This is a genomic window from Kitasatospora indigofera (assembly GCF_014655955.1).
GTDB lineage: Bacteria > Actinomycetota > Actinomycetes > Streptomycetales > Streptomycetaceae > Kitasatospora > Kitasatospora indigofera.
Map to the genome: position 1 here is coordinate 1 of NZ_BNBO01000051.1, position 57,671 is coordinate 57,671.

At 73.2% G+C, this 57,671-nt stretch carries 38 protein-coding genes (1 of these 38 running past the window's edge); 15 read left to right on the forward strand and 23 right to left on the reverse strand.

The features are described from left to right. The first annotated feature begins 671 nt into the window (after window positions 1-671). Together IE329_RS30975 and IE329_RS30980 are read left to right on the forward strand one after the other, a co-directional pair. Window positions 672-3,146, forward strand: a complete 2,475-nt coding sequence (locus tag IE329_RS30975) for an RICIN domain-containing protein (RefSeq protein WP_190214329.1) — start codon at window positions 672-674, stop codon at window positions 3,144-3,146. Between the two features lie 110 nt (window positions 3,147-3,256). Continuing rightward, window positions 3,257-5,602 (forward strand): AbfB domain-containing protein, encoded by a 2,346-nt coding sequence (locus tag IE329_RS30980; RefSeq protein ID WP_190214330.1) that lies wholly within the window; start codon window positions 3,257-3,259, stop codon window positions 5,600-5,602. Between the two features lie 141 nt (window positions 5,603-5,743). Here IE329_RS30980 and IE329_RS30985 read toward each other — a convergent pair whose 3' ends face one another. Next, a complete protein-coding gene (locus tag IE329_RS30985) occupies window positions 5,744-7,969 on the reverse strand; it encodes an RICIN domain-containing protein (protein ID WP_190214331.1) in 2,226 nt (741 codons plus the stop codon). Window positions 7,970-8,466: 497 nt separating this feature from the next. Between IE329_RS30985 and IE329_RS30990 the strand changes: the two genes are divergently transcribed. After that, on the forward strand, window positions 8,467-9,114 hold the full coding sequence (locus tag IE329_RS30990) for an acyl-CoA-like ligand-binding transcription factor (RefSeq protein ID WP_190214332.1): 648 nt from the start codon (window positions 8,467-8,469) through the stop codon (window positions 9,112-9,114). Between the two features lie 167 nt (window positions 9,115-9,281). Then, on the forward strand, window positions 9,282-10,868 hold the full coding sequence (locus IE329_RS30995) for an FAD-dependent monooxygenase (RefSeq protein ID WP_190214333.1): 1,587 nt from the start codon (window positions 9,282-9,284) through the stop codon (window positions 10,866-10,868). A gap of 110 nt (window positions 10,869-10,978) precedes the next feature. Here the strand turns inward: IE329_RS30995 and IE329_RS31000 are convergent, their stop codons facing one another. From IE329_RS31000 to IE329_RS31035, 8 genes are all read right to left on the reverse strand, one after another. Further along, window positions 10,979-12,196: a chitinase gene (locus IE329_RS31000; RefSeq protein ID WP_190214334.1), complete on the reverse strand. Its 1,218-nt coding sequence runs from the start codon at window positions 12,194-12,196 to the stop codon at window positions 10,979-10,981. Between the two features lie 409 nt (window positions 12,197-12,605). Further along, window positions 12,606-13,418: a VOC family protein gene (locus IE329_RS31005; RefSeq protein ID WP_190214335.1), complete on the reverse strand. Its 813-nt coding sequence runs from the start codon at window positions 13,416-13,418 to the stop codon at window positions 12,606-12,608. 135 nt (window positions 13,419-13,553) lie between these two features. Then, window positions 13,554-14,612 (reverse strand): phosphatidylinositol-specific phospholipase C domain-containing protein, encoded by a 1,059-nt coding sequence (locus IE329_RS31010; protein WP_190214336.1) that lies wholly within the window; start codon window positions 14,610-14,612, stop codon window positions 13,554-13,556. Between the two features lie 440 nt (window positions 14,613-15,052). Further along, on the reverse strand, window positions 15,053-17,134 hold the full coding sequence (locus IE329_RS31015) for a discoidin domain-containing protein (RefSeq protein ID WP_190214368.1): 2,082 nt from the start codon (window positions 17,132-17,134) through the stop codon (window positions 15,053-15,055). Between the two features lie 392 nt (window positions 17,135-17,526). Next, window positions 17,527-18,966 (reverse strand): endo-1,4-beta-xylanase, encoded by a 1,440-nt coding sequence (locus IE329_RS31020; RefSeq protein ID WP_229927910.1) that lies wholly within the window; start codon window positions 18,964-18,966, stop codon window positions 17,527-17,529. 250 nt (window positions 18,967-19,216) lie between these two features. Next, window positions 19,217-21,727, reverse strand: a complete 2,511-nt coding sequence (locus IE329_RS31025; RefSeq protein WP_190214337.1) for a glycoside hydrolase family 9 protein — start codon at window positions 21,725-21,727, stop codon at window positions 19,217-19,219. A 131-nt stretch (window positions 21,728-21,858) separates the two neighbouring features. Next, window positions 21,859-23,694, reverse strand: coding sequence for a cellulase family glycosylhydrolase (locus IE329_RS31030; protein ID WP_190214338.1), 1,836 nt, complete (start codon window positions 23,692-23,694; stop codon window positions 21,859-21,861). 441 nt (window positions 23,695-24,135) lie between these two features. Further along, complete coding sequence (locus tag IE329_RS31035) at window positions 24,136-25,902, reverse strand: ABC transporter ATP-binding protein (RefSeq protein WP_190214339.1); 1,767 nt, start codon at window positions 25,900-25,902, stop codon at window positions 24,136-24,138. Window positions 25,903-26,180: 278 nt separating this feature from the next. On the opposite strand from IE329_RS31035, the gene IE329_RS31040 reads away from it, so the two are divergent. Next, window positions 26,181-26,702: a histidine kinase gene (locus tag IE329_RS31040; RefSeq protein ID WP_190214340.1), complete on the forward strand. Its 522-nt coding sequence runs from the start codon at window positions 26,181-26,183 to the stop codon at window positions 26,700-26,702. Window positions 26,703-26,740: 38 nt separating this feature from the next. Here the strand turns inward: IE329_RS31040 and IE329_RS31045 are convergent, their stop codons facing one another. Next, entirely contained in the window at window positions 26,741-27,238 is a 498-nt protein-coding gene (locus IE329_RS31045) for a hypothetical protein (protein ID WP_190214341.1), read from the reverse strand. A 245-nt stretch (window positions 27,239-27,483) separates the two neighbouring features. Here IE329_RS31045 and IE329_RS31050 point away from each other — a divergent pair, with 245 nt between their 5' ends. Beyond that, window positions 27,484-27,636, forward strand: a complete 153-nt coding sequence (locus IE329_RS31050; protein ID WP_190214342.1) for a hypothetical protein — start codon at window positions 27,484-27,486, stop codon at window positions 27,634-27,636. A 293-nt stretch (window positions 27,637-27,929) separates the two neighbouring features. Here the strand turns inward: IE329_RS31050 and IE329_RS31055 are convergent, their stop codons facing one another. After that, window positions 27,930-28,871, reverse strand: coding sequence for an NADP-dependent oxidoreductase (locus IE329_RS31055; RefSeq protein ID WP_190214343.1), 942 nt, complete (start codon window positions 28,869-28,871; stop codon window positions 27,930-27,932). Window positions 28,872-29,037: 166 nt separating this feature from the next. Continuing rightward, complete coding sequence (locus tag IE329_RS31060) at window positions 29,038-29,958, reverse strand: phosphatidylinositol-specific phospholipase C (RefSeq protein ID WP_190214344.1); 921 nt, start codon at window positions 29,956-29,958, stop codon at window positions 29,038-29,040. Between the two features lie 422 nt (window positions 29,959-30,380). Between IE329_RS31060 and IE329_RS31065 the strand changes: the two genes are divergently transcribed. Continuing rightward, window positions 30,381-31,889 (forward strand): DUF2252 domain-containing protein, encoded by a 1,509-nt coding sequence (locus IE329_RS31065; protein ID WP_190214345.1) that lies wholly within the window; start codon window positions 30,381-30,383, stop codon window positions 31,887-31,889. A gap of 37 nt (window positions 31,890-31,926) precedes the next feature. On the opposite strand, the gene IE329_RS31070 is transcribed toward IE329_RS31065, so the two are convergent. From IE329_RS31070 to IE329_RS31090, 5 genes are all read right to left on the reverse strand, one after another. Beyond that, on the reverse strand, window positions 31,927-33,687 hold the full coding sequence (locus tag IE329_RS31070; protein WP_190214346.1) for an ABC transporter ATP-binding protein: 1,761 nt from the start codon (window positions 33,685-33,687) through the stop codon (window positions 31,927-31,929). A 185-nt stretch (window positions 33,688-33,872) separates the two neighbouring features. Further along, the gene (locus IE329_RS31075) at window positions 33,873-34,010 is read right to left on the reverse strand and encodes a SapB/AmfS family lanthipeptide (RefSeq protein WP_107452462.1); all 138 of its coding nucleotides are present in this window, start codon (window positions 34,008-34,010) and stop codon (window positions 33,873-33,875) included. A 99-nt stretch (window positions 34,011-34,109) separates the two neighbouring features. Next, window positions 34,110-36,764, reverse strand: a complete 2,655-nt coding sequence (gene lanKC, locus IE329_RS31080; protein ID WP_190214347.1) for a class III lanthionine synthetase LanKC — start codon at window positions 36,762-36,764, stop codon at window positions 34,110-34,112. Window positions 36,765-37,487: 723 nt separating this feature from the next. Continuing rightward, window positions 37,488-38,672 carry an alginate lyase family protein gene (locus IE329_RS31085; RefSeq protein ID WP_373311350.1) on the reverse strand — a complete coding sequence of 395 codons (1,185 nt, stop codon included), beginning with the start codon at window positions 38,670-38,672 and terminating at the stop codon, window positions 37,488-37,490. 32 nt (window positions 38,673-38,704) lie between these two features. After that, window positions 38,705-40,117 carry a chitinase gene (locus IE329_RS31090; RefSeq protein ID WP_190214348.1) on the reverse strand — a complete coding sequence of 471 codons (1,413 nt, stop codon included), beginning with the start codon at window positions 40,115-40,117 and terminating at the stop codon, window positions 38,705-38,707. Between the two features lie 456 nt (window positions 40,118-40,573). Between IE329_RS31090 and IE329_RS31095 the strand changes: the two genes are divergently transcribed. Beyond that, window positions 40,574-42,469: an RICIN domain-containing protein gene (locus tag IE329_RS31095; protein WP_190214349.1), complete on the forward strand. Its 1,896-nt coding sequence runs from the start codon at window positions 40,574-40,576 to the stop codon at window positions 42,467-42,469. Window positions 42,470-42,577: 108 nt separating this feature from the next. Then, a complete protein-coding gene (locus IE329_RS31100; protein WP_190214350.1) occupies window positions 42,578-43,093 on the forward strand; it encodes a hemerythrin domain-containing protein in 516 nt (171 codons plus the stop codon). 67 nt (window positions 43,094-43,160) lie between these two features. Here the strand turns inward: IE329_RS31100 and IE329_RS31105 are convergent, their stop codons facing one another. Both IE329_RS31105 and IE329_RS31110 read right to left on the reverse strand, forming a co-directional pair. Then, on the reverse strand, window positions 43,161-44,342 hold the full coding sequence (locus tag IE329_RS31105) for an AI-2E family transporter (RefSeq protein WP_190214351.1): 1,182 nt from the start codon (window positions 44,340-44,342) through the stop codon (window positions 43,161-43,163). 304 nt (window positions 44,343-44,646) lie between these two features. After that, window positions 44,647-45,552, reverse strand: coding sequence for a UbiA family prenyltransferase (locus IE329_RS31110; RefSeq protein WP_190214352.1), 906 nt, complete (start codon window positions 45,550-45,552; stop codon window positions 44,647-44,649). A gap of 76 nt (window positions 45,553-45,628) precedes the next feature. Here IE329_RS31110 and IE329_RS31115 point away from each other — a divergent pair, with 76 nt between their 5' ends. The 4 genes from IE329_RS31115 to IE329_RS31130 all read left to right on the forward strand — a co-directional run bounded on the left by IE329_RS31115 (window position 45,629) and on the right by IE329_RS31130 (window position 51,527). After that, the gene (locus IE329_RS31115; protein WP_190214353.1) at window positions 45,629-46,690 is read left to right on the forward strand and encodes a type III polyketide synthase; all 1,062 of its coding nucleotides are present in this window, start codon (window positions 45,629-45,631) and stop codon (window positions 46,688-46,690) included. A 7-nt stretch (window positions 46,691-46,697) separates the two neighbouring features. Further along, complete coding sequence (locus IE329_RS31120; protein ID WP_190214354.1) at window positions 46,698-47,234, forward strand: isoprenylcysteine carboxyl methyltransferase family protein; 537 nt, start codon at window positions 46,698-46,700, stop codon at window positions 47,232-47,234. A 12-nt stretch (window positions 47,235-47,246) separates the two neighbouring features. Beyond that, window positions 47,247-48,266 carry an NAD(P)/FAD-dependent oxidoreductase gene (locus IE329_RS31125; protein ID WP_190214355.1) on the forward strand — a complete coding sequence of 340 codons (1,020 nt, stop codon included), beginning with the start codon at window positions 47,247-47,249 and terminating at the stop codon, window positions 48,264-48,266. Window positions 48,267-49,145: 879 nt separating this feature from the next. Beyond that, the gene (locus IE329_RS31130; protein ID WP_190214356.1) at window positions 49,146-51,527 is read left to right on the forward strand and encodes a hypothetical protein; all 2,382 of its coding nucleotides are present in this window, start codon (window positions 49,146-49,148) and stop codon (window positions 51,525-51,527) included. 743 nt (window positions 51,528-52,270) lie between these two features. Here IE329_RS31130 and IE329_RS31135 read toward each other — a convergent pair. Continuing rightward, the gene (locus IE329_RS31135; RefSeq protein WP_268257352.1) at window positions 52,271-52,978 is read right to left on the reverse strand and encodes an NADPH-dependent F420 reductase; all 708 of its coding nucleotides are present in this window, start codon (window positions 52,976-52,978) and stop codon (window positions 52,271-52,273) included. Between the two features lie 112 nt (window positions 52,979-53,090). Next, a complete protein-coding gene (locus IE329_RS31140) occupies window positions 53,091-53,282 on the reverse strand; it encodes a hypothetical protein (RefSeq protein ID WP_190214358.1) in 192 nt (63 codons plus the stop codon). Window positions 53,283-53,486: 204 nt separating this feature from the next. On the opposite strand from IE329_RS31140, the gene IE329_RS31145 reads away from it, so the two are divergent. Then, window positions 53,487-54,116, forward strand: a complete 630-nt coding sequence (locus IE329_RS31145; protein ID WP_190214359.1) for an HAD-IA family hydrolase — start codon at window positions 53,487-53,489, stop codon at window positions 54,114-54,116. A 123-nt stretch (window positions 54,117-54,239) separates the two neighbouring features. On the opposite strand, the gene IE329_RS31150 is transcribed toward IE329_RS31145, so the two are convergent. Both IE329_RS31150 and IE329_RS31155 read right to left on the reverse strand, forming a co-directional pair. Further along, window positions 54,240-55,076, reverse strand: coding sequence for an alpha/beta fold hydrolase (locus IE329_RS31150; RefSeq protein WP_190214360.1), 837 nt, complete (start codon window positions 55,074-55,076; stop codon window positions 54,240-54,242). A 252-nt stretch (window positions 55,077-55,328) separates the two neighbouring features. After that, window positions 55,329-56,177 carry an alpha/beta fold hydrolase gene (locus tag IE329_RS31155; protein WP_190214361.1) on the reverse strand — a complete coding sequence of 283 codons (849 nt, stop codon included), beginning with the start codon at window positions 56,175-56,177 and terminating at the stop codon, window positions 55,329-55,331. Window positions 56,178-56,934: 757 nt separating this feature from the next. Here IE329_RS31155 and IE329_RS31160 point away from each other — a divergent pair. Continuing rightward, window positions 56,935-57,671, forward strand: the 5' portion of a protein-coding gene (locus tag IE329_RS31160; RefSeq protein ID WP_190214362.1) for a Bax inhibitor-1/YccA family protein. Its footprint extends 133 nt past the window's final position; 737 of the gene's 870 nt are visible here — the first part of the coding sequence; the start codon lies at window positions 56,935-56,937; its stop codon lies beyond the right edge, outside the window.

Below are 57,671 nucleotides of genomic sequence, written 5' to 3' on the forward strand. Positions count from 1 at the left end.
GCGGCCAGGGTGGCCGCCACGGTGAGCAGGCAGGCGGCGGTGAGGGTACGGGATCCTCTGATGGACATGCTCACGACACTCCTTGGATGCGGCGAGGGTGGTCGCCGGGCGGTTCACGGGCCTTGGGCGGCCGGATGGTGCGGCCGGCCACGGGTGGGTGGCCCGCCCGGTCTGCCGGAAGGGCGGTCGGCGTCCGGGCGGTGCCCCGTCGGTGCCTTCGTGGCACACCGTCGCCGATGTTTACAACGTTATACACATCTCATCCAGGGCCGACAAGAGAGCGTTCTCCGGGAATGTCGACGACGGCACCCGGTGGCGGACAGGTTCCGGTCCAAGTCGGTCAGGACTCTGGACACGACAACTGACGCATGCTCTGATGCCGTTGGCGAAGCTGTTTCCAACGTTGGAAGAACGGCCCTGTCGCCGCACGCTGCACGCTGCACCGCCGCATGCCGTAAGCCCCGTCTCGTTCGTCGCAGGCTCCGCACCCCGCACCCGCACCCGCGCCCCGGAACCTGCGGCCGCGCACGCCGTAGCTCCGGCCCCGCCCCGCCCCGCGCCCCCGTCAGCACCCGCCCGGACGGCCCCCGCCCGCCCGGACATCGGCGTGGGCCGGCTCCGCACCCGCCCACCCGTACGGACTCCGGCTCCCCCACCCGAGGAGTACCGCCATGCCCCTGAACCGCCGTCAGTTCGTCAACGGCACCGTCGCCGCCGGTGCCTCCGCCCTGGCCCTGAACGGTGCGGACCTCGCGTCCGCGGCCCCCGCGCCACCCGCCGGCCGCGGAACACCCACCGTCGCCGGGTCCTCCCTCGTCGCCCCCGCCCGCGGCGGCTTCTACACCCCCAACGCCGCGCCGCTCCAGCCCACCGCCTTCCTGCGGCTGCCGCCCGGCAGCATCACCGCCCGCGGCTGGTTGGACGGCCAACTCCGCCTCCAACTGGCCGGCTTGTGCGGATGCTACGAGGAGTTCTCGCACTTCCTCGACATGAACACCAGCGGCTGGGTGCGCCCCGACCGGGCCGGCTGGGAGGAACTGCCCTACTGGCTGCGCGGCTACGTGGACCTCGCCGTCGCCACCGGCGACGCCACCGCCCTGGCCGGCGCCCGTCGTTGGATCGACGCGATCGTCGCCACCCGGCAGCCCGACGGCTTCTTCGGCCCGGCCGCACTGCGCACCTCGCTGAACGGCGGCCTCGACGCCTGGCCCTTCCTGCCGCTGACCTGGGCGCTGCGCAGCTGGCAGGAGTACTCCGGCGACACCCGGATCATCCCGCTGCTCAGCGGCTTCTTCCGCTACCTGGACGGGCAGGGCCCCGGCGCCTTCAACAGCAGCTGGGTGTCCCAGCGTTGGGGCGACGCCCTGGACAGCGTCTTCTGGCTGTTCAACCGCACCGGCGAGAGCTTCCTGCTGGGCCTGGCGGACCGGATGCACAGCGGCGGCGCCAACTGGGTGGACAACCTGCCCAGCCCGCACAACGTCAACATCGCCCAGGGCTACCGTGAGCCCGCCCAGTACGCGCTGCGCTCCGGATCGGCCGCGCACACCGCCGCCGCGTACCACAACTACGACTCGGTGATGGCGGGTTACGGGCAGTTCCCCGGCGGCGGGTTCGCCGGTGACGAGAACGTACGGCCCGGCTTCGGCGACCCGCGGCAGGGCTTCGAGACCTGCGGGATCGTCGAGTTCATGGCCAGCCACCAGCTGATGAACCGCCTGACCGGAGACCCGGTCTGGGCCGACCGCTGCGAGGACCTCGCCTTCAACTCGCTGCCCGCGTCGCTGGACCCGTCCGGCCGGGCGGTGCACTACGTCACCAGTGCCAACAGCGTGGACCTGGACGACGCCGCGAAGACCCAGGGCCAGTTCCAGAACGGCTTCGCCATGCAGGCCTACCAGGCCGGCGTCGACCAGTACCGCTGCTGCCCGCACAACTACGGCATGGGCTGGCCGTACCTCCTGGAGGAGCTCTGGCTGGCCACCCCCGACCGCGGCCTCGCGGCGGCGATGTACGCCGCGAGCACGGTCACCGCGAAGGTCGGCGACGGCACCGCCGTGACGTTCACGGAGACCACCGACTACCCCTTCTCGGAGACGGTCACGCTGCGCCTGTCGACCCCGCGCGCGGTGGCGTTCCCGCTGTACCTGCGGGTCCCCGGCTGGTGCCAGGCCCCTGTGCTCGCGGTGAACGGCGCGCCGGTGCCGGCCCCGGCCGGACCGGCGTACACCGTGGTCACCCGTACCTGGAGGGACGGCGACACCGTCACCCTGCGGCTGCCGCAGCGCACCACCGTCCGCACCTGGGGCGCCAACCACGGCGCCGTCTCGGTGGACCACGGGCCGCTGACCTACTCGCTGCGGATCGGTGAGCAGTTCACCCGGTACGGGGGCAGCGCCGCCTTCCCCTCGTACGCCGTGCACGCCACCACTCCCTGGAACTACGGCCTGGCCCTGGACGCCGGGGCGCCCGCGTTCTCCGCCGCGGGCGGGCCGCTCGCCGCCAACCCGTTCACCCAGGCCGGCGCCCCGCTGCGGATCACCGTGCCGGCCCGGCGGATCGCCGAGTGGCAGGCCGACAGCCAGCACGTCGTCACCCCGCTGCAGGACGGCCCGGCCCGCAGCACGGCCGCGGTCGAGACCGTCACGCTGATCCCGATGGGCGCCGCCCGGCTGCGGATCACCGCCTTCCCCACCACCTCGCCCACCGGCCGGCCGTGGACCCCGCCCGCCCCCTGGGTCCGGATCCGCAACCAGAACTCGGGCAAGGTGCTGGGGGTGGACCTGATGTCGACGGCCGACAGTGCCCGGGTGGTGCAGTTCGCGGACAACGGGACGGCGGACCACCTGTGGCAGCTGGTGGACAGCGGTGGTGGCTGGTACCGGATCCGCAACCAGAACTCGGGCAAGGTGCTGGGGGTGGACCTGATGTCGACGGCGGACAGTGCCCGGGTGGTGCAGTTCGCGGACAACGGGACGGCCGATCACCTGTGGCAGCTGGTGGACAGCGGTGGTGGCTGGTACCGGATCCGCAACCAGAACTCGGGCAAGGTGCTGGGCGTCGACCTGATGTCGACCGCCGACAGCGCCCAGGTCGTCCAGTTCGCCGACAACGGCACCGCCGACCACCTGTGGCAGCTGGTCTGACCGCTGCCCGGCCCCGAGCGCCCGCTGAGGCCACGCTCGCGTGCGCCCTCCGGGTGTCATGCCCCCGCGCGCCCCTTGCTCTCCCGCCCCACCCCACCGGAGGAGAACAGATGCACAGCTCAGCCCTGCCCGGGCCGTCACCGGCCCGCCGCCGGCCGATCGCCCTGCTCGCCGTGCTCGCCCTGGCGGCCGCCGTGATGCTGGCCTTCCAGACGCCCGCCCGGGCCGCCGGCTGGACGCCCAGAACGGCTCCCATGACGACCCCCTGGACCAGCCAGGTGCCGGTCGACAACCCCTTGCCCGAGTACCCCAGGCCGCAGCTCACCCGCCCCGACTGGGCCAACCTCAACGGCATCTGGGACTTCGCGGTGACCGCCGCCGGGGCCGGCCAGCCGGCCTCGTTCAACGAGCAGATCCGGGTGCCCTTCGTCGCGGAGTCCGCGCTCTCCGGCATCCAGCGGCAGGTCTCGCAGAACGACAAGCTCTGGTACAAGCGGACCTTCACCGTCCCGGCCGGCTGGAACGGGCGGCGGGTGCTGCTCAACTTCGGCGCCAGCGACTGGCAGACCACCGTCTGGGTGAACGGGCAGCAGGCCGGCGCCGCGCACAGCGGCGGCTACGACGCCTTCGGCTACGACATCACCCCGTACCTGACCACCGGCACCAACACCGTGGTGGTCTCGGTCTACGACCCGACCCAGACCGGCGGCGGCGCCGTCGGCAAGCAGCGCAACAACAACAGCGTCACCCCGCACTCCGGCGGCGGCATCTTCTACACCGCGGCCTCCGGCATCTGGCAGACGGTCTGGCTGGAGCCCGTCGCCCCGGCCCACGTCAGCCGCCTCGACCTGGTGCCCAACCTGACGGACAACACCCTCCGGGCGACCGTGCTCGCCGACGGCGCCAACGGGCAGACCGTCCGGGTCACCGTCTCGACCGGCGGCACGGTGGTCGGCACCGCCACCGGCGCGGTGGGCGGCCAGATCGCGGTGCCCGTGCCCAGCCCGCACGTCTGGTCGCCGGAGGACCCGTTCCTCTACGACGTCCGCGCCGACCTGCTCTCCGGCAGCAGCACGGTCGACTCGGTCGGCAGCTACGCCGGCATGCGCACCATCGCCGTGGCCAAGGTCAACAACGTCCTGCGGCCGGTGCTGAACGGCAAGTTCGTCTTCCAGACCGGCACCCTGGACCAGGGCTACTGGCCGGACGGCATCTACACCGCGCCGACCGACGCGGCCCTGCGCTCCGACCTCCAGGCGCACAAGGACCTCGGCTTCAACATGGTGCGCAAGCACATCAAGGTGGAGCCGCAGCGCTGGTTCTACTGGGCGGACAAGCTGGGCCTGCTGGTCTGGCAGGACATGCCGGCGATGGACACCCGGACGCCCGACGCCGCCGCCCGCACCCAGTGGGAGGCCGAGTACCACCGCATCATCGACCAGCACCGCAGCTCGCCCGCGCTGATCCAGTGGGTGGACGAGAACGAGGGCTGGGGCCAGTACGACCAGGCCCGGATCGCCAACGACGTCAAGGCCTACGACCCGTCCCGGCTGGTCGACAACATGAGCGGCGTCAACTGCTGCGGCGCGGTGGACGGCGGCAACGGCGACGTGGTCGACAACCACGTCTACGTCGGCCCCGGCAGCACCCTGCCCACCGCGACCCGGGCCGCCGTGCTCGGCGAGTACGGCGGGCTGGGCTTCCGGATCCCGGGCCACGAGTGGTTCCCGGGCGGCGGGTTCAGCTACGAGGACCAGCCCAGCCAGGCGGCGCTCACCGACCGCTTCGTCGGCCTGATCGACAGCCTGCGCGACAACCAGATGCCCGCCGGGCTGTCGGCGTCCGTCTACACCGAGATCACCGATGTGGAGAACGAGGTCAACGGCCTGCTCACGTACGACCGCCAGGTGGTCAAGGTGGACGCCGCGCGGGTGAAGGCCGCCAACCTGGCGCTGATCAACGCCTCCCGGAACCCCCCGGCCCCGGTCACCCTGCCGACCGGGCAGTACAAGTCGCTGCGGGTCACCACGCCCGGCTACACCAACCGGTACCTGCGGCACTTCACCGGGCTGGCCAACACCGAGGTGGTGGACGCCAACAGCAGCGCGGTGCTGAAGAGCGACGCCACCTGGAAGATCGTCCCTGGTCTGGCCGACGGCTCCTGCTACTCCTTCGAGTCGCGGAACTACCCCGGCGAGTACCTGCGCCACCGGGACAGCAGGGTCTACCGCGAGGCCGGCAGCGGGGCGCTGTACAACTCCGACACCACCTTCTGCGCGCACCCGGGGAACGGCGGGGTCCGGCTGACGGCGCTGGCCTACCCGGACCGCTACCTGCGGCACATCAACTCCGAGGTGTGGATCGCCACCCAGGGCGGCAACAACCCGTGGGACGGCAACCCGGGCAGCTTCCTGGCCGACACCACCTGGTCGGTGGACGCGCCCTGGGCGCCGTGACCCGGAGCCGGGGGTAGCGGGGGCCGGGCCGTGGTGGCCCGGCCCCCGTCCGGCGGCGCCGGGAGGCGGCGGAGCCGTGGGGGGGGTGGTGCGGGGCGCCGCCCCGCCCCGCCCCGCACCACGGCCGGTCCCGCCGGCGGGTCAGGGGTAGCTGACCAGATTCGCCACGTTGCTGCCGGAGTTGGCGGCCGCGCCACTGTTGTTGATGACGTGGCTGATCGTCCCGGTCCCGCCGAGCGAGACCGTCACCATGTCGTGGAAGCGGACGCCCGCGGTGTTCGGCACCTCGAAGGAGTGCGCCTCGACGACCGCCGGGTTGACGTTGAAGTAGGCGTAACTGCCCAGCCCCCAGGCCTCGTGGCTGGTCACCGCCGGGGCGACCTTGTACGCGGCCCAGCCCTGGGTGGAGCCGTTCATCCAGGCGGACTGGTTGGGCGGGTCGTAGGGCAGTTCGTTCTGGTAGAAGTACGTCCGCCCGCCGTTGCCGTTCCAGATGGTCTGGTACTGCTGGTAGTGCTCGACGAACAGGCCGTACATGGTGACGTCGTTGCCGTTCACCACCAGCCCGTTGGCGGCGGTGTTGGAGGTCCAGCCCACTCCGCTGCCGTGGTCGGCGCGCCAGAGCCAGAGGTGGTCGCCGATCACGTTGTTGCTGTTGACCACCAGGCTCTGCGCGGCCTTGCCGACGCCCGCGCCGCCGATCCGGAAGAACACGTCGCTGAGCGTGGTCGGGTTGGCGGCGTGGTTCGCGGTGGAGCCGGCCGGGCCGACCTGGACCAGCACGGAGGAGCTGGTGGTGCCCGCGTCGACCAGCAGGCCGGCCAGCTTGACGCCGTCGACGTCCGCGACCGAGAGGGCGGTGACGCCGTTGTCCGGGACGAGGGTGGCCAGGCCCAGGCCCAGGACCACGGTGTCCGGGCGGGTCACCCGGACGGTGTCGTCGAGGTGGAAGACCCCGGGGGTGAGGAGCAGGTTCTTCCCGGCGGCCAGGGCCGCGTTGATGGTGGCGGCCGAGTCGCCGGGCTTGGCGATGAAGAACTGCGAGATCGGCAGCGAGGACCCGGCGGTGCTGCCGCCGGCCCAGCTGGTGCCCGAGGTGTTGGTCCGCAGCGCGGGGACGAAGACCTGGTAGCCGCCGGCCTGGTCGACGTAGAGGAAGGGCTTCTCCCGGACGGCCGGGGCCTGGCCGACGGTGGTGATCGGCGGGTTGGGGAAGGTGGTGGCGGGCGCGCCGTTGACGCCGACGAAGACCATGTTCCAGTTGGAGCCGGACCAGCTGCCGAACTGGTCGCTGCGGGACAGCCATTGCTGCTGGGAGCCGGAGCGGACCTGGCCGTCGATCTTCGAGTCGGACAGGAAGCCGCCGCTGGACCAGCCGCCGTCGTCCAGCTGGAGGTCGCCGCGGATGTGCACCCGGCGCATCGGCGCGGCCTGCGAGACCGCCCAACGGTCGGTGCCGCCCGAGGGGTTGACCGAGAAGTTCTCGGCGTCCCGCCAGAAGTTCTGGGTGGCGTTGCCCTGGAACCAGTCCGCCTCGGCGTGCACGGCGCCGTTGACGGTGACGTCGTCGGGGGAGAGGCCGAGGCCCGCCACCTGGGTGTAGAAGCCCACGTTGGCATCGACGTTGTAGGTGCCGGGCTTGAACAGCAGGGCGTACCTGGCGCTGCCGAACTGGTTGGTCTCCTGCTGGGAGAAGACCGAGTTCAGGGTGGACTGGATGGTCGCGGCCGGCATCGACGGGTCGAAGATCTTCACGTTCGGCCCGAAGTCCGGGGTGCCCGCCGGGGGTGCGGGCGTGCCGAAGGAGAAGGACTGCGCGCCGGTGCCGTTGCAGGTGTACTGGCCCAGCTGGACGCTGTCGGCGGCGGAGGCGGCCGGCACGTCCAGGCACTTGCCGCTGTTGCGGTTGACGAAGTGGTAGTAGCCGCCGCCCTCGGAGACCGGCTGCCACTGCTGGTTCAGGCCGCCGGAGTAGGACCAGAGCTGGACGAGGGCGTTGTCGGCGGCCGAGACCCCGGTGACGTCCCAGGCGCGGCTCGCGTCGATCCGGCTGTTCACCCGGACGTTGCCCGCGTCGGTGCCCTGGAGCTGCCACTGCTGGGCGGTGGTGCCGTTGCAGGCGTACTGCTGGACGGCGGTGCCGTCGGTGGCGGCCGCCGCGCGGGCGTCCACGCACTTGCCGTTGGCCTTGTTGACGACGGTGGTCCAGCCGGTGGGCAGGGTGTCGGCGGCCAGGGCCTGCGGCGCGGCCCCGAGGGTGAGCCCGAGGGTGGCCAGCAGGGCGCCGGTCACCGTCAGGGCCAGGCCGCGGTGGCCTGCCGCGGACGGTTTCGGCCGGGCGGGCGGGGGGAGTTCGGCTCTGGTCATGAAGGTCCTCCATCTTCGGCGCCGATGGGGCGGCGCCGGCGTAGGGGCCCGCCAGCCGGTGGTCCGCTCATCGGCTGCCGGTCGGCTGTCGGGGTGTGGCCTGGTGTCGCGCGAGGTCGTGCCGCCTCGCGCGGGGCATGCCGAGCCGGCCGGCGATCGGGGTCGGGGACCGTCGCGGGTACTGCCCGTTACGTCGGCGCGGTGGCGCGAACGGGCTTTGTTCGGCTCTTAGTTCAAGTCGCGATTTAACTGGTCTAGACAGGACCGCGTCAATACTCCGGGCGGGCCCGGCTCCTCGGCCGGTGGCGGGTACGGCCCGCCGTGCGGGGCGAGTTGGCGACCGCAGCGGCACGAACGGCCTGCTCCGCGGGTGGTCCGGAGCCCTGGACGCCCCGGCTCCGGGGCGGGCCGGGCGGCGGCGGGACCGCGGGCGCGGGGAAGAAAATTGCGGACCACGCAATATTGCTTGTCGCGCAGATTCTTCCTAGGGTGGAGCCATGACGAGCGACAAGCCAGGGCCCGGTGACGCCCCGGGAGGGCTGCGGGAGCGCAAGAAGCTGGCCACCCGGCAGGCCCTGAGCTGGGCGGCGCTCCGCCTGGCGCAGGAGCACGGGCTGGAGAACGTCCGGATCGACGACATCGCCGCCGAGGCGGGAGTGTCCCCGCGGACCTTCAACAACTACTTCTCCAGCAAGTACGAGGCGATCGTCTCCAGGAGTACCGACCGCATCCGGCGGGCCGCCGGGGCCCTGCGGGCGCGGCCGGCCGACGAGCCGCTCTGGGAGGCGCTGGAGCAGGTCGTGCTGGCCGACTTCGAGGAGGCCGACCGCAGTCCGGATCCGGCCTGGACCGCCGGCGTGCGGCTGCTGCTCGCCGAACCCGCCCTGCAGGCCGAGATGGTGAAGGCCGGTGCGGCGGCCGGGGGCGACTTCGCGGCCGCCGTCGCCGCGCGGACCGGCACCGACGCCGAGACCGACCTCTATCCGGGCCTGGTCGCGGCCGCCGTGCAGGCGGCCCAGCAGGCGGCCGCCGACCGGTGGCTCCGGGCCGACCCGCCCGTCCCGCTGCTCCCGCTGGTCCGCGAGGCCCTCGGGCTGCTCGCCGCGGGCCTGCCGGACCCGTCCGACGGCCGTACGGCGGGGTAGCGCCCGCCCGGCCGTCCTGCGCGCCCTCGGTGGCGGGCCCGGCCCGCGCCGGGGCGGTCCCCGCCCCGTCATTGTCATGCCCTGATCATGCGGCCGGGTCGACGCCGGCCATGCCCGTGCCGAGGGCCGCGCCCCGGCCCCGACAGTTCCTCCGAAGGAGAAGTCCGATGACGTTCGACGTCCTGATCGCCGGCGCCGGCCCCAACGGGCTGATGCTGGCCTGCGAACTCGCCCTGGCCGGCGTCCGCCCGCTGGTCCTGGAACGGCTGCCGGAGCGCAGCACCGAGCCCAAGGCCAACGGGCTGGTCGGACAGGTCGTCCGGCTGCTCGACCACCGCGGCCTCCACGAGGGCCTCGGCGGCGGCCCCGGCGCGCCCAGGCCGGTACCGCACTACGTCTTCGGCGCCTTCACGCTGGACCTGGGCGGGCTCGACCACAACCCCGTCACCATCCTGCCCGTCCAGCAGCGGCGCCTGGAGGAGCGGTTGGAGCAGCGCGCGCTGGCCCTCGGCGTGGAGATCCGGCGCGGGCACCGCCTGGTCGCCCTGGCCGAGGAGGAGCACGGCGACGGAGGCCCGGCCGGGGGCGGCCCCGGCCCGGTGACCGTCGACGTCGAGGGCCCTGCGGGCCACTACCGCCTCCGCGCCCGCTACCTGGTCGGCTGCGACGGCGGTCGCAGCACCGTCCGCAAACTGGCCGGGATCGCCTTCCCCGGTGTCACCGGCCCGGACCTGATCTCCAGGACCGGCCACGTCACCCTGCCCGAGGCCCTGCTGGTGCCGGGGACGGGCGAACTCGACATCCCCGGCTTCGGCCGGCTGCGGCCCTTCACCCACACCCGCACCGAACGCGGGGTGGTCGTCTTCGCGGCGCCGGAGCCCGGCAAGCCGCTGCTCAGCACGCTGGAATGGGGCCCGCCACCGGCCGGCGAGGACGGGCCGATGACACTGGCCGAGCTGCGCGCCAGCGTCGGCCGGGTGCTCGGCGTCGACCTGCCCGTCGGGCCGCCGACCTCGCCCGGCCCGCACCTGCTGCGCCGGACCACCGGCGGGAACACCCGGCTGGCCGAACGCTACCGGCAGGGGCGGGTGCTGCTGGCCGGCGACGCCGCGCACGTGCACTCGGCGGTCGGCGGGCCCGGCCTCAACCTCGGGCTGCAGGACGCCGCCAACCTCGGCTGGAAGCTCGCCGCCACCGTCCGGGGCTGGGCGCCGCCCGGCCTGCTCGACACGTACCACGCCGAACGCCACCCGGTGGGCGAGCGGGTGTTCGTCCACTCGCAGGCCCAACTCGCCCTGATGGCACCGGGTGAGGGTGTCACCGCGCTGCGCGGCCTGTTCGCCGAGCTGCTGACGCACAAGGACAACGTCCAGCACATCGCCGACACCCTGGCGGGGAGCGACGTGCGCTACGCCACGACCTGCGCGCACCCGTTGGCCGGACGGTTCGCCCCCGACACCACTCCGGTGACCGCCTCCGGTCCGGTCCGGTTGGCCGAACTCATGCGTGAGGGGCGGCCGTTGCTGCTCGACCTGACCGGCGGGGCCGGACTGCCGGCGGCCGTCGCGGCGCCCTGGCGGGACCGGGTCGACGTGGTCACGGCCGGCTGCGCCGCTCCGCCCGCCGCCGCCCTGCTGGTCCGCCCGGACGGCTACGTGGCCTGGGCGGCGGAGGACGGTGAGCCGGACGGGCGGCTCGCCGAGGGGCTCCGCACCGCGCTGGCGGCCTGGTTCGGCGCGCCCGCCGCGGCCTGAGCCCGCTCGGCGGGGCGGACGCGCACGGGTGCCGTCCCCGGCGGTGCGGCAGCACGGCCGGGGACGGCGGTCCGGGTGGCCCGGCCCGGTTCGGGGGCCGGGCCGGTAGGTCAGCAGGCGCCGTCGTCGGCCCAGACGCCCCACTGGCCGCTGGCGGTCGGGACCTCGTTCAGCGTCCACCACTTGGCGTGGTACTTGTGGCCCGCGTACGAGACCTTGTTGCCGTTGGTGTAGGTCGTGCCGGCGTTCCACGGCGGGTCCGTGCAGACCCCGCCGGGGTTGGTCGGCGAGACGGTCGGCGAGGCGGTGGCCGTGGGGCTGGCGCTCGGGGTGCTGGTGGGCGGGACGGCGCCGGCGAACTTCACCGTGTACTTGGTGAAGTCCCAGTCGGCCTGGGCCACGCTGGAGCACGCCCCGGACAGACCGGGGTCGACGGTGCCGGGGCACTGCCGGTCGCGGTTGACGGACCAGTACGTGTAGCGGGCCAGCCCGTGCGAGGTGGCGAAGTCCAGCACGGTCTGGAAGTCGGCCTGCTTGAAGTACTCGGCGGCGTCGGTGCGGCCGTTCATCAGCGAGACGCCCTCGTGGGCGTAGGCGACGGCCTCGCTCCAGCCGAAGGTGGTGCGCAGCAGGCCGTTGAACTTCACCAGCGCGTCGGTCTGCGCGGCGGCGCCGTTGAACCCGCCGTCGAACGGCATGATGGAGAAGTTGTTCGGCGTGAAGCCCTGCGACTTGGCCTCGTTGAGCATCTGCTGCCCGAACCAGCCGGTGCCGGCGTTGGTGCCGGCCGTGGTGATCGAGACGTACAGGCCGGGGTTGTTCTGCTGGAGGATGCGGGCCGCGCCGATCTCGTTGTGGATGGCCGCGGTGTTCTCGTACTCCGGCTCCTCCAGGTCGAAGTCGATGGCCTTCAGCGCGTACTTGGTGATCACCTTCTGGTAGCCGGCGGCGGTCGCCTCGGGGGTGCCGCAGCTCTGGCCCAGCTTGTTGCCGCCGTAGCCGCCGATCGAGACCGAGACGTCGCCGCCCTTGTCGCGGATCTTCTGGATCACGGCGGGCATGGTGGTGTCGGTGTCGATCGAGGAGGTGCCGCCCCAGGCGGGCTTGCAGCCGCCGGAGTCGAGGATGAAGGCCAGCTGGAACGCCTTCTGGCCGGTGGCGTCCATCACCGCCGCGACGTCCGGCGGGCTGTTGTCCTCGGGCATCAGGTACGGCGCGGAGGCGTACCAGTTGCTGCCGAGCGCGGTGGTGGCGTTGGCGGAGGCGAGCGCGTCGCCGCCGGTGGCCAGTGCGGTCAGGCCGCCGGCCAGCAGGCCGAAGGCGGCCATGGCCGTCACGGCGCGGCGGCGCCGGCGGTGGCGGCCGGGAACGGGAGGTGCGGATGTCACCGGAGGCCGGCTTCGTTCCATGGTGAACCTCTCAGGGCAGGCTGTGGGGGAGGCCGCCCGCCCAAGGTGTGGGAGGCCGTGACCCGTACGCCGGAGGGGACTTGGGCGCCGGGCAGCGGGCGGATCGGCTTGCCCCTAAGTTGGACTAGACCAGTTGACAGGTCAAGGCCTGAACGCCCGTGGAGTGCTCACCGTCAATGATTTGACCAACCGTTGACCCTGCGACAAGGTCCGGGCCGCCCCGCGCCGCGGCCCGGCACAGCCCGAAGGGGCGCACCACGCGGCCTGTGCGTGGTGCGCCCCTGTCGTCGGGGGGCCGGCCTCGGCGCCGGCCGGGCCCGGGAGCCGGTCAGCCCTGGGCGGGCGGCTCCGAGGGGTTGAGCAGGACGAAGTCCGCGCCGTTCGGGTCGAGGCAGACGGCGAGCCGGCCGACCCCCTCCGCGTCCTCCGGGCCCATCTGGACGCTGCCGCCGTTGCCGCTCACCTTGGCCACCGAGGCGTCGCAGTCCGCGGTGCCGAAGACCGGGTGCCAGTAGGCCTTGCCACCGGTGGCCTGCAAGAACTGCGGCGGGAGCTCCATCAGGCCGCCGTGCATCCGCTCGGGCGGCAGCCCGGCCGGGGTGATCAGGGTGTACACGCCCTCGTCGCCGCCGGGCAGCGGCTGGTCCTGGTACGTCCAGCCGAAGACGCCGCCGTAGAAGGCCTGGGCCGCCTTGGCGTCGGTGGTGTACAGCTCGATCCAGCTCAGGCTGCCGGTCGCGTCCACCGTCTCCAGGGCCGGTCCGGTGCCGCCCGGCTGCCAGATCGCGAACTGCCCGCCCTGCGGGTCGGTGAGCTGGGCGATCCGGCCGCCGTCGGGGATGTCGAACGGCTCCGCGCGCACCGCGCCGCCGGCCTCGGTGACGGCCCGGGTGGTGGCGTCGGCGTCCGTGACGCGGAAGTAGACCATCCAGGCCGAGCGGGCGCCCTCCTCGGTGAGCCTGCCGATCGCGCCGACCGTCCGGCCGCCGAGCTTGAAGGCGCCGTAGCCCTGCGCCTCCTCGCCGTAGGACTCGAATTCCCAGCCGAAGACCGCGCTGTAGAAGCCGGCCGTGGCCTTGACGTCCGGGGCGCCGAGGTCGAGCCAGCACGGGGAGCCGGGAACGAAGTCAGTGGTGATCATGATGATTCCCTTCGGGTGTCCCTTGCCCAGTCAGGGTGGCACCCGGCCCCGGCACCCGCCCGTCACCTGCGGCAGTCGGGGGACGCCCGGGCCCGGGTCCGGCGGGCCGCCCGCCCGCCGGACCCGGGCGGTGCCTCAGCCGCGCGGGAGGACCATGGACTGGACCTCGGGCAGGTGGCGCCAGTCGCTGGAGACGACGCTCGCGTGCGCGGCGGCCAGCTGGGTGGCCCGTCCGCGGGCCTGGTCGGCGGTCGGGTCGGTGGCGCTGATCGCCGGGGCGACGTTCTGGGCGTCGGTCATCACCAGCAGGTAGTGCCGGGCGTCGTACCAGCCGGTGTCGATGCCGGAGACGTAGGCCGCGGCGTCACCGTCGAAGACGACGAACCAGGGGCGGATCGAGGTCTCCGCGTACTGGTCGCGGGGGTCGCCGGAGCGGGCGCCGTGCACCACGGGGAAGACCTGCGCGCGCGAGGCCTGCCCGGACGCCACCAGGTCGCGCAGGTGGCGGGCGTACTCCACGTCGGTGTGCAGGGTGTCGAAGGGGTTCTGCTCCTCCACCGTTCCCGGGATGACGTCCAGCAGGACCCGGCCGGCGAGCGCGGCCCGGCTCGGCCAGTTGCCCGCGCGGGCGGCCTCGTCCAGGGTGGCGTACGAGCCGCCGCCCGGCTTGGCGAGCAGGTCGGCCGGGCGGAACACGGCGCTGCCGAGGTGCGCCGCTATCAGGGCGTCGAGCTGGGCCGGGCCCATCCCGCGGTTGCCGGCGAAGCCGCCCTTCAGCTCCAGCTTGACCACCAGCGGGCCGGCGCCGGGGTGGGCGCCGAGCCAGACCCGGATGTCGTCCAGGCAGGTCTCCAGGTTCTTGTTGGCGCCCCCGGTGTAGAGCTGCGCCGGGGTGGTGGCGCTCACGCAGTTGTTGGCGTTGCCCAGCGGGTTGGAGTGGCTGACCTTCCACTCCTTGGTGACGGTGTCCGTCCACGCGTCGAGTTCGATCATGCCCGTGCCCGTGTCCAGGGCCTGGGCGAGGAAGGGGAAGGCGGCCGGGTCGTAGGTGTTGTGCAGCCCGACCGTGGTCGCGGAGCCGAACGGGAGGTCCGCCGGGGCGGTCGCCCCGGCCGCCTCCGCGGGTGCGGCGACGGCGACCGCGGAGGCGGCCAGGAACAGGGCGGTGGCGGCGATGATGCGGCGTACGGACACGGTGTCTCCTCGTCAGATGCCGGGACGGCGGCCAAAGCCTGGTCCATCCGAGCGGATTCGAGGTGACATGACAAGGAATTCTCCTGACACCGTGTCGGAAGACCTCCGAACGGCGACAGGAGTGACGGGTGAGGCGGGGCGGACCGAACCGGCGCCCGGCCGGCGGGAGTTGGCGGGACCCTCGTGGGGCGGGGCGGCGCCGGGTGCTGCTCAAGGCCGGCGCGACCGGCTGCTCCAGCATGGCCGTGCTGGCCGACCGGCACGGTCGGCGACCTCTACGAGATCGGCGGCACCGGCGGGATCGTCGGCACGGGCTTCACCCTCGGGTGGGTGGAGGGCTCCCGAGCCACCGCGCCGCACGGCGGACGGGCCGCCCCGACACCTTGCGCAGGTGTCGGGGCGGCCCGTCCGGGTGGCGGTACCGGCGGGTCAGCGCGGGATCACTGGTAGACCCGCACGTAGTCGACCAGCATCTTCTGCGGGAAGACGGTGGTGGCGTCCGGCGAGCCGGGCCAGTCCCCGCCGACCGCGTTGTTGAGGATGATGTAGAAGGGGTGGTCGTAGACCCACGGGCCGCGGGTCTGCTCCAGGGTGCTGCGGTTGACGGTGAAGAAGGCGTTGCCGTCGACCGAGAAGGTCATGTGGCTGGAGTCCCAGTCCAGGGCGTAGGTGTGGAAGGCCGAGGCGAAGTCGGTGCCCGGCAGCGTGTACGGCGAGCCGTAGCCGGCGGCGCCGAAGTAGGCGGGGGCGTGCAGCGTGGAGTAGACGCTGTCCGCGACCTTGCCGACGTGCTCCATGATGTCGATCTCACCGCAGTTGGGCCACGGCGTACCGGTCTTGAAGTCGGAGCCGAGCAGCCAGAACGCCGGCCACAGGCCCTGGGTGCCGGTCACCTTGATCCGCGACTCGACGTGGCCGTAGGTGAAGTTGAGGTGGTCCGAGGTGTTGATCCGGCCGGAGGTGTACTGGCAGACGGTGCTGCCGCTCAGCGGGTCGCGCGGGCAGGCGGAGCCGGGGGTGACCTCCTTGCGCGCCTCGATCACCATGTTGCCGGTGCCGTCCTGGTACGTGTTCTTGTTGCCGGTGGTGTAGTACTCCAGCTCGTTGTTGACGCCCGCGCCGGCGTCGCTGGTCCACTTGGACTGGTCCGGCCCGGTGCCGGCCGAGGCGTTGAACTCGTCGCTCCAGACCAGCTTCTCGGGGTTGCCCGGGTTCGGCGGGGTGGCCGGCGGGGCGGTCGGGTTGCCACCGGTGCCGTACACGTCGAAGCCCCAGAGCGAGTAGCCGTACGCGGTGCCCCGGGCGGTGCCGTACATCCGGACGTAGCGGCCGGTGCCGGAGACGTTCAGCGTCTCCTTGAAGCCGGCGCCGGTGGTGGTGGAGTAGACCGTGGTCCAGTTGGCGCCGTCGGCGGAGGTCTGGATCTGGTAGGCCTTGCCGAAGGCCGGGTCCCACTGGAGGACGACCTTGCTGATGGTGGCGGTGGCCCCCAGGTCGACGGCGATCCAGGCCGGGTCGCTCCAGCCGGTGGTGGCGTTGGTGGCCCAGCGGGTGGCGGCGTTGGCGTCGAAGGCCTTGGCCGGGGTGCAGCCGGAGCAGTTGCCGTCGTCCTGGAAGGTGGAGGCGGTGGCGGGCTTGGCGTAGGACAGCAGCACCGGGCCGTTGTCGGCCGGCGTGCCGGTGAACACCTGGAACTCCCAGAGCGAGTAGCCGTACTGGGTGGCCCGCTGGGTGCCGTACATCCGGACGTAGCGGCCGGTGCCGGAGAGCGTGATCAGCTCGGTGGCGCCGGGGCCGGTCGTGGTGGAGTAGACGGTGGTCCAGGTGGCGCCGTCGTTGGAGATCTGGATCTGGTAGGCCTTGGCGTAGGCGGCCTCCCAGCTCAGCTGGACCCCGCAGACCGACTGGACGGAGCCGAGGTCGACCTGGACCCACTGCGGGTCGGTGGCCGAACTCGACCAGCGGGTGCCCGCGTTGCCGTCGAAGGCGGCGCTCGCCGGGGTGCCGGCGTTCTCGGCGGTCGAGGCGGTGGCGGCGTGGTTCAGTGCCGCATTGTTGCTGCTGCAGCCGCCGCCGGTGCCGCCACCGCTGCCGTAGACCTGGAACTCCCAGAGCGAGTAGCCGTACTGGGTGGCCCGCTGGGTGCCGTTCACCCGGACGTAGCGGCCGCTGCCGGTGACGTTCAGGGTCTCGGTGCCGCCGGCGCCGGTGGTGGTGGCGTGGATGGTGGTCCAGGTGGCGCCGTCGGCCGAGGTCTGGATCTGGTAGGCCTTGGCGTAGGCGGCCTCCCAGACCAGCACGACCTGGCCGATCGTCACGGTCGAGCCGAGGTCGACCTGGATCCACTGCGGGTCACTGGCCGAACTCGACCAGCGGGTGCCGGTGTTGCCGTCCACGGCGGCCGAGGCGGGGGTGCCCGCGTTCTCCACGGAGGAGGCGGTCACCGGTTTGCCCTGGGACAGCAGGGTGCCGGCGGCCCGCGCGGGGCTCCCGGTCACCGCCAGCACGAGGCCGGCGATCATGGCGACGACCAGCAGCAGGGTGACGGAGCGGCGCCGCTGCGCCGGACCTGACCGTGTTCGGAAGTCGAAAGGAAGGGTGAGCACGAAACCTCCTGGGGGAAGCGGTTCCGAATGGGTGGGGGTGACGCTGCGGATCGCTGGAGAGTTCGTACAGCCGGGCGGGCGAGGGTGGGGAGAACGCTCTCCGACAGAGGTGATGATTGCGGCGACGTTTCCGACGTGTCAAGGCATGTGCACGCGGAACGCTTCGATATGTCGTTGTTGTACAGGTTCTGACGTTAATTCTGGAACACGGGGACGCTCTGCCGGAGCTGGTCCGCCGACCGGGTCGCGGGCATGCCGAAGGGGGTGGCGGCACCGCCGTGCCGCCACCCCCTGGTCCAGTGCTCAGGTCAGCTCAGGGTCACCACCGGGGCCGGGTTGCTGCCGCTCCAGGTGCCGTTGAAGCCCAGGGTGACCGAACCGCCGGGGCCGACCGTCCCGTTCCAGGCGGCGTTCGAGCAGCTGACATGGGCGCCGCTCTGGGTGCAGACGCCGCTCCAGGCCTGGGTGAGCTGCTGGCCGGCGGTGAAGTTCCAGTCCAGGTGCCAGCTGCTCAGCGAGGCACCCGCCGGGCAGCTGACGGTGACGCTGCCGCTGAAGCCGGTGTTCCACTGGTTGGGCACCGCGTAGGCGGCGGTGCAGCCGGTGCCGCCGGGCGGCGGCGAGCTGGTCGAGGTCGAGGTCGGGGTGGCCGTCGCGGTCGGGCTCGGGCTCGGCGAGGCCGGGGAGGAGGCCGTCGGGGAGGGGGAGTTGGTCGGGGACGGGCTGACCGTGCCGCCCAGGGCGGTGGCCACCGCCCGGACCGCGGGCTTGGGCTGGTAGCTCTCGTCGTACAGGGTCGCCGCGCCGTAGCCGGAGAACACGCTCGGCACCCAGGAGTCCGCGTCCGAGATGTCCCAGCCGGTGACCCCCTTGCAGCGGGCGACCGCCAGGCAGGCCTTCACCACCGTGCTGTAGTCGGTGGCCTGTTGGGCCAGCTTGGCCTCGGTGGCGGGGGTCTGCATCCGGACGTCGAGCTCGGTGACGGCGACGTCCACCCCGAGATCGGCGAAGCGCTGGAGGTTGGCCTGCAGGGTGGACGGGACCTGTCCGAGCACGAAGTGCGCCTGGAACCCGACCCCGTCGATCGGGGCGCCCTGCGCCTTCAGCGAGCGGACCAGGTTGTAGAGGGCGTCGCTCTTGGTCCCCAGCCCCTCGACGTTGTAGTCGTTGATGTACAACTTGGCGGCCGGGTCGGCCTGGTGGGCCCAGGTGAGGGAGTCCGCGACGAATCCGGCGCCCAGCGTGCCGTACCAGGGCGAGGAGCGGAAGGTGCCGTCCTCGTTGAACAGTTCGTTGAGGACGTCCCAGGCGTAGATCTTGCCCTGGTAGCGCCCGACCTCGGTGGCGATGTGCTGCTGGAGGATGCCGCGCAGCTCGGTCGCGCCGAAGCCGCCGTTGGTCAGCCAGTTGGGGTTCTGGCTATGCCAGACCAGCGTGTGGCCGCGGACCTGCTGGTTGTGGGCCTGGGCGAAGGCCACGATCTGGTCGGCCTCGGCCCAGTTGAAGCTGCCCCTGGTGGGCTCGACCGAGCCCCACTTCATGGCGTTCTCCGGGGTCAGCGAGTTGAACTGGCCGCCGGCCAGGGCCGCGTACTGGGCGTTGCCGCTGAGCTTGCCGCCGGCCACCGCGTTGCCGATGTACACCCCCTTGGCCGCGGCGAGGTCGCGCAGCGGCGGGTCGGCGGCCTGGGCGGCCCCGGGCAGCAGGACGGCGCCCAGCGCGGTGCAGACCAGGGCCGTCACGGCCAGGGCGGTGCGGCGCAGCAGGCCGCCGGCCCGGGCGGGCGGCTCGGTACGGGCGGGGGCGGGGGCGGGGGAGGGGGAGGGGGAGGGGGTGTGGGCACGGACGTGGGTCCGGGCGGGCGGCTCGCCGCCGGGGTTCGGGTGTCGCACGGGAGGGGTCCTCTCGGGTGGGGAAGGACGTCGGTGGTGGGGCCTGACGGTGCGGTGGGGCGGACGTGCTGGTGGGGCCCCGTGGGTGGTGGAAGCGCGGTACCGGTCAGGCGCAGACCGCGCCGTTCAGGGTGAACCGGGCGGGGGCGTCGTTCGCGCCGGTCCGGCCGGCCTGGAAGCCGAAGCTCGTCGTGCCGCCGGGTGCGACGGCGCCGTTCCAGCCGAGGTCCTCGGCGGTGACGCCGGCCCCGCTCTGGGTCACGACGGCGTTCCAGGCGTTGGTGATCTTCTGGTCCGCGGGGAACGACCAGCCCAGCGACCAGCCCTGGAGGGCGGTGGGCCCGGTGTTCCTCAGGGTCACGGTGGCGGTGAACCCGCCGGCCCACGCGCTGTCGACGTGGTACGTGACCTGGCAGGCGGCCGGGGCCGGCTGGTCGTCGTCGACCTCGGTGGCCGTCAGGGCGGCACCGTCCGCGCCCGGGCCGGCCAGCGTGAGGACCGCGGTGCCGGCCGTCGTGTCGGCGTCCTGGGCGGCCGCCAGCGTCACGCTCTGCTCGGTGGACCAGTCGGCCGGGGTGAAGACCAGCGCCGCACCGGCGACGACCGTCAGGTCCGGGTCGCCGGAGGCGCGGGCCACCGTGACGCCCACGTTCGTGGCCGGCGCGGCCGACAGCCTGACCCGGACGGCGGCGGTGCCGCCCTCGGGGACGCCGACCGTGCCTGGGCTCACCAGGATCCGCGGCGCGGGCCGGGCGGGCGGGCCGTGCCGCTCCGCGGCGTAGGCGGCCAGCCAGGCGAGCGGCGCGTTCCAGTTGATCGCGACCTCGTTGGTGGAGTACGAGCCGATGTCGTCCAGGTAGCAGGTGGCCGGCTTGCAGCCCGCCAGCCGGGCCTGGGCGATCGGGTCCTGGATCCCGGCGTTCGGGCCGCCGGCGAAGGAGCCGTTCGGCGGGTGCGGCAGCGAGGCGTCGTTCTGGTGCGCCCAGAAGCGGTGGTGCTGGTTCGCCGAGGCCTGCTCGCCGTAGCCGGTGACGTAGGACCGGTTGAGCGCGTTGCGGCCGAGCAGGTAGTCCATGGCCTCCAACGCGCCCGCCCGGTAGCGCTCCTGGCCGGTGAGCTCGTGGGCGACCGCCATCACCACGGCGTTGTTGGCGACCTGGCTGTTGGAGCCCCACACGTACCCGTCCACGGGCAGCGGGACGGCGTAGCCCTGGCCGCCCGCCGTGGCGAGGTAGCGGTCGGCGGCCGAGGTGACCGAGGCGCGGACCCGGGCCAGGTCGGCGGCGGGCAGGCCGACGCCGGGGACGGTGGCCAGGGTGATCCGGCCGAGCGCCGCCGTGTCGGACCACGAGAAGCCGCCCGGCGCGAACACCTCGGAGGTGTGGAAGGCGGAGCCGGTCACCGCGTCGCGGTACTGCGCCTCGCCGGTGGTCGCGTACAGCTCGGCGGCGGCCCAGTAGAACTCGTCGCCGACCTGCGCGTCGTCGTAGGCGCCGCCGCCGGTGGTGTCGGAGGCCGGTGCGAGCATCGCCGGGTTCGCCCGGGCGGCCGTCCAGGCGCGGCGCGCGGAGTCCAGGCACCTGGCGGCGAAGGCGGCGTCGTAGCGGGCGTACACCCGGGCGCACTGGGCGCCGGTGGCGGCCAGGTTCAGGGTGGCGGCGGTCGACGGGCGGTGCAGCTCGCGCCGCTGGGCGTCCCGTTCGGGCCTGGTCGGCAGGTCGGTCCAGGCGGCGTCGTGGATCTTGTGGAAGGCCGTCCCGGCCAGCGGCCTCCCGTCCGGCACCTGCATCCGGAGCAGGAACTCCAGCTCCCAGCGGGCCTCGTCCAGCACGTCCGGCACGGCGTTGCCGCGCTCGGGCACCCGCAGGGTCGAGTCGCCCAGCGCCGCGTCCGTCCCGGCCCGCGCGGCCCGCTCGAAGGAGTTGACCAGCTGCCAGGTGGCGATGCCGCCGTTGACCACGTACTTGCCCTGGTCACCGGCGTCGTACCAGCCGCCGCGGACGTCCTGGGTGCCGTCGCAGACTCCCGCCTGGCAGGGCACCGCGACGTCGCCCTGGTTGGGCGCGACCCCGAGGTGGCCGGCCGGGCGGCCGTAGCCGGCGCCGGCCAGTGCCGGGTCGATAGCGATGCCGCTGCGCTGCTGGTAGAAGAAGGAGAGGCTGTCCGCGCGCAGGCCGTCGTAGAGGCCGGCCGAGATGTCGAACGGGTAGCCGGCCTGCCCGTTCACGACCAGGGTGAACCCGGTGCCCGTCCCGGTGTACGCGGAGAAGTCCACCAGGTGGGTCGGGTCGCCGGAGGCGGGGTCCGCGCCGTGCACGACGGTGCTGCCGGTGGCTGCCACCCGCCCCGCGGCGTCGCGCAGCTCCCAGCCGAGCGGGGCGGTCGCGGAGCTGACCACGGTGGCGCGCTTGGGCCCGTCGGGCAGGTAGCCCAGCTGGTTGACCCGGACGGCCGGGCCGGTGCCGGCGGCCTGGGCCGTGGCGGCCGTGGTGGCGGCGGCCGCGAGGGCCGGCGGGGCGGCCGTCGCGGCGCCGGCGAGCAGGACGGCGGCCAGCAGCGCCGGGGCGGAGCGGGAGCCGGCGCGCCGGGCGCGGGCGGGGGTGGTGACGGGAGGCACGGTGGGGGAGCCTTTCGTCGGGCGGAGGCGGGGTGCCTGCGAGGAGCGCCGCCCCGGGGCAGGGGGTACCAGCGGGGCGGCGCGGCTCCCGGGGGCGGGGTGGGTGGTGCCCCGCCCCCGGAGTACGACGGTCAGGAGGCGGTGCAGCTCAGCGTCGGCGCGGTGTTGCCGCCCGACCAGGTGCCCTGCAGCCCGAAGGTGGTCGAACCGCCCACCGCGAGCGTCCCGTTGTACGCCAGGCTGGCCGCGGTGACCGAGGCGCCGGACTGCTGCACGGTGGCGTTCCAGGACCCGGTCAGCTGCTGGCCGGACGGCCAGGTCCAGCCCACCTGCCAGGACTTGGTGGCCGCGGTCGCGGTCACCGTCACCGTCGCCGTGAAGCCGGTGCTCCACTGGTTGTCGACGTGCCAGCCGGCCGTGCACCCCGCGCCGCCGCCCGAGCCGCCCCCGGCGGTGGTGGCGCTGACGGCGGCCGAGGCCGCCGACACGTTCCCGGCGGCGTCCCGGGCCCGGACGGAGTACGAGTACGCCGTGGCGGCGGTCAGGCCGGTGTCGGTGTACGAGGTGCCGGCGGTCGTGCCCACCAGGGCGCCGCCGCGGTAGACGTCGTAGCCGGTGGCGGCGACGTTGTCGGTGGCGGCCGTCCAGGCCAGCGAGACCGTGGCGGCGGTGGTGCCGGTCGCGGCCAGGCCGGCCGGGGTGCTGGGCGCCTGGGTGTCCCCGCCGCCGCCGCCGCCCCCGCCGGCCGCGCCGAAGCCCGGGGCCTTGACGTCGGCCAGGTAGGCGTCCTTGGTGGTGTTGACGGTCGTCCAGTCGTCGTTCAGGATCCCGCCGGTGTCACCGGAGTTGGGGTTCCAGGACCAGAACGTCCAGCTGATGCTGTCGGCCCCGTACTGCGCGGTCGGCCGCAGGTACTGCACCAGCGCCTTCAGCCACCTCTGGTCGACGGTGGCCTGCAGGGTGGTGCCGAACTCGCCGACCCAGACGGGGGCGATGTTCTGGTTGAACAGGTAGCCCCAGTTCTTGTCCCACACGCCCGGCATGTTGGCGGGGAAGGACGGGTCGGAGAACCAGGTCTGCTGCGCCACGCTGGTCGCGTAGTCGTGCACCGAGTAGACCAGCCGGTTGGGCACGTTCAGCCGGACGGGGTACTGCGCGGCGCCCTGGAGGTTGCCGCCCCACCAGTACGAACTGCCGTTGAAGGACTGGTTGCCCTCGACGAAGACCAGCAGCTTGGGGTTGGCCGCCAGCACCGCGTTGCCGGCGCGTTCGGCGGCCAGCCGCCAGTCGACGGTGGTGTCGCCGCAGCCCCAGCAGGCCGGGTCGTGCGGCTCGTTGTGCAGGTCGATGCCGATCATCGCGGGCTTGCCCGTGTAGCGGGTGGCGAGCGCGGTGAGGTCGTTGATCCAGGTGGTCTCGGGGACGGCGGCCGTGTACCAGAGCGCGGACTGACCGGCGGAGTCCGGGCGGTGACGGTCCAGGATGACCTTGAGCCCGGTGGTCCCCGCGTAGTCGACGATCTTGTCCATCACCTGGAGTGAGTTCAGGCCCTGAAGGTCCGCGTTCATGCCACCCGAGGTGTTGACGCTGACCGGTGAGGTGCCCTTGAAGATGTCGTCGCTGTAGGGCAGCCGGATGGTGTTGTAGCCCAGCGTCTTCATCTGGTCGATCATGCTCTTGTAGTCCCGGGACCAGAGCCCGTGCGGGACGTAGTTGGCGGTCTCGAAGCCGAACCAGTTGATGCCCGCGATGCGGACCGGGCGGTTGCTCTCGTCGAGCAGTTGACGGCCGCTGGTGTGCCAGTAGCCGGAGCCGGCCGCGGTGGCATCGGCCGTGGTGGCGGCCGTGGCGGTGGTCGATGGCGCGGTGCCGGCGGCCTGTGCGGCCGGGACGGTGGCGATCAGTGCGGTTGACGCGAGGGCGACGGCCAGTAGGGCCTCGCGCAGGCGGCGTACGGGGTGGGGCACGTCGCTGTCCTCTCTGGGACGGTCCGGCCGGAGCCGCGGGGGAGCGCGTGGAGTGAGTGGGAGCGCTCCCACTTTCGACGTCCGAGGACGCCGTCGGTTCCTGCCGGAGGTGGGGGGTGGAGCCCGGTGGCGAACGCGGGCACGCCGAGTTGGCGGGGTCCAGTGAATCCATGGACGGTCGGGGCGTCAATAGCGAGTTCAGTATTCAATTCTTGAACGCGGTCGCCGGGTCCGGCCTCGGTAACCCGCCCGCCCCGTACGCCGGCTGACGGACCGTGGGCCCCGCCGTGCTGCCTGCGGCCCCCGCCGGGCGCCCGACGGCCCCGGGCACGGGAGCGGGCACGGGAGCGGGGGCGGCCCCGGGCACCGGAGCGAGGGCGGCCCGGACCGCGGACCGCCCCCGCTCGTACGCCGCTCGCCGGGCCGCCGGCCCGGGCCGGATCAGGCCAGCTGGGCCGCCTGCAGCCCTGCGTACGCCCCGCCGCTGCGCAGCAGTTCGGCGTGCGAGCCGATCTCGGCGATCCGGCCCTCGTCCATCACCACGATCCGGTCGGCGCCCTTGATGGTCGACAGCCGGTGCGCGACCACGAAGACCGTCCGCCCCCGCACCAGCCGGCCCAGCGCCTGCTGCACCAGTGCCTCGGAGCGGGAGTCCAGCGCCGAGGTGGCCTCGTCCAGCACCAGCACCCGGGGGTCGCGGATCAGCGCGCGGGCGATCGCCAGCCGCTGCTTCTGCCCGCCGGAGAGCCGCGCGCCGCGCTCGCCCACGACGGTGTCCAGGCCCTGCGGCAGCCGGTCGATGAACTCCAGCGCGTTGGCGTCCCGCAGCGCCGTCCGGACGGTCTCCTCGGTCACCGCGGGCATCCCGTACGTCACGTTCTCCCGGACGGTGCCCTCGAAGAGGATCGACTCCTGCGGCACCACCGACAGGAACTTGCGGTAGCTGCGCAGGTCCAGCGACTCCATGTCCTGGCCGTCCAGCAGGATCCGGCCCTCGGTCGGGCGCAGGAAGCCGATCACCAGGTTGAGCACCGTCGACTTGCCGGCGCCCGAACCGCCGACCAGGGCGACGGTCTCGCCGGGGCGCACGGTCAGGTCGAACCCGCCGACCGAGGGCCGGTCCGCCCCCTCGTACCGGTAGCCGACCCCGCGGAAGTCCACCCGGCCGCGGACCTGGCCGACCTCCGCCTTGCCGGAGTTGACCTCCAGGTCCGGGGCCTGCAGCACCTCGCCGGCCGAACGGACGGAGGCCAGCCCCTTGCCGATCACCGGGGTCAGGCTCATCAGGCTGGTCACCGAGCCGGTCAGGGTGGAGAAGTAGGCGCTGAGCATGACCACCTGGCCCGCGCTGACGTTCATCCAGCCGTAGTACGCGACCAGCGCGGATCCGGCCAGGCAGCTCACCCCGATGGCGTTCAGCAGGATCCAGGTCAGCGCGCCGAACCGGCCGTTCAGCAGGTCCAGCCGCAGGCCGGCGCTGAGCACCGTGCCGAGCGTCCGGTCGACCCGGCGCAGCGCGGTGCGCTCCAGCCCGTGCGCCCGGGTTATCGGGATCAGTGTCGTCATCTCGTTGATCCGGGAGGAGAGTTGCTCGACCTGGACCCGGAACGACTCGTTGTCGGAGCGCAGCCGCTCGCGCAGCCGGACCACCAGCAGCGCCGAGGCCGGCACGATGACCAGGAACACCGGCAGGAACACCGGCGCCTGCACGGCGAGCACCAGCACCCCGCCGGTCAGGGTGGCGATGGCGCCCAGCCCCATGTCGGCGGTCTGCTGGGTGGCGTTCTCGATTCCCTCGACGTCCCGCACCACCTTGGCCTGGAGCACACCGGCGCTGACCCGCGAGTGGTAGCCGATGGAGAGCTGCTGCATCCGGTGGCAGAGCGCCGACCGCAGCCGGGTGCCGGTGCGGCGGATGCTGCCGTGCATCCAGCGGACGTAGAGCAGGTGCAGCGGCAGGTTGAGCAGCAGGATCACCAGCAGGACGGCGGCGTTCCACCACAGCACCGAGATCGGCCGGTGCTGGACCACCACGTCGATGATGTTCGCGGTGATCAGCGGCAGCAGCCAGACCGGGGTGTGCTTGGCGAAGTAGGCGAGGACGGCGAGCAGCACCCGTCGCCGGTCGGGGTGGAACAGGTAGAGCAGGGTGCGGACGGGGTGTTCGCCGCGGTAGCGGTGGCTGAGCGGGCCTTCCGGCAACGCCATGTACGTCTCCTGGGGGCGGAGGTCGGTGCGGGGAGGGACGTGAGGGAGGCACCATCCTCGCAGCGCGGGCGCACGCCGCGACACTGCTTTTGGTGCCCGCCTCCGCGGCCCCGGGGCGGCCCGCTCCACCGCCGCTCCGCCGCCGGCCGGCGCGTCCGGGTGTCCCGCCCAGCGCCCGGGGACACCGGGCCCGCCCGGCGCCGCCGCTCCCACCGTGCGCCCGTTCGGCGGTCTAACGTGCAGCCTGTACCCGCCGGACACGACGAGAGGTCCTTCCGATGCCGGAATCGCACAGCATGCTGTTCGTCACCTTCGACGACCCGGCGGCCGTCCGCGCCGCCTACGACGAGGTCAGGGAACTGCACGGGGTGCGCCAGGCGGCGGTGCTGGAGCGCTCGGCGGACGGCATCCTCGACGTGCCGGAGAGCTGGGTGCACGGCGCCGGCACGCCGACCGTGGTGAGCGGGCTGCTCGGCGGCCTGGTCGGCCTGCTGGGCGGCCCGGTCGGGTTCTTCCTCGGCTGGACGGCCGGCACCGTGCTCGGCGGGGCGACCGAGTTCAAGCGCTTCCAGGACGCCGCCGAGGGGCTCACGGTCTTCAGCAGCGGCCTGGCCGAGGGCGAGTCGATGCTGATCGTGGACCTGCGGGAGGAGTCGCCGGACCCGGTCGACGCGATCGCCGGGCGGCACGGCGGACGCCTGGACCGCCGCCCGGCCGAGGAGGTGGAGGCCGAGGTCAGGGCGGCCCAGCGGACGGCGGAGGACGAGGTCCGCAAGGAGCAGGAGGACGCCGAGGGCTGACGCCGGCCGGACGGCCGGCCCGCGCCTCCGTGGCCGGGTCAGCCGGCCGGGCTCGCCTCCTCCTCGAACAGCCACCGCCCGCCCGGGCGGGCCGGCCGGGCGGTGACCACCCGCAGGACGGTCCGCTCCTCGTCCGGCTCGACCAGCACCACGCCGCGGGCGTGCAGTTCGTGGAGGCCGGCCCGGACGTCCTCGGCCCTGCCGGCGGGTGCCCCGAGCAGGCCGGCCAGCTCCGCCACCGGCAGGCCGACGGTGCCGCCGGCCCGGCGCAGCAGCAGTTCGCCCTCGTCCACCGCCAGGTCCAGCCAGAGCGCCTGCACCGGAACCTGGGGCCCGTACACCGGGCGGAGCCTGGCCAGGCGCCGCATCATGCCGACGGCCCCCGGGGTGATCAGCGGGTCGGCGGCGGCCTTGTCGGGGCTCATCCCGGGCGCGACCGTGATCCACTCCTCGTAGCCGGGCGGCCGGAGCTCCCGCAGCGAGTACTCGGCCGCGGCCCGCTCCCGGCGCGGCTTGCCGGTCTTCCTGCGTCCCATCCCGGGTGTCCTCTCGGCTCGTGCCCTGGCGGGCCTGCCCATTGAACACCCTCCGGATCCGGCCGCTCCCCCAGGGTCACGATTGGGGGCTCCCGGAGCCCCGGCGCGCGCCGGTGGGAACGATCGTGGGTGTACGACTCAGCCCTGCGGGTGATCATGAGGGCCGAACGGCCCTGAACGGGATTTCCGCAGGTTGCGCCTGGACACGCTGGTTGCCATCCGGCCCCGCCCACGAAAGGCACCCGATGGTCACCCTGTTCCTGCTCACCGCCCCGCTGCTGCTCGCCGTCGTCCTGGCCGGGTCCGGCCGCGGCCATCGGCGGGCCCGCCCGCCGGTGTACCGCCGACATAGCCGGGGCGCGGCCCGGCACGCGGCCCGGCGCCGGATCGAGGCCTGACCCAGCCGCTTCCCCCTCCGGGTGAGGTCGTGGCAGGCCACTCCTGAAGAAAGTTTCGGCCGGCCGGGTTTGCTCCCGGGAATCCGGGTCAGACGTCTGGTCGGGACGGCTCGTACACTCCCCCCGGGCGGGCCGCCCGCAGCGCAGCCCCGGACCTACCCCCCAGGTCCGGGGCTGCTGCACGCCCGCCGCCGGCCACGGCCGGCCGGTCCGTCCCCGCCCGGCGGCGCGCCCCGGGCGTCCCCCCGTCCGGGCCGGTCCGGATCCTGCCACCGGCCGGGATCCGTGCCCGGTCAGGACGCGTCGACGGTGATGACGATCTTGCCGCGGGTGTGCTTGCCGGCGAAGTCGGCCACCGCGTCGACGGCTCGGTCGAACGGGTAGCGGGCGCCCAGCTCGACCCGCAGCCGGCCGTCCGCCGCGCGGTGGGCGAGGTCCTCCAGGTCGCCGGGCGCCGGGTCGAAGGAGCCGATGTAGACCGGCGTCACCTCGCGCTCCAGCTCGGCCGGGCCGAACAGCGGGGAGACCAGCCGCCCGCCGGGCCGGGCGGCCTGCGCGGTGGCGGCCAGGCCCTCGCCCCGGTTGACCAGGTCCAGCACCACGTCGACGCCGCCGGGCACCAGCCGCAGGGTCTGCTCCACCACGTCCCCGGCGCGGTGGTCGACGGTGTCGGCGGCGCCGAGCCCCCGGACGTACCCGGCGTCGTCCGCCGAGGCGGTGGCGATCACCCGGGCCCCGAGGGCGGTGGCGAGCTGGACGGCGTACAGGCCGATGCCGCCGGTGGCGCCGATCACCAGCAGGCTCTCGTCCGCGCCCAGGCCGACCGCGCGGAGCAGGCAGACCGCCGTCATGCCGGACTCCGGGATCGCCGCGCCGTGCTCGGCGTCCAGGCCGGCGGGCCGCCGGGCGAGCCGCGGGCCGACCGTCGCCACGGTGTACTCGGCCACCGTGCCGCCGGAGGGGACGAAGGCGAGCACCTGGTCGCCGGGCGCGTATCCGGCGGCGTCGGGGCCGACCTCGGTCACCGTGCCGGCCACGTCCATCCCCACCACATGGGGGTGGTCGACCGGGTAGAAGTCCTTCATCGCGCCGGTGATCAGGGCGAGGTCGAGCGGATTGAGCGCCGCCGCGGAGACCTTGACCAGGACCTGGCCGGGGCCGGCGGCGGGCTTCGGCCGGTCGGCCAGGGAGATCCGGTCGAGCGGCTGGTACTCGGTCGAGACGAGGGCCTTCATGGCTGGCTCCTGACGGGGTGCGGGGGGAAGGGCCGGGCGGCCGCCACCGGCCTGTTGCCCGTACCTTTCTATGCCGCCGGCAGGGCCGGGACCCGGCGGGGAGCGGGGCGCGCCGCCGAATGGGGCACGGGGCCGCGCCCCGGCCCCCGCCGTCGCAGGGCCGGGCTCAGCCCGCGAAGTTCAGCGCGTAGAGCCTCCGGACGTCCGGCTCGGTCACGAAGTCCATCGGGACGGTGCCGAGCACCGCCGGGCCACCGCTCCGGCCGGCGGCGGAGGCGTAGCCGGCCACCCGGGGGTTGATCACGTCGGCGGCCGTGTGCGGCCAGAGCCCCCAGCCCGAACTCGACGTGAAGGTGAGGAAGAGCCGCTGCGGGTCGCCGGCGGCCCGGGCGGCGTCCAGGTGGGCGGTTACCTCGGGCCACTTGCGGGAGTCGAGTTCGAAGACGGTGCCGATCTGGTAGTCGTCCTCGATGTCCGTCAGCGGGCCGCCCCAGCGGATCCCCGGCAGGGCGGGGTGGTCGGCCAGCAGCACCACCCGGCCGCGGACCTCGTCGAGCCGGGGGACACCGTCCTCCGTCCGGAGGAGTCCGGGCCAACGGTCCCGGTAGCCGGCGAAGATCGCCCCGAACTCGGCGTCGGAGGCGGTCGAGTACTCCTGCCGGACGCGCATCAGCAGGGTCTCGCGCGGGTGCGCGGCGAGGAAGGCCCGGCAGGCGTTGAGCACGTCGCCGAAGAAGACCTGCTGGAACACCGGGCCGTGGTGGATCGCGAAGACGCCGTTGACCACCCGGCATCGGATGTCCAGGAACCGCACACCTGCGCTGAGTTGGGCGGCCAGCGGGAGCGTCTGGGTCTCGGTGAGGGCGCCGCCGTGGAGCGAGCAGGTGTCGTGCGTGCCGGGGACGGTCAGCCGCGCCAGCGGGGTCTGCCCGTCGAGGGCGCCCATCCAGTCCGCGCCGCCGGGCAGTGCGCCGGCGGCGGCCGCGGCGGTGCCCGGGCCGAGGCCCGCCAGCAGTCCCGCCGTGCCGGTGGCGAGCGCTCCGCGCGTGAAGACGCGCCTGGTCATCGTGCGGTCGGTCGGACTCACGGGCCACTACCTCCGGAGACGGTGGATTGTGGCATGGACATTATCGGTGGGGCGGGGCGTGCGGATAGACCCGTGCAGGAGGACGGAGGGTGGGGCGGGATGCCGGGCGGCGGGTGGGGCGCAGCCGGCGGGCGCCCGGCGCGGCTGCGGCCCGGGCGGCCGCCGGCCCTGGGTCCGGCCCGGGCCGGCCTCCGCCGCTACCGGCGGGTAGCTCCGGGCGGGTTCGAAGCCCTGCCCGGCGTGGCGCGGCGGCAGATGATGCCGGGTCCGCCGGGAGCCGCGATGATCGGAGCAGCCGCCGGGTCGGACCGGCGGCCCCGACGCGCCGGCGCCCAGCCGGCCGGGCCGGGAATCGGGCCGTGGCGACGGGCCGGGGCAGCCGCCCGCTCCCGCCGGCCGCGCCGCGCGAGGAGGACCTCCGCATGACCACTGCACGGGCCAAGAGCGCCGCGAAGAAGCCCGCCAAGACCGCGGCCAAGGGGCCGGCCAGGACCGCCGCGAAGAAGCCGGCGCCGGCGGCTCCCTCACCCGAACGGACCCTTACCCCCGAGGAGCGGGTGGCCCGCGGCAGAGCCGCCCGGGCGGCCTCGCCCCGCTCGGGTCACGGCCTGTTCGAGCCGCCGCCGGACCGCGAGGACCCGGTGGACATCCTGGAGCGGCAGTCGGCCGAGCGGGTGCCCGAACTGATCCCGATCCGCTACGGCCGGATGACCGAATCCCCGTTCCGCTTCTACCGGGGCGCCGCCGCTATCATGGCCGCCGACCTGGGCGGCACCCCCGACTCCCGGCTGCGCGCCCAACTCTGCGGGGACGCTCACCTGTTGAACTTCCGGTTGATGGCCTCGCCGGAGCGCCACCTGATCTTCGACATCAACGACTTCGACGAGACCCTGCCGGGCCCGTGGGAGTGGGACGTCAAGCGGCTGGCGACCAGCCTGGTGATCGCCGGCCGGGCGAACGACTTCAGCGACAAGGAGCGCGCCAAGATCGTGCGCGCCGCCGTCGGCTCCTACCGGGAGCGGATGCACATGTTCGCCGGGATGCGCCGGATCGACATCTGGTACGCCCAGGCCGACGTGGACCGGCTGCGCGAACTGGCCGCCGGACGGCTGGAGAAGGCCGGGCGCAAGAACCTGGAGAAGGCCGTGGCGAAGGCCCACGGCCGGGACAGCCTCCAGGCGTACGACCGGCTGACCGACCTGGTCGGCGGCCGGCGCCGGATCGCCCCGGACCCGCCGCTGCTGGTACCGGTGGGCGACCTGCTGGCGGGTGTCGAGCGGGACGCGCTGATGAGCGAGCTGGGCCGCATGGTCGAGAGCTACTCCCGCAGCCTCTCGTCCGACCGCAGGCACCTGCTCCAGCAGTACCGGCTGGTGGACGCGGCCCGCAAGGTGGTCGGCGTCGGCAGCGTCGGCACCCGCTGCTGGATCATCCTGATGCTCGGCCGGGACGACGAGGACCCGCTGTTCCTGCAGGCCAAGGAGGCGGGGCCGTCCGTGCTGGCCCCCTACGTGGGCGCGAGCGAGTACGACAACCAGGGCGAGCGGGTGGCCTCGGGGCAGCGGCTGATGCAGGCCGCCAGCGACATCTTCCTCGGCTGGGAGCGGACCACCGGCATCGACGGCCGGCAACGTGACTTCTACGTACGCCAGTTGCGTGACTGGAAGGGCATCGCGAAACCCGAACTGATGCCGCCGGGCGGTCTCCAGGCCTTCGGCGAACTGTGCGGTGGCACCCTGGCGCGCGCCCACGCGCGGTCCGGCGACCCGATCGCGATCGCGGCCTACCTCGGGCAGAGCGACGCCTTCGACCGCGCGCTGGTCGGCTTCGCCGAGAGCTACGCCGACCAGAACGAGCGCGATTTCCAGGCCCTGGTCGACGCGGTGGCCTCCGGCCGGGTGGTCGCGGAGCGGGAGCCCGAGCAGGACTGACGGGCCGCCCGGCGGCGGCCCCCGCCGCCGGGCCGGCTCAGTGCGCCGGCACCCGCTGGCTGGCCACCAGCTCCCGGTAGGGCGTGCAGCGCTCCAGCAGGGTGGGGTGGTCGCCCGCGTCCACCACGGTGCCCCCGGTCAGCATGATCACGTGGTGGGCGTGCTGGACGGTGGAGAGCCGGTGGGCGACCACGATCACCGCCCGGGTGGCCGCCAGGTCCTGCACGACGGCGCGGAACCGCTGCTCGTTCAGCCCGTCCAACTGGCTGGTCGGCTCGTCCAGCAGGACGATCTCGGCGTCCGAGAGCAGGGCGCGGGCCAGCGCCATCCGCTGGCGCTGGCCCCCGGACAGGTCCGACTCGCGGCCGAGCGGCGTGTCCAGGCCCTGCGGCAGCCGGGCGATGTCCTCGGTCAGGCCGACGGCGTCCAGCGCGGCCGCCAGCTCACCGTCACTGGCCCGGGTGGTCCGGCCGAGCTGCAGGTTCTCCCGGGCGGTGGCCTCCAGCAGGGTGAACGCCTGGTCCACGTAGGCGATCCGGGCGCGCAGCGCGTCCAGCGGCCACTGCCGGGTGTCGTGGCCGAGCACGCTGATCGAGCCGGAGGACGGCCGGATGAACCGGTCGATCAGCGAGAGCGTGGTGCTCTTCCCGGCCCCCGAGGGGCCCACCACCGCGGTCAGGCCGGTGCGGGCGGTGCTGAAGGAGATCCCGCGCAGGGCGGCGTCGCCGGCCCCGGCGTGGGTGTACGACACGGAGCTGAACACCACCGCGGGGGCGCCCGGCAGCGGGACCGGGGCGGTCCGCCCGGCGTCCTGGGGGTCGCTCTCCGGGGCCAGCGCCAGCAGCTCGTTGCAGCGGTCCCGGGCGGCCAGGCCGGACTGCAGCCGGCCGAAACCGGTCGCCAGCGTGCTGACCGAGGGCACCGTCTGCAGGAGGTAGAGCAGGAACGCGGCGAAGGCCGCCACCCCGAGGTCGCCGGCGGCCAGCCGGGCGCCGCCGGTCAGGATCACCGCGATCATCGCGAGCTGGTTTCCCAGCGTCAGCGCCGCCGGGATCAGCGCGCCGAGGCGGGCCCCCCGCAGCGAGATCGCCCGCAGCCGCTCCGCGTCCGCCGCCAGCGCCCGGGCGGCCACCGGCTCGGCCCGGTAGGCCTTGATGGTGGTGAGGGCCTCCAGGTCGGCGGTGAAGCGCTGGGCGATCCGCCCGACCGCGTTCTGCTGACCCGTGACGTTGTCCTTCAGCCGGCGCAGGATCAGCACCACCAGCACGGTCAGCACGGCCAGCGACAGGACGGTGACCAGGGTCAGGACCCAGTCGATCCAGACCATCACCAGCAGCGTGCAGGTGACGGTCAGCGCCGCCAGCGGCAGCTGGGTGGCGATCTCCACCACCTGGCGCAGGAGCAGGGCGTCCGAGGTGATCCGGGCGGCGAGGTCGCCGGTGCCCTGCGCGCGGACCACGGCCAGCGGCAGGCGCAGGGCGTGGTCCATGATGCGGATCCGCAGCCGGTAGGTCATCCGCTCGCCGATCCTGGCCAGCAGGAACCCGGACACCGCCGTGGTGAGGGCGCCGCCGACGGCCGCGACGCACATCATCGCGATGTCGGGGCCCAACGACCGGTGGGCGGAGAAGTCGTTGATGATCTTCTGGACGAGCAGCGGCAGCGCGAGGGCCGCCGCGGTGGCGCCCAGTGCGAGCAGCAGGGCGCAGGTGAGCCGGCCGGGGTCGGTGGTGAGTTCGCGGCGCAGCCGCACCTTGTCCGGCGCGGGGCCGGCGGTGCGAGCGGGCTGGTCGGCCACGGCAAACCTCTCTGACGGTGCGGTGCGGTGGGGTGCAGTGGTGTGCGGTCCGGTGCGACCGGCCGCCGGACGGCGGACCGGGCCGGAGCGGCGGTGTGCCGCGCCGGCCCGGTGGCCGGCCGGGCCCGTGAAGACGGCCCGGCCGGCTGCGCCGAGTCACCCGCCCCTGCGGGCGGGCACCCGGTTCAGAGGCAGATCAGCGTGCTGACGGTGCTGGTGCCACAGTTGAGGACGCTCAGCGAACTGGTGCTGGCGAGGGTGTCGTCGATCGGGGCCGCCTCGGTCTCGGGCAGCTCCATGGTCTGGAGGTCGAGGATCGCCATGACTGTCTCCTTCATCAAGAGGGTGGATCGCCCGGCCGGCGGCCGGGAGTCGGTGGGGGCGCGTCGGGCGCGCCCTGGGCGTTCGGGCCGGTGGGCCCGTCAGCCGGGGGTGCCGGCGGTCGGCGCGGGCGCGCCGGACGGGCCGGTCCAGGGGAGGAAGGGCGTGCCGGCCAGGGCCGTGCCCAGTGCCAGCAGCACGCCGGCCGAGCCGGTGGCCAAGTCCGCCGAGAGTCGCAGCAAGTGGTCCCCGGGGAAGGCGAGTTCACCCCGGTAGGAGACCTGGTGCAGGGTCAGCAGGGCCCGCTGCCGGGCCAGCAGGGCCGCCCCGGCCTTCGCCTCCGCCGTCGGTGCCCCGGCGGCCGTCGGCGTTGCGTCCGCCGCCCCGGTGCCGGCCCGGGCGTCCGCCCGGGGCTGGGTCAGCGCCAGGTAGCCGAGCAGGCCGGCCCGCCCGTTGAACAGGCCGGGCTGGATGATGAACTCGGGCTCGGCCGCCCGCCGGATGGCGGGCTCGTGGCCGGCCGACGGGCTGTCGGGGCGGTGGGCCAGCAGGGCGTCCAGCGCGAGGCCGACGCCGGCGCTGCCGGTCTCCAGGTAGGGCAGCACCCGGCGGCCGTCGACCACCTGGAAGGTGCCGTCGGCGACGCTCGCGCACCGGTCGAGGTCCAGTTCCAGCAGGTGTTCGGCCTGGTCGAGCAACGCGTGGTCGCCGGTGTGCTCGTACAGCCGGACCAGCGCCAGGGCGGTGCCGGAGGCGCCGGCCAGCAGGCCCGCCCGGCGCCGTGGGTCCCCGCGGCCGGCCTTCTCCAGGGCGTCGGCGGCGGACCGGGCGAGCGACAGCGCCTCGTCCAGCAGCCGGGCCTCGCCGGTGGCGGCCGCGAAGTGCAGCAGGGCCAGGGCCGTACCGGGGGCGCCGGCGCCCAGGCCCGGCCCCGGGTCCTCGTCCGCCGTGCCGAGCCGCCGGAGCAGGCCGAGCGCCTCCTCGCGTTCGCCCAGCAGGTCGAGCACGTAGGCGACGCCGTGCCCGCCGAAGTACAGCCCCGGTGCGGCGGGACGGCTCCGGGCGGCGCGGACCAGCCAGCGGACGTGCCCGGGGTCGACGGCGGCGCCGGTGGCGTGCAGGGCGTACAGGACGCCGGCCGCGCCGTGCGCCAGGCCGAGGCCGCCGCGGGTGAACTGGGCGACGTCCCCGGGGAAGAGCCGGTCGGGGCGCTCGGGGGTGGCCATCGCCGCGATGCCGGCGGCGAGCGAGTCCCTGATCCGGGGCCAGTCGGGGGCCGGGGCGGCCAGCAGGGCGTTGGCCTCCGCGCGGCGCTGCCCGAGCTCGGGGCGGGCGGCCCGGCCGTCGGCGGGGGAGGAGCCGAGCAGGCGGCGGACCTCGTCGGTGTAGCCGGGCGGCACCGGGAAGCGGCGCTCCAGGGCGTCCGCCAGCTCGCCGGCCTTGCCCGGGTCCAGCGCGGTCAGCTGAGCCAGCGGCAGGAAGAGCCAGAGCCGGATCGCGGCCAGCCCGTACCGGTCGATCTGCGCCCCGGTGTAGCCCTTGGGGGCGGTGAAGCCGGCGGCGCCCAGTGCCGGGCGGACGAAGTCCTCGGCGGTGCTGGCGAGTTCGAAGTCGATGAAGCAGATGTCGCCGTCCGGCCGGATGATCAGGTTCCGTGGGTGCAGGTCGCCGAAGACCACCCCGCGGGCGTGGATGCCGGCCAGGGCCCGCTCCACCCGCTCCACGATCCCCAGCGCCTCGCGGGTGTACTCCGCCACCGTGGCCGGGTCGGCGTCCGGGTGGATCAGCGGGTAGTTGGCGGTCAGCCACTCGCTGAGCGAGCGGCCCTCCACGTACTCCTGGACCAGGAACTCGTGCTCCCAGGCCGTCAGCAGCCCGTGCTGCGCCGGCACCCCGGGCACCCCCGCCAGCCTGGCCAGGATGTCGTGCTCGTTGCGCAGCCGGGCCACCGCGTCGACGCCGCGCTGGTCCAGCCCGGCGTACGGCCGGGCCTCCTTGAGCACCAGCTGCGGCCCGTCGGCCCCGTCCCGGGCCAGGTACACGCCCCCCGCGTTGGAGAAGTGCAGGACCCGCTCCACGGCGTACGGCAGCCCGGAGTCCTTCTGCACCGCGCGCTCGGCCACCGCCGCGGCGATGGCCGCCGGCACCGGCGCCCAGTCGGGGACGGAGAAGCCGGCGCCGCGGACGTCCGGGACGAGCCGTCCGTCCGGTCCTTCGAGGGCGAGCACCCGCTCCCCGGCCTCGTTGCGGCAGTGGCGTTCGGCGAATCCCCCGTACCGCAGGTAGAGCGGGCCCTCGGCCCAGCGCAGGTCGCTCAGGATGTACGGGCCCCTGCGCCCGGCGAGCAGCCCGCCGAGGCCGTCGAGACATCGCTCCAACTCGGCGTCGTCGACCGGGTAGACGGTGCAGAACTTGCCGCTGGAGCCGCGTGGCGCGTACTTGGAGTTCTGCACCTGGAGGATCGGCAGGCCGCGCAGGAACTTGAAGGTGAGGCGCTCGCGCAGACAGTAGGCGTAGACCTCCTCCAGCACCGCCTCGGCGTCCTCGGCGCACGAGGAGACGTGGATCTTCCAGCCCTGCGAGGGGAGCCGGACGTCCGTCGGGCGCACCACGGCCCAGATCTCCAGCTCGCCGCGCTCCCACCCGGCCGGCAGCGGGCGGCTGACGGCGGCGAACTCCTCCTGGGCGCCCCAGCGCCGGGGCGAGTCGTAGAAGAGCGGGTCGGCGTAGGCGTAGGCCTCGTACTGGTTGTCCATCGGAGCCCTCCTCGGTGCGGGACGTACGCGGGGTTGTGGGGCGGCGGAGGCGCCGGCATCGGCGCCCCGCCCGGGAGGCGGGGCCGCCGGCGGACCGGCGACGTCGGCCCGGAATTCCCGGACCGCGATGCGACAATCGAATTGTTGGGTCATCACGAGTTCGTACGCAACGGCGCAGAGGAAGATATTTCGACGGAACATTCACCCCGGCGTGACGGACCGTCGGTGGAGCGAGCCGGGGCGTACGGGCGTGCGCCGGTACCGGCCGGAGTACGTACCCGAAGGGGGTCACGGCGCTCCCGGCGGCCTGCCGGCCGGGCCGCCGAGGTATCGCCAAATCCCTGCTGAGCTGGCACGATGTGGGACTGCTCCGGATGCCCGGCGGGCCGGGGGAGCCCGACGGCGCAGCGGGGGCGGGGCGGCGCACGCGGGGGGCGGTTCATCCCGTCGTCGGCCGGCGGTCGCCGGGAGGGGGGCGCGAGTTCGGCGAAGGGACGCGAACGAATGAATAAGTGTCGATTCTCTGTGCTAATAACGGTCGAATTTCGGTGCATTGATTCGGCGGGCGACCGACCCGCCCCCGGCCGTCGCCGGGGACCGCCGGAATGCGGCGGTCCTCTCCCCGCGCGGCGGCCCGCGCCGCCGTGAGGGGAACGCGAACGGGCCCGGGGCGGCGCGCCGACGGCGCGTCACCCCGGGCCCGTCCCGGCGGGCGGGAGCCGGTCAGCCCGGGTTGCCCGCGTGGGTCAGGGTCTCCCAGGCGGTGAAGAGGTTGTCCGTCCCGGCCGGACGGCGTTGCTCGGTGAGTGCCTGGGTGTTGTCCATGCCGTAACCGAGCCGGTTGTGCAGGGCGTTGAAGCCCACCTCGGTCACCGGGCCGAGGCCCTTGTCCAGGCTGCCGTTGCACAGCCAGGACGGCACGGCCGTGCCCAGCTCGTACTTGGCCTGGAGGCCGAGGGCGTGCCGGAGCCGGTCGGCCACCTCCGGGTAGAGGTCCTGGCCCTGGATCCGGCTGGTCTCGGCCACGTGGGCGATCGCCGAGAGGCCGTACCCGGTGTGGGTGAAGTCCCGGCAGGTCTCCTGGGTGAGCCCGTCGACGAAGGTGCTCTGGCCCTGCCAGTAGGAGACGATCTGGTCGCGGGTGTTCAGCCCGCTGCCCGGAGCGGTCTTCGGCAGCGCGCCGTCCGAGGCCAGGTAGATGTACGCCGGCACCCGGCCGCGGAACTTGGCGACGGCCTTGTCGTAGACCGTCCGGTCGTTCAGGAACACGGCGATGCCGATGGTGGCCTCGTTCATGCTGAGTTCCCAGTTGCCGTTGCTGTTAGAGCCGTTGACCACCTCGGGCAGGTAGACGTTGCGCAGCATGGTGCCGAACCGGCTGACCTTGTCGGCGGCCCACCCGGTGTAGGTGTAGCGGATGATCTCGGCGGCGCGCGGCCAGGTGGAGGCCGACCAGGCGCTCTGCAGCGGTGCGTTGCTGTTGGTGTGGTCGGTGATCGTGCCGGACCAGGCGTCCATGATCTGGACGGCCTTCGCCGCGTAGCGGCTGTCCTGGGTGATGTACCACTCCAGCGCCAGGGTGTACGCCGCGATGGCGTCCTCGCGCTCGTCGGTGCAGCCGATGTTCGGGTTGGAGTACGAACCGCACTCGACCACCGAACGCGGCTTGGGGGTCCGGCTCAGCGAGGCGTACCTGCTGGCGTGCATCTGGTCGTAGGCGGCCTTCCACGGCTGTTCGCCGGCCTTCACCTTGGCCCGGACGAAGTCGAGCTGGGCCCGGCTGTTCAGCACTCCGGGGTGGGCGAAGGTGGTGGGTGCGGCCTCGGCGGCGGGGGCGCTGCCCAGGCCGGATGCGAGCAGGGTCAGCAGTCCGGCCAGGGCCGGCAGCTTGCGCAGGTGACGGTGCACGGCGTGGTCCTCTCGATCGGGTTCGGCCGTGGTCAGGCGGGCAGCAGCCACTGCTGGTTGGCGGCGCCGAAGCAGTCCCACAGCTGCAGTCGGGTGCCGTTGGCGGAGCTGGGGCCGGTCGCGTCGACGCAGCGGCCGGAGACCGGGTTGACCAGGGTCGAGCCGCTGCCCGGCTGCCACTTCTGGGCGCCGGTGCCGTTGCAGTCCCACAGCTGGAGCTGGGTGCCGTTCGCGGTGCCGGCGCCGGTCGCGTCCAGGCACTTGCCGAGCGCCTGCAGCGAACCGTCCGCGGCGACCGTCCAGTTCTGGGCGGCCGTGCCGTTGCAGTCGTAGAGCTGGACGGCCGTGCCGTTGGCGCTGGAGGCCGCCGCGACGTCCACGCACTTGCCGCCGTAGCCGCTGATCCGGCCGGTCGGGCGGGGGTTGCCGGTGCCACCGCCGGTGATCCCGTTGAAGGTGCTCGCGAACTGGTAGGCGCTCTGCGGCGTTCCGCTGCAGGTGTCGGAGAGGGTGCCGTTGGTGGCGCAGGCCTTGTCCCGGCCGAGCGCCCAGAAGGCCAGCAGCTGGATGCCGTTGCTCCGGGCGAAGTTGGTGAGGGTGGTGGCGTTGGCGGTGGTGAACACCTCGTTGGTGCTGTCGTTGACCCCGATCATCGGGGTGTTGCCCTCCATCGCCCACAGCTGCTGGGAGGTCTTGGTGGTCCAGATCTGCCCGAGCTGGGTGTGCAGCGCGGTGGCGGCGTCGGTGGCGGCCTTGCCCATGTCCAGGGTGGGGCCGTAGTCCATGGTCATGATGTTGACCACGCCGACGTTCAGGCCGCGGCTCTTGGCGTTGTTGAGCAGGCTGATCGAGTTGGACTCCAGGCCGGTCGGGTTGACCGGCAGGGTGTAGTGCACGGCCAGGTTGCGCCCGGCGGCGGCGTACTCCTGCTGGAGCTGGGCGAGGGCCTGGTTGCGGCGGTCGTTGGCGGTGGTGTCGCCGAGCGCGCCGCCCTCGATGTCGAGGTCGATCTTGGTGAGGTTGAGGGTGTCGACCACCCGCTTGTACTGGGCCTTCAGGCTGCTCACCGTGGTGCAGGCCTGGCCGAGTTCGGTGCCGGACGCGCCGCCGAAGGAGGCGATCACGTCACCGCCGGCCGCCCGCAGGCTGTTGATCGCCGACTGCCAGCCGGCGTCCGTGATGGCGGTGTTGCCGTTGAAGGTGGCGTTGCAGCTGCCGTCGCTGATGACGAAGGCGAGGGTGAAGTACTTGAGCCCGGTGGCGTTGCGGGCGTTGGCGAGAGCGGCGGGGGAGCCCCAGGTCTCGACGTAGGGCGCGGCGTACTGGGCGGGGAAGCCGGGGCCGGGGTTGGCGGCGGCGTGGGCGGCCGGGGCGGCGGCCAGCAGGGTGCCCGCGGCCAGGGCGAGCGGCGCGAGCAGCGCGGTGAGGCGTGAGGGGCGTCGCATGGGTGTCCTCCTGGGACAGCGTGGGGGTTCGGCCGTGCGGTGGGGCGGACGTCCGTCCGCGTCGACACGTACGGGCGGGGACGCTGGACGGCGGGCCGAGCGTGTGGGGGCCCGGTGCGAGGGAGTGCGGTGCCGCTCGGCTCGGCACCGGAGTCAACCGGACCGCGGAGGGCGCCGTCAAGGGTTATTGACTGGAAGGTTTACTAACCGTCGATCCGTCAACTGATGAACGATCAACGGGCCTCAGGCCCGCACTTTGCCTTCACGACTTGGTGACAATTGGTAGAGACCAAAGGGTTGACGCTCCAACAGTTACAGGAGTTGAATCACTCCGCGACACCGGGCTGCCCGTCCCCAGGCCACCTCCCCGGTGCCGATCCCCCACCCGAGGCGCCCCCGGCCGCACCCGCGACCGCGTCCAACCCCGCCCTCGGCCCACGGAATCCGGAGCCGACCATGCCCAGGCATCGATCTGCCCACCGTTCACGGCCCCGCCGGGCGACCGCCGTCCTGCTGGCCGGCGCCCTCGCCGCCGCGGGCCTGCTGGCCACCGGCGGCGCCGCCCACGCGGCCGGCGAGCCGGTCTCGATCTGGCTGACCACCACCGACGACGCCGGCGGCCGGCACGTCACCCGAGGACTGCAGCAGCAGGCCGGCACCGCCTTCGGCGCCGGCGCGGGCAGCGGCGGACAGCTGATCACCGTCGACGACTCCACCCGCTACCAGCAGTTCACCGGCGGCGGCGCCTCGTTCACCGACACCGCCGCCTGGCTGCTGAACAGCAGCGGAGCACTGAGCGCCGCCACCCGGGACGCCACCATGCGGGGGCTCTTCTCGCCCACCGACGGCATCGGGCTCTCCTTCCTCCGCAACCCGATGGGCTCCTCGGACCTGGCCCGGTACGGCTACACCTACGACGACCGCCCGGCCGGCCAGACCGATCCCGCGCTGGCGAACTTCAGCATCGCCCACGACCTGGTGGACGTGCTGCCGCTCACCAAGCAGGCCGCGCAGCTCAACCCGGGCCTCAGCGTGATGGCCTCGCCGTGGACCGCCCCCGCCTGGATGAAGGACAGCGGCAACCTCGACGGCGGCTGGCTGAAGGCGGACTACTACGGCAGCTACGCCCAGTACTTCGTCAAGTACCTCCAGGCCTACCAGGCCCAGGGCGTACCGGTGAAGTACGTGACCGTCCAGAACGAGCCCACCTGCTGCTCGGGCTATCCGTCGATGAGCTGGAACGGCTCGGGCCTCGCCTACTTCACCAAGACGAACCTGCTGCCCGCCCTGGCCGCGGCCGGCCTGAACACCAAGGTCCTGTCGCTGGACTGGAACTGGGACCAGTACGCGTCCTACGCCGCCCCCACCGTCGACGACCCGGCCGTCCGCAGCCACCCCAACTTCGGCGGCATCGCCTGGCACGGGTACGGCGGCGACGTCGCCACCCAGACCACGGTGCACAACCAGTACCCGGCCGTGGACGCCTTCGACACCGAGCACTCCGGCGGCACCTGGATCGGCAACCAGCAGCAGGAGGACATGCGCAACATCATCGACTACACCCGCAACTGGGGTAAGTCGGTGACCAAGTGGAGCCTGGCGGTCGACCAGAACATGGGCCCGCACTACGGCGGTTGCGGCACCTGCACCGGTCTGGCCACCGTGCACAACGGCGACGCGCGCAGCGGTCAGGTCGACTGGACCGTCGAGTACTACACCATGGGCCACCTCACCAAGTTCGTCCGGCCAGGCGCCTACCGGATCGCCTCCACCGCCAACTCGGCCGTCCCGAACGTCGCCTGGCTCAACCCGGACGGCTCGAAGGCGCTGGTCGCCTACAACGACAGCGGCACCGCGCAGAACGTCCGGGTGGTCTGGGGCGGGCAGAACTTCACCTACAACCTGCCCGCCAAGACCTCGGCCACCTTCACCTGGAACGGCGGCGGCGGCAACCAGGGCGGCGCGAGCGGCCCGGTCACCGGACTGGCCGGCAAGTGCCTGGACGTGGCCGCGGCCGGCACGGCCAACGGCACCGCCGTCCAGCTCTACGACTGCAACGGCACCACCGCGCAGACCTGGACGCTCGGCACCGACGGCACCGTCCGTGCGCTCGGCAAGTGCCTGGACGTGACCGGCGGGGCCACCGCGGACGGCAGCAAGGTGCAGCTCTGGGACTGCAACGGCTCCGGCGCCCAGCAGTGGACGTACTCACCGGGCTCGCACGACATCGTCAACCCGGCCGCGAACAAGTGCCTGGACGCCACCGGCAACAGTTCGGCCAACGGCACCCGCGCCCAGATCTGGACCTGCACCGGCGCCGCCAACCAGAAGTGGACCGCGCCGACACCCTGAAACCGGACCCGCGCACCCGCCGGACGGGCGGCCGCCGGGGAGGTTCCCCCCGGCGGCCGCCGCCTTCCGGTCCCCCAGGCCCGTCCGGCCCGGCTAAGGTGGCCCGCCATGGGTACTGCCACCGGACCGAACGAGCGGCTCGCCGCCTTCGGTGACGAACTGACCGAGATCCACCACCGGCTGCAGGAGGAGCTGGCGGCCCTGCGGGGTGACGTCGACGCCTTCCTGGACGGGCGCGGCGGCCGGCCGCGGGAGCTGAAGGAACACTGCCTCTCCTTCTGCGCCGTCCTGACCAGGCACCACACCGGCGAGGACACGGGCGCGTTCCCGCTGCTGGCCACGGAGTTCCCCGAACTGCGTCCCGTCCTCGCCAAGCTGGCGGAGGACCACCAGCTGGTCAGCGGGATCGTGCGCAGCCTGGAGGCACTCCTCGGCGGGATCGCGGCCGATCCGGACGCGACCGAGGCCGAGCGGGTCCGGCGGGAGCTGGACGGCCTGACGGCCATCCTCACCTCGCACTTCGCCTTCGAGGAGCGCCGGATCGTCGAGGCGCTCAACTCGCTGCCGCCCGGGGCGGGGACCACCGAGAGCCTGCTGGGCCTGCCGATGGACGCCCGGGGCTGACCCGGCCCGGCCCGGAGGCGCCCGGCCGTCCGAACGCCCGGGCGCCTTCGGGCCGGGACACGTCGGGTCAGGGCGCCGCCGGGGTCCGCGCCTCCTCCCGGCGCAGCCGCAGTTCGCAGACGACCGCCCAGACCACCGAGACCACGGGGACCGCCACGACCGCACCGATCACCCCGGCCAGGATGCCACCGGCGATCACCGAGAGGGCGACCGCCACCGGGTGCAGCCGGACGGCCCAGCTCATCACCAGCGGATGCAGCAGGTGGCCCTCGATCTGCCCGATCACCACGATCAGCGCCAGCACGATCAGCGCCGTCACCGGGCCCTTCGCGGCCAGCGCGACCACCGCGGCGATCGCCATCGCGACCGGGGAGCCGATCAGCGGCACCAGCGTGGCGAAGAACTCCAGCACCGTCAGCGGCAGCGCCAGCGGCACCCCCAGCAGGGCCAGCGCGATGCCGACCAGCGCCGCGTTGCTGGCCGCGACGATCATGATGCCCCGGGTGTAGCCGGCGAAGGTCCGCCAGGCGGCCCGTCCCGCGTGGTCCCAGGTCTCCCGGGCGCCGTGCGGCAGCTGGTGCTTCGCCCAGCGCCACATGCCCTCGCCGGAGTGGATGAAGAAGATCGAGCAGAACAGGGACAGGGCCGCGCCGGTGACGATCTCCACCACCCGGCTGGCCTCGTCGACGGCCCGGCTGACCAGGGTGGAGCGGTGTTCGGAGAGGAAGGAGCCGATCTTCGTCTGGAGGTCCGACACGGTGGCCGGCTCGATGTGGAAGGGCGGGCCCTTCAGCCACTGCTCGATCCGGTCGATGCCGCCGTGGAACTCGTCGCCGAGCTGCTTCCACTCGCCGGCCACGTTCTCGCCGATCAGGGCCAGCACGCCGGCGAGCAGCAGGAGCGCGCCGAGCACGGTGACCGCGACGGCCGGCCCGCGGGGCATCCAGCGGTTGACCAGGTCGGCGGCCGGCCGCAGCACCGCGGTGATCACCAGGGCGACGAACACCGCGACCACGGGCAGCACCAGCCGGCCCAGCAAGGACAGCACGGCGTACACGGCGGCGCCCACCAGGAGCAGCCGCCAGGCGTACCCGGCCGCGTGCTCCAGCCCCGGCGGAACCTGGTGGCCGGACGGCGCGCCGCCGCGGGGGACCGGCCGGCGGGTGGCCGGGGTGCCGGGCCGGGGGCGCCGGCGGTCCGGCCTGCCGCCCCGCTCCGGGTCCTGCCCCGCTGCCGCCCGAGGAGTCATCGCGGTGTGCCTTCCTTGTGTGTCGACCCACCTGCCGGCCCCGCCCCCGACGTTACGTCAGAGCCGACCGGCTCCCGCCGCACCGGCCGGGGACCCCGATCGCGTGTCGCCCCGCTGCGCCCTGGCCCGTCGTGTCGTGGCCCGTCGTGTCCCGGTCCGTCGTGTCCCGGTCCGTTGGGCCCGGCGCCGCCGAGCACCGGTCCGTTGCGTCCGGCCCCACCTCGTGCCGCCCGCCCGAGGCGTGTCCCCGCCGGTCCGCCGGGGGCACGGCGCCACCCGGTCGCGCCGCCACCCTGCCGGACCGTCATCCGGACCCCGGCCCCGGGCCGAGGCCGACCCCGCGGGTCAGCAGCGCGGCCGCCGCCGTCGCGGCCAGCACCAGGGTGGCGAGGAACGGGACCCGGCTCCGCGCCCGGCCCGGCACGGGCAGCACGGTGAGCGGCGCCATCAGGCCGGTGATACCCAGCGCCGCCCAGCCGGCCGCGCCGGGCGGCCCCGGCGGTCCGACCGACAGGACCACTGCCGCTGCGCCCAGGACCAGCGCGGCGAGCACCCGGGTGGGCCCGCCGCCCAGGCGTTGCGGCAGGCCCCGGACCCCGGCCGCCAGGTCGGCCTCGATGTCGGGCAGCACGTTGGTGAGATGGGCGCCGACCCCGAGCAGGGCCCCGCCGAGCACCGCCCAGCCGGGCGGCCAGGGCCGGCCCGGCAGCCCCAGGGCGACGAAGGCGGGCAGCAGGCCGAACCCCACCGCGTACGGCAGCCAGGACAGCACGGTCCGCTTCAGGCCCAGGTTGTAGGCCCAGGCCGCGCCGACCCCGGTCAGATGGGCCAGGCCCGCGAGCGGTCCGACCGCCAGCGAGAGCGGGACGCACAGGGCCAGCGCGGTGCCGGCGGCCCGGCTGAGGACGTGCGGCCGGAGAACGCCGTCGACGAGGGGTTTGTCCGTCCGCCCGGCGGCCACGTCACGGCCGTGGTCGACCCGGTCGTTGCACCAGCCGACGGACAACTGGCCGGTGAGCACGGCGCCCGCCACCAGCAGACAGCGGGCGGGCCCGAGGCCGGATGCCGCCGCCAGGGCGGTGACCAGGGCGGTCACCACCGCCGTCGGTTCGGGGTGACACGCCCGGACGAGTCCGGCGACCGCCCCCGGAACGCGCCGGTCCGGCAGCCGAACTGACGCCTCGACCTGCTGGGTTCCGGTCTCTCGCACCCGACGATGCTAGCCGCCGGATGCCCGGGATGTCCCGATAGGCAAAGTTGCTGGCGATTCTCCCTAGTATGGGGTGATGACGCGAATCGCGGCCGTCCACGGAGTCCTCCCGCCCCACCGCTACCACCAGCACGAGATCCGGGACGCCCTCGCGGAGATCTTCCTGGCCGGCGGCGCCGACCGCAGGTCGCTCGACCGGCTGCACGCCACCGCGACCGTCGGCACCCGCCACCTGGCCCTGCCGCTGGAGCGGTACGCCGGGCTGACCGGATTCGGCGCGGCCAACGACCTCTTCATCGAACACGCCCTGGAGCTGGGGGAGCGGGCGCTGCGCGGGGCCCTGGACGAGGCCGGCCTGCGCCCCGAGGACGTCGACCTGGTGATCTCCACCTCGGTCACCGGGATCGCCGCGCCCTCGGTCGAGGCCCGGCTCGCCCACCGGCTCGGGCTGCGGCCCGACGTCAAGCGGCTGCCGCTCTTCGGCCTCGGCTGCGTGGCCGGGGCGGCCGGCCTCGCCCGGCTGCACGACTACCTCCGCGGGCACCCTGACCAGGTCGCGGTGCTGCTCTCGGTCGAACTCTGCTCGCTGACCGTCCAGCGCGGCGACGGGTCCCCCGCCAACCTGGTCGCCGGTGCGCTGTTCGGCGACGGCGCCGCCGCGGTGGTCGCCGTCGGACCCGAGGCCCCGGTGGGCGGCGCCGCCGGGCCCACCGTCCGGGCCACCCGCAGCCACCTCTACCCGGGCACCACCGACCTGCTCGGCTGGCACATCCGCGACCAGGGCTTCCGCATCATGCTCGGCAGCGATCTGCCGGAGGTCGTCCGGGCGCACCTCGGCGACGAGGTGCGCTCCTTCCTCGCCGACCACGAGCTGAAGCGGGACGACGTCACCGCCTGGGTCTGCCACCCGGGCGGGCCCAAGGTGCTGGACGCCGTCCGCGAATCGCTGGACCTGCCGGCCCGGGCGCTGGAGCTGAGCCGGCGTTCGCTGGCCGAGGTCGGCAACCTCTCCTCCGCCTCCGTGCTGCACATCCTGCGCGACACCCTCGCCACCCGGCCGCCGCTGCCCGGTACCCCCGGGGTGCTGCTCGCGCTGGGGCCCGGCCTCAGCTCCGAACTCGTCCTTCTCACCTGGTAGGCATCCGATGGCCCCCTACACCCTGCTGGTGCTGCTGGTCGCCCTCGAACGGCTGGCCGAACTCGTCACCGCCCGCCGCAACGCCGCCTGGAGCCGCCGGCACGGCGCGACCGAGTACGGCGGCGGCCACTACCCGGTGATGGTCCTGCTGCACACCGGGCTGCTGGCCGGCTGCCTGGCCGAAACCGCCCTGGCCGACCGGCCGTTCGTCCCCGCCCTCGGCTGGCCGATGCTCGCCCTCGCCCTTGCCGCGCAGGGCCTGCGCTGGTGGTGCATCGCCACCCTGGGCCCGCGCTGGAACACCCGGGTGATCGTCGTGCCAGGCCTGCCCCTGGTCGACCGCGGCCCGTACCGCCTGCTCTCCCACCCCAACTACCTCGCGGTGGTGGCCGAGGGGATCGCCCTGCCGCTGGTGCACGGCAACTGGCTCACCGCCACCGGCTTCACCCTGCTCAACCTGCCGCTGCTGGCCGTCCGGCTGCGCTGCGAGAACGCCGCCCTCGCCACCCTGCCCGCACCCGCCGCCGCGCCGGCCCTCCGGTAGCCGGGGCCCGCCGTGATCGACCTGCTCGTCGCCGGCGGCGGCCCGGCCGGGCTCGCCACCGCCATCCACGCCGCCCTGGCCGGCCTGGAGGTGGTGGTGGCCGAACCCCGAGCCACCCCGATCGACAAGGCCTGCGGCGAAGGCCTGATGCCCCCGGCGCTGCGCGGCCTGACCGGCCTCGGCGTCACCCTCCAGGGGCACCCCCTGCGCGGCATCCGCTACCTGGACGGGGCCCGCAACATCGCCGAGGCCCCCTTCGGCACCGGCCCGGGCCTGGGCGTACGCCGCACCGAGCTGCACCACGCCCTCGCCCGCCGCGCGGCCGAACTGGGCGTCCTGGTCGAGCCGGTCCGGGTCGGCGCCGTCCACCAGCACGACGACCACGTCAGCGCCGCCGGGCTGCGCGCCCGCTACCTGGCCGCCGCCGACGGACTGCACTCACCGATCCGCCGCAGCCTCGGCCTGGGCCTGCCGGACGACCGCCCGGCCCGCTACGGGCTGCGCCGGCACTACGCGGTGGCGCCCTGGAGCGACCACGTCGAGGTGCACTGGTCGGCCGGGAGCGAGGCCTATGTCACCCCGCTCGGCCCGGAGTTGGTCGGCGTCGCCGTCCTCACCGGGCACCGCGAGCCGTTCGAGCAGCAGCTCGCGCGGTTCCCGCAGCTCGGCCGCAGGCTCCCGCCCGCCGCGGCGACCGGCCGGGCCCGGGGCGCCGGCGCGCTGCGCCAGCGGGTGCGGCGCCGGGTCGCGGGGCGCGTCCTGCTGGTGGGGGACGCCGCCGGCTACGTCGACGCGCTCACCGGCGAGGGCATCTCGGTGGCGCTGGCCGGCGCGGCCCGGCTGGTCGACTGCGTACGGGCCGGCCGCCCGCAGGACTACGAACGCGCCTGGTGCCGGGCCACCCGCCGCTACCGGCTGCTCACCGAGTCGCTGCTCCGGCTGCGCGGCCGGCCGGCGGTGGCGGCCCGGATCGTCCCGCTGGCCGCCCGGTGCCCCGCCGCCTTCGCCGCCGCCGTCCGCTGCCTGGGCTGACGGAGCCTCAGCGACGGTGGACGACCGCCCGTACCGCGGCCGGGCCGGTGGCCGGGTGCGGCGCGCCGCCAACCTGGCTTTTCGGACCAGCGAGCCACGTCGACGGTGACGTCCGCACCGGGGCGGCACCGCAGTGCGGCCGGTGGCCCGGGCGAGATCCGGGAGACCAGGACCGGGTCTCGTGCGGTTGAGAAGGGGGTCCGCAGCCCCCTGCTCGACCACCATGCCGTCCGGCCCCTGATGCCCAGGGCCACACACCAGGGGCGGGGGACCCATGTCACCCGCAGCCCGTGTGTGTCATGGCCCGCCATGTTCTCGCCCAGGCCACGCCCGGGGGTCTCGTGCCGACACTGACCCACACTCTGGCCGGGAGAACCGGACACCTGCTACCCCCATTGGTAGCGGGGTCTGACCGGCCCCTCGAACGCGTCCGGTCACGGCGCAGTCTGACGCCTGACGCAAGATGCACGCCCACGGTCTCCACCGAAGCCCTCGCCGGTGCGAGGTGCACGCGAGCGCTGCAATGCCTACGTTGGAGGTAATAGCAGCCTCGCGGCTCAGCAAACCCGTGGACCTGGGGTGCTCATGTCTTGGTGGAGAGAGAATCCTGGGCAGTGGCTCCGCGTAAAAGTCCCCAGACCGGCCGCCGGTGGGTACGGCTGGCTGAGTGGGTTCTTATTCGCGGCGGTCGCCGCCTTGTGGGGTGTAGCGGCATTCTGGCAAAACTCTCGGAGTATCGAGGGGGACGCTTGGATTGCCGCACTGAGGGTTTCGAGTCCATTCCGGTTCTTCATCGTCGGAGTTTTTACCGTCACAGCTTGCTACTGTTTTCGCCGTTTCCGCATCAGTCGTCGAATGATATTACCTGGTCCAATCTCTGTGCCTACCTTCAGTCGCGAAGGTGAAGGTTCTGGAATCGAAGTCGAGAGATTGACGACGAACTTCCGTGAGGCTCTGGCCGAGGTCAGCCTAGAAGCCCCTTCGCCTATGCCGGGAGGTTCGCAGCAAATAGACTTCGTGGAAGTACTGCATAGTCCAGCAATGGAGTCCAGTAGTACATCTGCCAGCATGGCGTCAGCGCTCGGGCGGCTGCTGAGCCTAACGCATGTCAGTTACTCGTACCAGGTCAACGGCGTACTCTATCGAGCCCCGGGGGACAGGTGCAGCGTAACGGTTCAAGTCATCGTGCTACCTAAATGGGCCAGTCAATCCATAACTTGCACTGAATCGACTTTTGAAGCTGCCATAAGAAGTGCTGCTTATGAGGTCTGCGCCTTCATTCTTCCGCTGACGCGGCTTGTCGAGAAGCCGCCCTGGGCCGCGTGGCATGGCTTGGCCATCCCACACGGTCTGTTCAGAGATGTGCAAGAGGCGCAGAGGTGCAAGTTCTCCAGGCGTTACGATGAAGCTCTCGGCAAGTATTTCGATGCCATTTCACAGGATCCGCATAATCCGTTCCTTCGGCTCGAAGTTGGTTTCATCCAGGAACAGCTCGGCCTTTCTCTTGATGCCTTGATGACCTATCAGGATGTGATCAAGCTCGGGCTGGAGAGAGATCTTGGGCACTTTTCTTGGATGAGAGGAAGCCCGGCATATTTTCGAAAAATCGGGACTCATAGGAACTGGTGGCGTTCGGCATTGCTCACGGCACGTTATCGCCAGGCGGTACTCCTCGGCATGGGCGAGCAGCTGATAGACGACTGGTGCTCGTACAAAAGAATTCCAGCCGGGGAGCGCAAGCGGGATGCCGAGCTCCAGCATCTGGGCACCCGAATCCGCCAGATGTTCGGTGCATATGAAGCAGGCTTTGCCGAGTATCTGAATGATCATGGCGAAGAGGCTGGTGATGGCGGTCGTCGAGACGTCAAGGCCCTGCTGGACTGCGATTTCTCGGACGAGCCAGGGGACGAGGGTGGAAAACTTCTACTGCAGGAGTTCTTTCAGTTTGTCGGACAGAGCAAGGCGCAGGATCTGTGTCGCGCCTACCGCTTCCGAAGAATCCCTGGTGGAACCGTTTCGCGGGTCGCTCTGAGGCTCATGCTTGTTTGGGCGCCGGCGCGGCGGTGCTGGACCAGGGCAACCCGTAGAGACTTGGCTCGAAGGGAACCGGACTCGGCAAAGGAATGGAAAGCTCCCTGTGAGCTGAAATACGCCAGAGTATACAGAAATTCGCATCTGGCGAAGGTGCGAAAATCAACGTCAAAAGTTCTGGCGAAGATCTCCGGACGGGAGTGGCAGTGGCCGATGACCGTCGAGCATATCAATCGGGAAATTCGAATTGCTTGGTTCTCCGGCATGCCACTGCTGCGCCGGAGCCCCTGGCACGACTTCTACTATGCTGCGTGTATCTTCGCCATCGGACTCCTTCCTCTCGAAAGGGGCCGGCTGTGCAATCCGGAAGAGATCAGTGAAAGTGGTGATCGGAATGACTTCACAGCATCTCTTGCCGGAGAGGCTGTCGACTTCCTTGACAGGGCATGCCGGCGAGCGGATAGCAGTTCCATCGCCTCTATGCGGTCCTGGATCGTCGCAGAGGATCCGGACCTTGCAGGGCTGCGAACATTCACTGAGTTCGTGGACTGGGAGGACGAGCACTATCCGATCAAGAACCCGGCGTACCTCCGCCCTGTCGATGTGCACGGTCTGGAGCTCACCAGATACCAGCACCATCTTGTAGAAAAAGTGGCAGGCCTGATGGTTCAGATTTGGGAACGTCGCGAGTGCGAGCTGTTGAGTACGCACCCTCATGCCGACGGGATGCTGCAGAGATGGATCGACGAGGAGAACAGTACCTGGACGATGGCTCGCGCCTTCGTCGTCGATCGGCATCACTGGCAGACCAGGTTCGATTTCATCAGGACAATGCAGGAATTTGCCCAGATCAATTCATTCCTTTTCGAATATCCATGTCCGAGCTATAGTGACGACCCAGTGATGCAGCTCGGAGAATCTTTCCGTCGCCGTCAGGGAGCAGATGATTCCCATCAGCTGTTCCAGGATACGGTGAGCTCGGTCCACGAACATCGAAAGGAAAGGATGGGTGACTTGGGCGAGCTCTTGGGGACGGAGCGAAACCTCAAAGAGCAGATTTGCATCACGGAGCCCAAGGCGTCAAGCCAAAAGGATATACGCCGCCTCTGCATCGAGCGGTCGCGGATGTGGGCGCGACTAGAGAAGGCTTTTTCCGAGAGGCCTGGGGAGGACACGGTAGAGGTGCTTGGGGACCTTGCCTCTGTCTTCGAGGAGCCCGGCAGGAAGTAAGTGGCTTGGCCGACCAGCGGAAATTCCTTTCAGCGCCGTCCGTAGGGCTCGGATCCGGCCGCGGCTCTGTCCTGGCCAGCGGCCCCGGTTCTGCGGGCAGTACGAATGGAAGTCGTCGCCGTTGACCCAGTGGATCGCATCGTGGACCCGGTGGGCACTCGTGAACGTCACCTCTGAGCCCCGCCACAGGCATACGCGGGCGGGCAGCCGTGGAATCTGGGCGCGTCGCCAGGTCAGCGCGCACAGATCGCTGTGGCCCCACCAGCCAACGTGGTTCCGCTTTCAATAAGCCGATGCGATCGTGCAGGGTCCACCCCATGTCGCTTCGCCGCAGGCCGTGCCACGAGCGAGAGGGTTCCGCAGGTCTGGCGGGGTGACAGCTCCGCAGCGATGAAGCAGGTGGCCGAGCGGCTCTACGTGGTTTGTCCGGGCCCAAGGCAGTGCCGTGAGAGACCTGCCCTTGGCCCAGACCTGCTACGTCGAGCACGAGCGCCTCTCCTCGGCCCTCCGACTTGGGGGAGGCTGGACAACGGTGCCGGAGTCGATCGCACGGTCCGCTGCGGCCCTTTCTCTCGGCGCGACGTCGTGGCGCGGGGTCGTATGACGTCCTGACTGCTGCGCGGCGGCATCACCCGGAACGACTGAGGGGACCCGGCCGGCCCGGGGTGTGGGACCGACGGCACCGGGCTCCCCGGGGACGGCAGGTCCGAGGGGAGGCCCGGTGCGTTCGCCCGCGCGCCGGGTCAGCCGCGGAACTCCGCCGGGCGCTCCGGGGAGGCCGCCGCCAGTGCGGCGGTCACCTCGGCGGTGCCGGCCGCGAGCCCGTAGACCGGGGTGCCCGGCTGCTGGCGCCAGGACTCGTCGAGGCCGCCGGCGTCGACCACGTCGAAGCCGAGTTCGTCGAGCAGGGACCGGACGGTCTTCTTCGCCCCCTCGTCGTCACCGGCGATCGGCAGCGCGATCCGGTCGGGGGCGCCCGCGGGGCGCGGCTTGTCCAGGATGTGCTGTGCGTAGGTGCCGTTGAAGGCCTTCACCACCGGCCGGCCCAGCCGGCGCTCCGTCCAGCGGCTCTCGGTGAGGCCCTCGTCCTCGATCCCGGCGATCCGCCCGTCGCGCTGCTGCGGGTAGTAGTTGCCGGTCTCGATCACGGTGAAGCCCTCGGCCGCTCCGTCGAACACCCCGGCGGGCAGGTCGGGGACGTTCTTCAGCGGGATGGTCACCACGATCACTTCCGCGCCGCGCGCCACCTCCGAGACGGGTACCGCGGTGGCGCCGGTCTCCCCGGCGAGCGCGGACAGCGTCTCGGGGCCGCGCGAATTGGCCACGGAGACGTCGTGCCCGAGGGCCGTCAGGCGGCGGGTGAGGTTGCCGCCGATGTGTCCCGCGCCGATGATGCCGATCTTCATGTGCTCTCCACGATGTCTGGATACGTGCGCCTTCGGATGCCGCAGCGACGACAACCGCGAGGAAGATCGGCGTCATTCCCCCGGAGCGCAGGTTCCCCCGAACGGGGTTCCCCCGGAGGAGGCGGCCCCGCCCGAGGGGAGTGGCTTCGCGCTCGCCCTACAGCCCGAAATCCAGGGGAAGGCACGAGTAGAAGGTCCACGACCGTTCCGGGTTGTAGGGGTCGGCCTCCCCGGGCTCCGGGACGTCCCGGACTTCGGTCATGTCCTCGAAGCGGATGCGTTCGGGCAGGCTGCCGAACCGTGCGCGCCGGGCCGCCGCGGCGGCCTCGGTGCTCTCGTCCTCGTTCATGCTTCTCCTCCGCTCTCCCGTCCTGCCAGCATGCCTCCGATTGCATAACCGGTCAAGATGGTTACCAAGGAGAGCGGGCGGGATCGGCCGGGCCCCGCCGGGCATGTCCCGTCGAGCCGGGCCCGGCCACCGCGCACGTATGGCACACGTGTGGACCCCGGGCCCGGGCACCCGAGGGGGAATCCGCCCCGCTAGGGTGTGCGCATGACTCTCCGCAAAGGCATCGTCCTGGACTTCGGGGGCGTGCTGACGACGGCTCTGCTGCCCGCCGCGCTGGCCTTCGAACAGCGTGAAGGCCTCCCTGCGGGAGCGCTCCTGACCTCGCTCTACCTGGATCCCGAGGGAGTGCGCCGCACCCAGGAACTGGAGCGCGGGACGCTGACCCAGGCCGAGTGGAACGAGGCGGCCGGCCGGAGCCTGGGCGTGCCGCACGACAACCTGATGGGCCGGATCTTCGCCGACCTGCTCCCGGAGCCTTCGGTGATCGAGGCCGCCGCCGCGGCCCGCCGGGCCGGGATCAAGGTCGGTGTCCTGTCCAACTCGGTGGGCCGGTCGCCGTGGGACCTCTACCAGGGCTACCGCCTGGAGAGCCTGTACGACGCCGTGGTGGTGTCCGAGGACCACGGCCTGCGCAAGCCCGAGCCGGAGATCTTCCGGCTGATGCTCGACATGTTGGACCTGCCGGCCGAGGAGTGCGTGTTCGTCGACGACACGGAGTCCTACCTGCCGCCCGCGGCCGGGCTGGGCTTCGCCACCGTCCACGCGGTGCGGCCGGATCGGACGATCGCCGAGCTGGAGGCCCTGCTCGGCATCCCGCTGGCGGCCCGGGGCTGAGCGGCGCCGCCGTCCCGGCCGGGCCGCCGCCAGCAGGCGTCTGGCCGCCTGACGGCCGCCCGACGGGGTGCGGGGCGCCGAAGTCCCGCACCCCGGCTGCCTGCCCGCGTCCCGGGGGCCGGTTCAGGCGGCGAGGAAGGCCAGCAGGGCCTGGTTGACCTCCTCGGCGTGCGTCCACAGCAGACCGTGCGGGCCGCCCTCGACCTCGACGTAGGTCGCGGCGGGCAGGGCCTGGTGGAACGGCCGGGCGGTCGCTTCGAGGGGCAGGATGCGGTCGGCCGTGCCGTGCAGGATGAGGGCCGGCACGTCGATCTTCGCGATGTCGGCGCGGAAGTCGGTGGGCCAGGTCAGCGGCGCGGCGGCGGCCGCGTGCGCCCCGCCGCTCGCCGCGACGTCCCAACTGGCGCGCAGGGCCTCCTCGCTGATCCGGGTGCCGAGGTGGTCGTCGAGGTTGTAGAAGTCCTGGAAGAACGAGGTGTAGTAGGCGTACCGGTCGGCGGCCGCCGCCTGCGAGACGCTCCGGAAGAACTCGGCGGGTGCCGCACCGCCGGGGTTCTCGTCGGTCAGCAGCAGCCAGGGCTCCAGCGAGGCCAGGAAGGCCACCCGGGCGATGCGGGCGGTGCCGTAGGTGCCCACGTAGCGGGCGACCTCGCCGGTGCCCATGGAGAAGCCGACGAGCACCGCGTCGTCCAGCTCCAGCGCCTCCAGGACCGCGTGCAGGTCGGCCGCGAAGGTGTCGTAGTCGTAGCCGGTGGTGGGCTGGGACGAGCGGCCGAAGCCGCGGCGGTCGTAGGTGACGACGCGGTGGCCGGCCGCGAGCAGGGCCGCGGTCTGCTTCTCCCACGAGCGGCCGCTGAGCGGGTAGCCGTGGATCAGGACGACGGGCCGGCCGGTGCCGTGGTCCTCGTAGTACAGCTCGATGTCGGCGGAGTTCTGGCGGCCGACGGTGATGTACGGCATGGGTGTGCTCCTTCGGTGGACGGATCCCGGCCGGTGCCGGGCTGTCGGATTGCGTGGGGTGTCGGGCGGGCGGTGCGGTGGCCGGCCGCGGGGAGCGGCGGTGTGGGCACCACCGGGCCCGTTGGTCCCGAGGGGGCGGCTGGGGGACGGCCGCCCCCTCGGGGGCCTGGCGACGGCCTGCGCCGGGACGCGGGCCCGCCGGGGCGGGCTCCCGCGTGCTGGTGCGCGGCCGCCGGTGCTCTGCCGTGCGTGTCAGCGGCCGGCCTTGGCCGCCTCCTCGACGACCTGGGCGACCAGGGCCGGGTGCGAGACCGCGACGGAGTGCGAGGCGGCCACCTCGGTGATGTGGGCGTGCGCGCGGCGGGCCATGTACAGCTGCGCGGCCGCGGGGATGTTGAGGTCCTGGGTGGTGACGATGTCCCAGCTCGGCTTCTCCTGCCAGGCGGCCGTGGTGGCCTGCTCCGCCAGGGCGCTCTGGGCGATGGGCCGCTGGGCGGCGGCCATGACCGCGGCCTGGGCGGTCGGCACATCGGCGGCGAACTGGTGGCGGAACTTGTCCGCCCGGATGTACAGGTCGGTGGTGGGGGTGCCGCCGGCCGGGGTGTAGGTGACCGGGTTCAGGGCGTCCGGGAGGGTGGAGCCCGGGAATTTGTTGGTGAGTTCCAGCGCGCTCTCGCCCGGCGCCGGGAGGAACGCGGCCACGTAGACCAGGGCCTTGACCTCGGGGTCGTTCGCGCCGGCGGCGCTGATGACGGAGCCTCCGTAGGAGTGCCCGACCAGGATCTTGGGCCCCTTGACGCTGTCCAGGACGCTGCGCAGCGCCGCGGCGTCGGCGGCCGGCCCGCGCAGCGGGTTGGCGGGGGCGATCACCGGGTAGCCGTCGGCCCGCAGCCGGGTGATGACACCGCTCCAGCTGGAGCCGTCGGCGAAGGCACCGTGCTCCAGGACGATGGTGGGCCTGGCCCGCTCGACGGTCACGGTGGGCGTGGTGGCGCTCGCCGCGCCGCCGACGGCGACGGAGGCCAGGACGACACCGGCCGCGACCGCCGGGACGACGGCTGCCGGGAACCACCGCTTGCGCCAGTTGCTGCTACCTGCCATGGGAGTACCCCTTCCGGGTGAGATCGACATGTGGGGAGGGAAGCCGCCCCGGGCCGTGCGCGGCACGGTCGGCCGCTCCGCTGCGGGGCGGCGTCCGAGGGGCTTGACGGGCTTCACCCTGGCTGCCGGGCCGGGGGCCGGGGATCCGTCACATGACGGTCGGTTGCCGGGCCCCGCGCCGTGGGCCCCTACGTCACGCGGACCGCCTGGGCCGTGCGGTGCCGTCGGCCGCGTGTCCGCGGCCGCCCGGACGCGCGTCGGCGGGTGCCCGGGCCGGCCTGCCGCGGTCCGCTCGCCCGGCGTCGGGTCCCGCGGGGTACGCGTGTGGGCCTGCGGGGCCGCCGTCGTCGCACGCCCACCACCTGGCCGCCCGCGGCCGCGAGGGCCGGCCGGGGACGCCCGGACCGGGCGCATCGTGGTGGTCCCGGTGCTGCCCGACCGTCAACTGACTGATGTGCCCCGGTGGTGGGGCGGCCGAGAGTGGACGGCGCCGGGCTCGTCGCCGTTCGCGAGGAGCACATCCTGCCCGCCCGCACCGGGCGCCGGACCACGGCGGCTGCCACGTCGCGCCGGCCCGGGGCACCGTGCCCCGCCGGCCGGCACGGCGGCAGCGCCGTTCCGGCCGGGCACCGCCGCCCGGCCGGATCACCCACCCCGTCCTCGGTTCGAGTGCCCGCCCCGCCGGCGATCACCGGCCGGCCGCGCCCGGCCGGAACGACCCGTGCGACGGCACGCCCACCAGAAGGAGAACGCCCCCATGAGAAGCAGCAACCCGATCCTGTCCCGGCGGGGAGCCGGCCGCGTCGACGCCCAGGGGACGGAGGCCGCGCGGCCCCGGCCGGTCGGCCTGCCCGTCGGCGCGCGGCGGCCCGGCGACGGCCCCGCAGGCCCCTACGCGGGGTTCGACGCCCCGGGCCCCGCCGAGCGGGCCACCGCCGGCAGCACACCCATGACGCTGGACGACGTGGTGGTCCGTACCGCCGCGACCCTGGGCACGGTGGCGCTGGCGGCGGTGCTCTCCTGGACCCTGCTGCCCGTGGACCGGACCGGCGTCGCCCGCTCGTACGCCGTCGCCGTCGGCTGCGCGCTGGTGGCGTTCGTCCTGGCGCTCGTGCAGACGTCCAGGCGCACGCCGTCACCGCCGCTGATCCTCGGGTACGCGGCTTTCGAGGGCGTCTTCGTCGGCGTCCTGTCCGACGTGACCTCGACGTACATCGCCCCCGGGGTCGTCGTCCAGGCGGTGCTAGGGACCCTGACGGTCTTCGCCGGTGTGCTGATCGCCTACCGGATGCGCTGGATCCGCGTCACCGCCCGGTTCGCCGGCTTCGTGCTGGCCGCGGCGACCGGATTCGTCCTGCTGACCGTCGCCGACCTGCTCCTCTCGGCCTTCGGCGGCGGGCACGGGCTGGGCTTCGGCAGTGGCGGCCTCGGCATCGCGTTCGGCGTCGCCGGGATCGTCCTGGGCGCCTGCTTCCTGGCCCTGGACTTCCGGCA

What these genes read in the sequence shown, in the direction of transcription:
- IE329_RS30975 (WP_190214329.1), top strand. Translation starts at nt 672, where the DNA reads ATGCCCCTGAACCGCCGTCAGTTCGTCAACGGCACCGTCGCCGCCGGT.
- IE329_RS30980 (WP_190214330.1), top strand. Translation starts at nt 3,257, where the DNA reads ATGCACAGCTCAGCCCTGCCCGGGCCGTCACCGGCCCGCCGCCGGCCG.
- IE329_RS30985 (WP_190214331.1), bottom strand. Translation starts at nt 7,969, where the DNA reads ATGACCAGAGCCGAACTCCCCCCGCCCGCCCGGCCGAAACCGTCCGCG.
- IE329_RS30990 (WP_190214332.1), top strand. Translation starts at nt 8,467, where the DNA reads ATGACGAGCGACAAGCCAGGGCCCGGTGACGCCCCGGGAGGGCTGCGG.
- IE329_RS30995 (WP_190214333.1), top strand. Translation starts at nt 9,282, where the DNA reads ATGACGTTCGACGTCCTGATCGCCGGCGCCGGCCCCAACGGGCTGATG.
- IE329_RS31000 (WP_190214334.1), bottom strand. Translation starts at nt 12,196, where the DNA reads ATGGCCGCCTTCGGCCTGCTGGCCGGCGGCCTGACCGCACTGGCCACC.
- IE329_RS31005 (WP_190214335.1), bottom strand. Translation starts at nt 13,418, where the DNA reads ATGATCACCACTGACTTCGTTCCCGGCTCCCCGTGCTGGCTCGACCTC.
- IE329_RS31015 (WP_190214368.1), bottom strand. Translation starts at nt 17,134, where the DNA reads ATGATCGCCGGCCTCGTGCTGGCGGTGACCGGGAGCCCCGCGCGGGCC.
- IE329_RS31035 (WP_190214339.1), bottom strand. Translation starts at nt 25,902, where the DNA reads ATGGCGTTGCCGGAAGGCCCGCTCAGCCACCGCTACCGCGGCGAACAC.
- IE329_RS31040 (WP_190214340.1), top strand. Translation starts at nt 26,181, where the DNA reads ATGCCGGAATCGCACAGCATGCTGTTCGTCACCTTCGACGACCCGGCG.
- IE329_RS31045 (WP_190214341.1), bottom strand. Translation starts at nt 27,238, where the DNA reads ATGGGACGCAGGAAGACCGGCAAGCCGCGCCGGGAGCGGGCCGCGGCC.
- IE329_RS31050 (WP_190214342.1), top strand. Translation starts at nt 27,484, where the DNA reads ATGGTCACCCTGTTCCTGCTCACCGCCCCGCTGCTGCTCGCCGTCGTC.
- IE329_RS31055 (WP_190214343.1), bottom strand. Translation starts at nt 28,871, where the DNA reads ATGAAGGCCCTCGTCTCGACCGAGTACCAGCCGCTCGACCGGATCTCC.
- IE329_RS31065 (WP_190214345.1), top strand. Translation starts at nt 30,381, where the DNA reads ATGACCACTGCACGGGCCAAGAGCGCCGCGAAGAAGCCCGCCAAGACC.
- IE329_RS31075 (WP_107452462.1), bottom strand. Translation starts at nt 34,010, where the DNA reads ATGGCGATCCTCGACCTCCAGACCATGGAGCTGCCCGAGACCGAGGCG.
- lanKC (WP_190214347.1), bottom strand. Translation starts at nt 36,764, where the DNA reads ATGGACAACCAGTACGAGGCCTACGCCTACGCCGACCCGCTCTTCTAC.
- IE329_RS31090 (WP_190214348.1), bottom strand. Translation starts at nt 40,117, where the DNA reads ATGCGACGCCCCTCACGCCTCACCGCGCTGCTCGCGCCGCTCGCCCTG.
- IE329_RS31095 (WP_190214349.1), top strand. Translation starts at nt 40,574, where the DNA reads ATGCCCAGGCATCGATCTGCCCACCGTTCACGGCCCCGCCGGGCGACC.
- IE329_RS31100 (WP_190214350.1), top strand. Translation starts at nt 42,578, where the DNA reads ATGGGTACTGCCACCGGACCGAACGAGCGGCTCGCCGCCTTCGGTGAC.
- IE329_RS31105 (WP_190214351.1), bottom strand. Translation starts at nt 44,342, where the DNA reads ATGACTCCTCGGGCGGCAGCGGGGCAGGACCCGGAGCGGGGCGGCAGG.
- IE329_RS31115 (WP_190214353.1), top strand. Translation starts at nt 45,629, where the DNA reads ATGACGCGAATCGCGGCCGTCCACGGAGTCCTCCCGCCCCACCGCTAC.
- IE329_RS31120 (WP_190214354.1), top strand. Translation starts at nt 46,698, where the DNA reads ATGGCCCCCTACACCCTGCTGGTGCTGCTGGTCGCCCTCGAACGGCTG.
- IE329_RS31140 (WP_190214358.1), bottom strand. Translation starts at nt 53,282, where the DNA reads ATGAACGAGGACGAGAGCACCGAGGCCGCCGCGGCGGCCCGGCGCGCA.
- IE329_RS31145 (WP_190214359.1), top strand. Translation starts at nt 53,487, where the DNA reads ATGACTCTCCGCAAAGGCATCGTCCTGGACTTCGGGGGCGTGCTGACG.
- IE329_RS31150 (WP_190214360.1), bottom strand. Translation starts at nt 55,076, where the DNA reads ATGCCGTACATCACCGTCGGCCGCCAGAACTCCGCCGACATCGAGCTG.
- IE329_RS31155 (WP_190214361.1), bottom strand. Translation starts at nt 56,177, where the DNA reads ATGGCAGGTAGCAGCAACTGGCGCAAGCGGTGGTTCCCGGCAGCCGTC.